Here is a 55,618-nt window from a genome sequence, read left to right on the forward strand (position 1 = left end):
GTGGAGACCGCCGAGCACATCCGCGCGCTGCGGGCCGACGCCCGTGCCCGCAAGGGCTGGATCATGGACACGTACCTGCTGCGCCGCTGACCGGCCCCGGGCGGCGGTGCTCCGCGGATGCCGCCGCGAGGAACGGGTGGCCGCCACTGCGTCGACCCCGGCGAGCAGGACGGGGACGGCGTGCTCCACCTCGCCGCCGGTGGCCCGGACGCCGGCCGGCAGGTTCCCCGTACGTCCTGCAGGGCCCGATCGTCGTGAAGGCCGGGCGTGTTGAGGGCGGGCCTGCGGGCGGTGCCCGGTCGGCCGGGAGCGTCGGACGGGGGCGGTCGGGACGCCGAGTGCGCGGGGGCACGACCTCGCATGGACGCGCCGGCCGGGTGCGCTCGTCCGCGCGGGCCGGAGGGCGAGCCCCGCCCGCCACGCCGCGGCCAGGCACTCTCCGGGCCGGCCCGCCCTGGGTGCCGGTGCATCGGGCCCAACGCCGTCGAGGCGCTGGTGAGTTCATCGTGCAAAGGCGACGCCAACGGGCGTTGCCGCAGGTGACGGGCGCGTGGGTGTTGTCACACTCGACGGTGCCACCTTGAAGTGGCGCGGTCCCGGGACATAGCCTTCCCTCCGCCTCTGGTGGGGGAAGCCGGTCGAATTCCGGCGCTGGCCCGCAACGGTGGGCCGCGCGGCATCCGTGATGCCGTCCGCGGCGAGCCCGATGACCCATCGGCGGCACTGGTTCTCATCCGTCGCGGTCACGGGGCGAGGCCCACGGGCACGGCCGCCCGCGTTCCTCGCGGCCGTTCTCCCGGGGTGCGTCCCGAGGTCCACCGTTCAGGAGGCTTCGTTGCGCATATCCGGCCGCACGGTCGCTCCCGCGCTCATCACCGCCACCCTTCTCGCCCTGCAGGCGACCTCCGCCGCGGCCGCTCCCGCCGTGCCGTCGGACGCCGCTGCCGCGGCCGGGTGGGCGGGCCGCCAGTTGAAGGACGGCGACCACGTCGAGGGCGACTTCGGTGCCGACCCCGGTCTCACGGCCGACGTCGTACTGGCCCTGTCGGCCACGCACACGGGCAGGGGCGAGACGACCGCCGCGACCGACTGGCTGGCCGCGCACGCGGAGTCGTACCTCACCGGTGACACGCCGGGCGACATCTACGCGGGGTCGCTGGCGAAGCTCGCGCTGGTGGCCGAGGCGGGGCACCGCGACCCGGGCGCGTTCGCCGGTCGCGACCTGATCGCGCAGCTCAACTCCCGTATGCAGCCCAGCGGCCGTTTCACCGACCGGGCCACCTTCGGCGGCACCGAGGTCAACGACTACTCCAACACGCTGACGCAGTCGCTGGCCCTGATCGCGCTGGAGCGCGACGGCGGCGCGGTGCCGGGCGCGGCCGTGGACTTCCTCCTGGCCGGCCAGTGCGCCGACGGCGGCTTCCCGGTCTTCTTCCCGGAGACCCCCGCGGAGTGCGACGCCGACGCGGACGGCACCGGCATGGTCGTGCAGGCCCTGCTCGCCGTCGGCAATGAGGACGCGGCCGCGGGCAAGGCGCTGGACTGGCTGGAGAAGAAGCAGGGCAAGGACGGCGGCTTCGCCGGCACGGGTCCGACCGCGGTGGTGAACGCCAACTCGACGGCCCTGGCCACCCAGGCCCTGCGGGCCGGAGGACGCGGTGCGGCCGCCGACAAGGGTGCGGACTGGCTGCGTGGGCGTCAGGTCGGCTGCGAGGGCGCGGCCAAGGACCGCGGCGCGGTGGGCTACCAGGAGGCCAAGGCCGACGGCAATGCGCTGCGTGCGACCGTGCAGGCGGTGACCGCCCTGTCCGGGATCTCGTACGCGACCGTGGACGGCACCGGCGCGACGGAAGGACTGGCCGCTGTGGAGTGCTCGTCGCCGAGCCCCACGGCCAGTGACTCGGCCGGCGCCTCGCCCACCCCGACCGGTGAGCCCACCGAACCCGGCGGCTCGGCGACCCCCACCGACTCCCCGGTCCCCTCCGCCACCGTCACGCCCACGCCGAGCGCGACGACGCCGGCCCCGGCCGGATCGACGTCTCCGGGCGGCACGGGCGGTTCCGGCGGCACCGGCGGCGCGCTGGCCAGCACCGGCACGTCCGCGCTGCCGCTGGCGGTGAGTTCCGCGGCGCTGATCGCGGTGGGTGCCGCGGCCGTGGTCGCCGTCCGGCGCCGCCGCTCCCCGGGAACCGGGGCGTGATCCGGCAGGGCTCGGCAGCGCTGGCGGCCTGCGCCGCCGCGGCCGCGACGCTGCTGTGGCCCGCCGCCGCCCCGGCCGGAGCGGCAGGGGGCTGCTCCGGTGTGCTGGTCGTGGTGGAGGACCGCGGTGTCCCGGACGCCCCGTACCCGAGCAGGACCGGGTGCGCACCGTCGCCGCAGAGCGGTATCCAGGCGCTGCAGCAGGCGGGTTTCTCGGTCCGGCTAGGCTCCGGCCCCTACGGCGGCGGCTTCGTCTGCGCGCTGGACGGTGCCCCCGGCACGGGGTGCGGGGCGGTGGACAAGGACACGTACTGGTCGTACTGGTACATGCTCCCCGGCACCAGCACCTGGGTGTACGGCGCGGCCGGACCGGCCGGCCGCACTCCGGCGAAGGGCGGCATCGACGCGTGGGTGTGGCAGGACTCCGGCGCCAACGAGCCGCCGTCGCCGCGCAGCGCGGTCGCGCCGACGCCGACCCCGACGCCCCGGCCGACGCGGACCACCGCGAAGCCCGGCGGGGGAGCATCCGGCGGCAGCGGATCCGACAACCCATCAGGAAGCGGTGGCGGTACGAGCGGCCCGGGCACGGGTGGATCCGGCACCAGGGGCGCCGCCTCGCACCCGGCGGCGCACCCGAGGGCGAGCGCGAGCGCGACCGGCAAGGGCGCCGCGAACCACCCCACGGCGACCGCGGGGACCGAGGCCTCCACGAGTCCGGACCCGATCCCGGACCCGAGCCCGTCGCCGGGCTCCCGCACCGAGGCGTCCGGTACGACGGGCAGCCCGGGCGCGCCCGTGAGCGGTGTGCGGTCGGCCGGCGCGCGCTCCGGCGGACAGGGCTGGAACGGCTGGCCGCTGCTGGCCGGCACCGTCGGGGTCGCGGCCCTGGCCGGCGCCGCCGTCCTCCGGGCCCGCAGGCGCGACCGCCGGCCCACCGAGGAGGCGGGCTGATGCCGCGCCCCGGCGCGCGGCTGCTGCTGCCCCGCCAACTCCACCCGTTCGCCTGGTGGGTGTGGGCTCTCGGGCTCGCCACCGCGGCGAGCCGCACCACCAACATCCTGCTGCTGGCGCTGATCGGCGCAGCGGCGGGCTACGTGGTGGCCGCCCGCCGCACCCGCGCGCCCTGGGCGGCCGCCTACGGCGTCTTCCTGAAACTGGCCGTCGCGGTGGTGGTACTGCGCCTGGTGCTCCAGTCCCTGCTGGTCGGCTACGGCGGCACGACCGTGCTGCTCGACCTGCCCGCGATCCCGCTGCCGTCGTGGATGTCCGGGGTCAGGCTCGGCGGCCCGGTGACCGCGGAAGCGGCGTACTCGGCACTGTGCGACGGCGTACGCCTGGGCGTCATGCTGCTGTGCTTCGGCGCCGCCAACGCGCTGGCCAGTCCCGCCCGGCTGCTGCGGGCGCTGCCGCGCGCACTGCACGAACTCGGCGTCGCCGTCACCGTGTCGCTCAGCGCGGCGCCGCAACTCGTCGCCGCGGTCGGCCGGGTCCGCCGTGCCCGGCGGCTGCGGGCGCTGCCGGTCCGCGGACTGCGCGGCACGCTCTCCATCGCCGCCCCCGTGCTCGAAGAGGCCCTGGACCGCGCCCTCGCCACCGCCGCCGCCCTCGACGCGCGCGGGTACGGGCGGCGCGACGCCGTACCGGCCGGGCGGCGCGCCGCCGTGCACACGCTGCTGCTCGGCGGCCTCGCCTCGGTCGTCGTCGGTGTCTACGGCCTCCTGGACTCCTCGACCACCGTTCCCGCCGGCCCGCTCGGCGCGGTGACCACGGGCCACGCCGGTCCGGTGCTGCTGGCGATCGGGCTGCTCGGCTGCGTCGCCGGAACGCGCCTGGGCGGCGCCTCCGTCCGGCGCACCCGCTACCGCCCCGACCCGTGGGCACTGCCCGAATGGGTCACCGCGGCGAGCGGCGCCCTCGCCGCGCTCTGCTTCTTGCTCACCTCACCGGCCGCCGCGCTCGCCCCCGACCCCTGGTCCCTGCAGCCGCCGGGCCTGCCGCTGCTCGCCGCGGCCGGGGTGCTCTGCGCGCTGCTGCCGGCCCACCTCACGCCGCCGCCGCCGGGCGACCACGACCGCACCCCCGTCTCCGCCGGACCGGGGCGGCCCACCGACCAGCCGAGGAAACATCCGTGAACGCCGTCCACTGGGAGCAGGTCTCCTTCCGCTATCCGCGCGCGAGCGCGCCGGTGCTCGCCGGGGTCGACCTCGCCGTGCCCGACGGGGAACTCGTGCTGGTCGTGGGCGCCACGGGCAGCGGCAAGTCCACGCTCCTGCGCACCGTCAACGGGGCCGTCCCGCACGCGACGGGCGGCACCCTGTACGGCACGGTGACCACCGCCGGCCGGGACACGGCCGTACACGCCCCGCGCGACCTCGCCGACGCCGTCGGCGTCGTGCCGCAACGTCCGGCGGACGCCTTCGTGGCCGACACCGTCGAGGAGGAGATCGCCTACGGGCTGGAGTGCCTGGCGCTGCGGCCCGAGGCGATGCGCCGCCGGGTGGAGGAGACCCTCGACCTGCTGGGGCTGGCCGACCTGCGGTCCCGGTCCCTGCAGGCGCTCTCGGCCGGGCAGCAGCAACGGGTGGCGCTGGCCGCGGCGTTCGCGGCGCAGCCCGGCCTGCTGGTGCTGGACGAGCCGACCAGCGCCCTCGACCCGCCGGCCGCCGAGGAGGTGCTCGCCGCCCTGACCCGGCTCGTGCACGACCTCGGCACGACGGTGCTGCTCGCCGAGCACCGGCTGGAACGGGTGGCGCAGTACGCGGACGCCGCCCTGCTGGTGCCCGGCGGCGGCGAACCGGTGCGCTACGGAGCGACGGCCGACATCCTGGCCGACGCGCCGGTGGCCCCACCGGTCGTGGAACTGTCCCGGCTGCTGGGCTGGAGCCCCGTCGCGCTCAGCGTGCGCGACGCACGCCGCAAGGCCGCCGGTCACCGGCTGCTCGCCGCGGCGCCGGTGCCGCGCGAGACACCGCCGCAGGGCGAGCCGGTCGCCTCGCTGCGCGGGCTCGTGGCGCACCACGGACCGGTGCCCGCGCTGCGCGGGGTCGACCTCACGCTGCACGAGGGCCGGGTCACCGCGCTCATGGGCCGCAACGGCGCCGGCAAGTCGACCCTCCTGTCCTGCCTGGCAGGACTGCACCGGCCCACCGCCGGCGAGGTGCGCGTGGCCGGGGAGAACCCCCTCAAGCTGAAGCGCCGCCAGGTCGCCGCGGCCGTCGGCATGGTGCCCTCGGACCCCGGCGACCTGCTGCTCGCCGACCGGGTCGACCGCGAGTGCGCGGGCGCCGACCGCGAGGCGGGGGCGCTGCCCGGCACCACGGCCGCGCTGCTGGAACGGCTGGTCCCGGGCATCGACCCGCGGGCCCACCCGCGCACCCTCTCCAGCGGCCAGCGCCTCGCGCTCGCACTGGCGGTACTCCTCGCCCGCCGCCCCAGGCTGCTGCTGCTGGACGAGCCGACCCGCGGCCTGGACTACCCGGCCAAGGCCCGCGCCACCACGATCCTGCGGCAACTGGCCGCCGAGGGGCACGCGGTGCTGCTGGTCACCCACGACGTGGAGCTCGCCGCCGCGGCCGCCGACCGCGTCGCGGTGCTCGCCGACGGCGAGATCGTCGCCGACGAGGACGCCGTCGCCGCGCTGGCCGCGTCACCCGCCTTCGCACCGCAGACCGCCAAGGTCCTCGCGCCGGCGCCGCTGCTCACCGTCGACGAGGCCCGCGCCGCTCTGCAGGTACTCAGCACGTCGCAGGAGGCCCCGGCATGACCGGCGTACGGATGCCCGCCGACGGCGAGCACGTCCTTCACCTGGCCGCCCGCACCCCGGGCCTGCCGCGCATCGGACCGCGCTCCGCGGTCGCCCTGGTCCTGGTCTCGCTCGTGGGGCTCGCCGGCTTCGGCTGGCCCTTCCTCGCCGACGCCTCCTCCCCGGTCGCCCACGGCCAGGACGCCCCCTGGCTGTTCGCCGCGCTCACCCTGCTGGTCCTCGGTGTGCTCCTCAGCGCGCTCCTGGACGGGACCGCCGACGCGAAGGCCGTGGCGCTGCTGGGTGTGCTGTCCGCCGTGGGTGCCGCACTGCGCCCGCTCGGCGCGGGCACCGCGGGCCTGGAGCCGATGTTCGTCGTCTTCCTGCTGGGCGGACGGGTGATGGGACCGGCCTTCGGCTTCGCCCTCGGCAGTACGGCCATGTTCGCCTCGGCCCTGCTCACCGCGGGCATCGGGCCCTGGCTGCCGTTCCAGATGCTCGCCGCCTCCTGGGTGGGACTGGGCGCGGGGCTGCTGCCGCGCAAGGTCGGCGGCCGCTGGGAGATCGCTCTGCTGGTCGGGTACGCGCTGGTCGGGGGAGTGTTCTACGGCGTCGTGATGAACCTGTGGTTCTGGCCGGCCGGCCTGGTCGACCAGGCCGCCGCGACCGCGTACCACCCGCACGCCGGCGCGGCGGCCAACCTGCGTCACTACCTGACCTTCTACCTCACCACCTCGCTCGGCTGGGACGTTCCGCGTGGCGTCCTCAACGCCCTGTTGGTGCTCCTGGCGGGGCCCCGGCTGCTGACCGCGCTGCGCTCCGCGACGGACCGCGCCGCCTTCGGCGCGCCGATCCGCGTGCTGCGGCCCCGGGAGGACGGGAGCCCCGCCGCCCGGACGGGCAGCGGGGCTCCGGAGCACACCTGACGCATCGTCCGCGCCGCATGTCCACGGCGCTGGGGTCGGTGCGGTGTCGGGTCTGCACCCACGCATCGCCATCGCCGGGGGAGGGCGCCGACGGGCGGTACGGGTCGAGGCGGGCGCCCGGCAGGCCCGGTCGGTTGCGGCGGCCGTCACTGCCGCGCAGCCGCACGCGGAAGGACTTCTCCGCGCGACCCGGCGGACGCCCGGGGTGCACGTCCCCTCGCACCGTCGGCGTCCGAGGTGTGCATGACGCGGGTGTCCGGCCGCCCGGGGTCGCGCCGAGGCAGGGGCGGTCGTGCTCGCGGTGCACGCGCACGCGCCCGGCCTGCTGGCCCTTCACCGCCTGGCAGTAGGCGTGCTGGGTGAGGCCCGTGGTGTGCGGCTGAACCGGCCGGGCGGGAAGCCGCCGCCGGGCGGTCCGCCCGCGCAGGCAGCGGAAGGGGTGCGGTACTCCTGGAATCCTGGGGCGTGGCGCACGCTGGGGCGCTTGAACGAGGCTGCGTGGGACGCGGGATGAAGTCGCACGCCCCGCGGGTGAGGCGGTGGCCCGCACCGCGCAGCGTTTGTCCGAGTAGGCGGTCGCTAAAAGGTGTCCCGTGAATGTTCGACGGCAACTGGTAGGTGCCGGCAGAGGCAAGCAAACCCGTTCGCGGCCGCGTGACGCGGTAACCGTCGTGGAAGCGAAGAGCGGATGAATGCCGCGCGCGGACGGATCTCGACGGTTTGCCAGGGCTACGCCTGGCCGGCGCGCGGGAAGCGAGAGAACGGGGGCTGCCGCGCATGAACCACTGGCCCGTGCATGGCTGGCGCCGTCCCCCACCGCCCGGTCATCATGGGCTACGACACGGGGCCGAGGCTGCCCTCCAGGGTGGTGCGGGTGATCAAGGGGCGATCCCAACGGGCAAGGATCTCGTTGGCGAGGTCCACGACCGGCAGCGGGTCGACGTCGTTGCGCACCTCGATGCTCGCGGCCAGCAGGCTGCGAGGGACCATGTCGGCGTCCAGGAGCACACGCCAGTCCTGCGGGCTGAGCGTCAGGAACTCCAGGCCGGTGAGCCGGGAGGTCTCCAACGGGTCGGCGAGCGTCCCGGGGTAGGCCAGAAGGGTCCGCAGGCGCGGTAGGTCCACGACGGGCTCCAGGCTGAGCGGTTCGCCCTCCCACACACCGATGCTCAGGACCTCGAGTGCGGGGTGCGCGGCGGCCTCGACGCTCTTCAGGCTGCGGATGTTGACCCGGGCCGCGGCTGGCGGTTGCTCCGTCCGCGGGGCGCTGCGGCGCTGTGCGGGCAGGCGGAGCATCAGTTCGGTGAGGGAGTCGGCGACCAGGCCCGCGCCGACGTCCACCTCGTGGCTGAGCACGATGATGTGCCCCGTGTGCCCGGCTGGACCCGGCGTCAGGTCGACCGCGAGCCGGTCGCCGTCGCTGTCACCGAAGACGATCCAGCCCGGCGATCCGACCAGCCCCTGCACCGCGGCGCCGGGCGGCGTACCGACCGTCGCCATCGCCGCGAGCCGCCATGGGGAGTGCCGGGAGGGCGCGTCGGCAATGTACAGCTCGTCCAGGGGGAACAGTTCGTAGGTCACCGTCTTCATGAGGTGCCACATCGCCTCGTCGTTGGTCAGGTCGTCCCACCGGGCTCGCGTCACCCGGTAGAGCGCCTTGATCTCGTCGGGCAGCGGTATCCCCAGGCGCGCCTCCGCCGCGGAGATCTCTTCCTCGGTCGCGCCGATGGCGTCGGGGAGTCGTTCGCGCAGGAAGGTCTCCAGTGCTGTCGCATCCGCCGCCGGCGAGGACTTCGCGTCGGGCACCGGTTCGGGCAGTCGGCGCCAGGGCTCGGGTACAGCGCCTTCGACCAGTACGAGCGCGCCCGGGAGCGGCCCGGTGACCTCGGCTTCCACGGCGGGCCCGAAGTCGAGCAAGTGCAGCACGGCCGGGCCGTCCGGGGACATCCGGGCCACGAAGGAGGCGCCGTCGGCGTTGGCCTCCTTCAGCGCTTCCCGCACCTGCTGCACGGCGTCGAACTCGAACGGTCGTCGGTCCGGCCCGCCGGACGCCTGCCCGTGTACCGTGAAACTCGTTCCCCCTGGCATCTGCACGCTGTACGCGTGGGTGGTGATCCGTCCGGCGACGTGACCGTCCAGAGCGCCGCCCGGCGTCGCGGTGTGAGCGGATCGCAGGATGTGCAGCAGTGGTTCCCAGGTCGTGAACTCATGGAGCGTGGTCAACACGTGCCTCCGATCGGCGCCGTCAACGTGGCGAGGTGATTGTCACGGGAGGTACCGACAGCCTCCGTCGCCGGCGTCAGTCAGCCCTGCCGACCGTTTGCCTTGAACGGCGACGAACCTGCGGAAGCCGCCGACCACGGCCCGCTGGAGCCGATCCGGATCCCCGGCGTCTGCCGATGCACCACTGCTGGAGTCGTCCGGGGCCGCGGTCGAAGTGCTGGCCCTTCGCGACGTCGAGAGGTGCGTGGCGGTCATGGTCGGCGGTTCGTGCGTTCGTCCCGGCGGTGAGTCGGCCATGCCCGCCGGGTCGGACTGCGCACGGTGATGAGCGTGTCGGCGAGGTCGAAGAATGCGTCGACGACGGTGGCGCGCCGCTCGCAACAGCGGGCGAGCCGGCAGAAGGCGTTCTGCCAGGCGTGGGCGCCCTCCACGTGCCACCTCTGACGGGCCTGGATGGGCGCCCTGTCGCCGTTGTGCGCGATGCGGCCGTGGAGGCCGCGTTCATTGCGCAGCGCGCGGGCCTTGTCCGAGTCGTGGCCGGCGTCCAGGTACACGTGGAGCCGTCCTCGGCGATGTGGTCGAGGATCATCGGCCGTAGGAGCCGAGCGCGATCTGCTCCGGCCGGGCGAAGACGCGCAACCGTATCTACTTGTCGCGGCGGTTGCGGATCGTGGTGTCCGAGCAGGTCGTGTCGGCGATCGCCTCGTAAGAACAGTCGAATTGCGGCAGTTGCAGCATCTTGTCGAAGATGATCCGGTCGCTGATGCGTCTGCGGTGGCAGCCATGCGGGTGGCCCGGGTGGTACTCCGGCCGCTCGGGAAGCAGGACCGTGCATTGGTCCCAGAGCGGTTCGGTCGGCCGTGATGGAAGCGCGGGCACAGGTCTCCCCTGTGATCACAGGGCGTCCCAACTCCATGATCACCAGGCCCTCCCGTCCTGTTGCCGGTGTCCCCAACCGCGTCTGTTCACGCGACCTCTAAGTCGCGCCGGAGTGGCGCCACTATGGCGCCATGAGGTGTGCCAATGCGGCTGGGACGCCATGTGGTGCCGCGATGACACACCTCCATTTCGGTGTGTTGCGCCAGGTCAGCGCGGCATTTCCAGACGCCTCCCCTGTCCGTGTCCCGTAAGGCCTTGCACGTGGCGCCATCGTGGTGCCATGATGGCGTCATGGACCTCACGCCGTATGTCGACAACCTCCGCCGCGAACTCGCGGTGGCCGCCGAAGCCGGCGGTGAAGAAGCGCGCGAGCTGGCCGAGCGGCTCACGGCTCCCCTGGAGTCGGCGACCCGCCTGACCATGCTCAATGTGCTCTCCGCCGCGATGGACGAGATCACTCGCGAACTCGCCCCGGGTTCGGTCGACCTACGGCTGCGCGGGCTCGACCCGGACTTCGTGGTGACGCCACCGCCGCGCGACGAGGCCTACGAGGACAAGAGCGCCCCCGAGCCGCTCATGTCACCGGCGCCGGCGCCGGCGCCGGCACCGGCACCGGGTGACGGCGACGAGGGCGGCACCGCCCGCGTCAATCTGCGGTTGCCGGCGCATCTCAAGGTGCGTGCCGAGGAGGCCGCGAACCGCGAGGGCCTGTCGGTCAACGCATGGCTGGTGCGCGCCGTGTCGGCCGCGGTCGACGGCGGCACGCGGCCGCGTCCGGCGGAGAAGGCCCGCACCGTCGGACAGAGCTTCACGGGCTGGGTGCGCTAGCCGCGCCCTGCCCGCCGCACTTCACCCACACCACGTCCCACCAGCAGGGACGCCACGAAGACCCAGGAGGACGGGACAGCCATGCCTACTTTCGACACCCCCGCACCGATCTCGGCGATCGCCCGCGTGGACGCCGGATCCATCCGCTTCACGGCGGGCGACCGCCTCGACACCGTCGTCGAGGTGCTGCCGCGCGACCCCAAGCGGGACAAGGACGTGCGGGCCGCCGAGCAGGCCGAGGTCACCTACGCCAACGGCGTCCTGACCGTCAGGACGAAGCAGCGCTACCTCGTCGGGCCCTCCGGCCTCGTGGACGTGACGGTGGACCTGCCCATCGGCTCGCGCGTCGACATCACGGGCTCCTGGACCCAGGTGCTCGGCGAGGGCCGGCTCGGTGAGGTCCGGGTGAAGAACTCGTCCGGTGACGTCCGTTTCGACATCACCGGACCGCTCGAACTGACCGCCTCCCACGGCTCGATCACCGTCGACCGGATCGAGGGCGCCGCCGAGATCGCCACCAGCTTCGGCAGCCTGCGCATCGGCACCGTCGACGGTCCCGCGGTCCTGAAGAACTCGCACGGCACCACGACTGTCGAGGCCGCGATCGGCGACCTGCGGGTGCGCGGCGCCCACGGCAACGTCGACATCGCGCGGGCCGAGGGCTCCGTGACCGCCACTGTCGCCCACGGCACGCTGCGTGTCGCCGAAGTCGCCCGCGGCACCGTCTCGCTGGAGAACTCCTACGGGGCCATCGATGTCGGCGTCCGCGAGGGCACCGCCGCCTGGCTCGACGTCAGTTCCGAGCGGGGGCAGGTGCGCAACACCCTCGCCGGCGCCGAACCCCCGGCCGAGGCGGAGGAGACCGTCGAGGTCCACGCCAGGTCCCGCTGGGGCAACATCGACGTACGCCGCGCCCGGGTCTGAGCACCCGGTCCGCCTGTTCGCCCACTCCCCACCACTTCACCCTTCGAATGGGAGGGCTCCATGCCTTCGTCTGTCATGCCCACGTCCAGGCGGCCCGATGCGCAGGCGCCTGCCGCCGTCTCCGCGGTCGGGCTGCGCAAGTCCTACGGCGACAAGACCGTCCTCGACGGGATCGACCTGCGGATCCCCGCCGGGTCCGTGTTCGCTCTGCTCGGGCCGAACGGCGCGGGCAAGACCACCGCCGTCAAGATCCTTTCCACCCTGATCTCCGCGGACGGCGGACAGGCCCAGGTCGCGGGCCACGACCTGGCCACCGCCCCGCAGGCGGTACGCGCCGCGATCGGCGTCACCGGGCAGTTCTCCGCCGTCGACGGCCTGATCACCGGCGAGGAGAACATGCTCCTCATGGCCGACCTGCACCACCTGCCCCGGCCCGAAGGACGCCGCACCGCCGCAGAACTCCTGGCCCGCTTCGACCTCACCGACGCCGCCGGCAAACCCGCCTCCACCTACTCCGGCGGCATGAAACGCCGCCTCGACCTGGCCATGACCCTGGTCGGCAACCCCCGCATCATCTTCCTCGACGAACCCACCACCGGCCTGGACCCCCGCTCCCGCCACAACATGTGGCAGATCATCCGCGAACTCGTCACCAGCGGCGTCACCGTCCTCCTCACCACCCAGTACCTCGAGGAAGCCGACGAACTCGCCGACCGCATCGCCGTCCTCCACAACGGCACCATCGCCGCCGAAGGCACCGCCGAAGAACTCAAACGCCTCATCCCCGGCGGCCACGTCCGCCTCCGCTTCACCGACCCCGCGGCCTACCACCACGCCACCACCGCACTGCCCACCGCCACCCACGACACCGAAGCCCTCACCCTCCAACTCCCCAGCGACGGCAGCCAGCACGCCCTGCGCACCCTCCTCGACACCCTCGACACCGCCGGCATCCACGCCGACGAACTCACCGTCCACACCCCCGACCTCGACGACGTCTTCTTCGCCCTCACCGACACCACCGCAGCCATCAAGGAGACCGTCCGATGAGCACCCTCACCCTCACCCTCGCCGTCCGCGACTCCACCACCATGCTCCGCCGCAACCTCCTGCACGCCCGGCGCTACCCCTCCCTGACCCTGAACCTCTTGCTCACCCCGGTCATGCTGCTGCTGCTCTTCGTCTACATCTTCGGCAACGTCATCAGCGCCGGCATGGGTGGTGGCGCCGACCGCTCCGCGTACATCGCCTACATCGTCCCCGGCATCCTGCTCATGACCATCGGCAGCACCGTCATCGGGGCGGCCGTCTCCGTGGCCACCGACATGTCCGAGGGGATCATCGCCCGCTTCCGCACGATGGCGATCCACCGCGGGTCCGTGCTCATCGGGCACGTCGTCGGCAGCGTCCTGCAGTCCGTCGCCAGCGTCGTCCTGGTCGGCGCGGTCGCCGTCGCCATCGGCTTCCGCTCCACCGACGCCACGGCCCTGGAATGGCTCGCCGCGTTCGGCCTGCTCGCCCTCTTCGCCCTGGCGCTCACCTGGATCGCGGTCGGGATGGGCATGGCCAGCCCCAACGCGGAGGCCGCCAGCAACAGCGCGATGCCGCTGATCCTCCTGCCCCTCATCTCCAGCGCGTTCACCCCGATCGACGCGATGCCGGGCTGGTTCCAGCCGATCGCCCAGTACCAGCCGTTCACGCCGGCCATCGAGACGCTGCGGGGGTTGCTGCTGGGGACGGAGATCGGCTCCAATGGGTGGCTCGCGGCCGGCTGGTGCGCGGTGCTCACGGTGCTGGGCTATCGCTGGTCGACGGCATCCTTCCGGCGCGACCCCAAGTAGCGGGCCGCCCACCGTGGGGGTTTTCCCCGCCCGCCCGCCCGAGTGCCCCGTGAAGTCACGCACCCCGGCGCCCGTTTCCTTGGGCGCCGGGGTCGGGGCCTCCGGGGCTGGCCATTCTGGACAGCACATTTAGGTGCCTCTGGCACTCGCCGCTGATCACCCCGGGTCATGCACCCAAATATGCTCCACAGTCCAGAACACCCACCCCTACGACCCCGCCCCCTCCGTCTCGTCATGCGCCTGATCCCCGGTGGGGGTATGGAGGGGGACCGTGCTCGGGCCATCCGTTGGCGCAGCCCGGGCCTGGTAGGCCAACGATCACCCGTCGATCGTGCTGATGCGCCAGGCCACCATCCCGGCGGAGCCGGGCACCCCGGTGGCGTCGATCTGCAGGGTCCCCGGAGCGTGCTCGATGCGATGGGTGACAGGAGCGCCGTCACACGGCAGGGTCTGACGGACCGGGGGACGCGAACCCAGCGAGAGGTCGACCTTCCCCTTCCCGGCGCAGACGACCACCACGGCATAAGACCCACCGGGCGAAAGCGTCGAGTAGGTGTGAATTCCGTCGCTGACACGCTCACTACCGGACTCGACGAAGGAATCGTCGAGTTGAGCGATCCCCGTTCCGAGAACCTCTGCCACTTGCTTGCTGTATCGCTCTTCATCGACGGCCGATCCGGCCGCCCGGCTCTCCTGCTTCGGTTTCGTCGCAGGCGGTTCGGCCGCCGCTCCGGAATCACTGGTACATCCGGCAAGCAGCAGCACAGAAGTGCCGAGTCCGAGCCCGCGCAGCACCGATGTCATCACCACGGAAGGTCCCCCCGTCTTCCCGCGCCCGTTCAGGCGTGATGAGGCGGAACCTACGTGCCCCTCAGGGTGGTTGCCCGAGGTTCGTCATTCCTCTGAGCTACATCTGAGTTTCCAGATGGTGCCCCGCCCGCGCTGCGCCAACGGGTGCTCCAGGCACGGTGCCGCTACTACCCCCCACCGAGGATCAGGCGCGAACACAACGGAGGGGGCAGGGGAGTTGGGGGCACCTCCGGCCGAAGGTTGGGGGAGGGCGGGGTAACCTCTCGCCGCCGCCCGCTTCGACCCCCGGTACGAGGCGCCCTTCGGCGCATACGCTCCCACCGATCTCATCGGCCGGACCGTGACCCCGCGCCGCGCCTTCGATGAGAACGCGGACAGCCTGAACCTCCCGGCCGCGTGCCTGGGCGTCTCACCGGCGACCATCGCGGCACGCCCATTCGAACACGCCGTGATCGCGGCGGTCTTCACCAGTGCGGCACGCGCCGCCCCGGCCCGGATCGACCGCGTCAGGCCGGCGCGCTGATCCTGCGCCACGGCCTGGACGACCAGTCGGGAACGTCATTCCGCCACACCGCCAAGGGCCTCGTCGAACGCGCAACTGCGCGACCTCCTCACCTGACGGGCGCGTCAGTGCCAGCCGTGGGAGGAGAGGACGAGGCGGTACCCGTCCGGGTCGCGAAGGGTCACCCCCCACGTGTCCCAATACGGATTGTGCGCGGCGACCCGCACACCGCCACACGCTTCGAGGCGGCCCACGAGCTCCTCGGGGACCTCCTCGTCGAGGTGGACGACGAGGAGGTCCCCGACGGTCGGCGAGGGGTCGGGGACGCCGGGTCCCTGGACGAGTTCGAGGTGCCATGGGGCATCGGGCCAGCCGGCCATGAGGAGCGAGTGCTCACCCGGTGTGCCGTCCCCCTCGTGCCGGAACAGCACGCCGAGGCCGAGACCGTCGACCCAGAACCGCTCGGCGGCGGCGAGGTCGCGCACCGGGCGGGCGATGCGCAGATGGGCATGGGCGTCGGCGGGCACGGGCGGCTCCCTCGCGTCGTGGGGGTACGCGCCGGGAGCCCACCCGTGCCGCCTCAGACCGCCGCGGCGGTCCTCCGCAGCGGGAGCCGCCGGACGGCGGAACCCAGGCGGGGGCGCGCCACCACGAGCAGCGCGGCGCCGCCCGCCCACAGGGCGAGTGTGGCGAGCGGGGTGAGGGCGTGGGCCCCGTCGAAGTACGTGATCTCGGTGACCGCCCGTACCGCCGCGCCCGGGGGCAGGGCCGTCGAGAGGGCGCGTCCCACGCCGGGCAGCAGGTCCGTGCCGATCGTCGCCCCGCTGGTGGAGTTGCCGATGGTGAGCAGCAGGAGCGTCGCGACCGGCACGCCCAGCGGCCCGAGGTAGGTGCCCAGCAGTTTCGTCGTGAACGCCGCGGCCGCCGACAGCAGGGCCAGGGTGAACGCGAGCGGCAGGAAGGGCGCGGGTACGGCGCCCAGGACGGGACCGGCGATGACGGCGGCGAGCAGGCCCGAGACCGCGGAGAAGCCCGCGATGAGGGTCAGCCTGTGCCGCAGGTGGAGGAACTGGCCGAGCCCCAGCGCGTTCTGGGCGAGGACGAAGCCCGCGAGCGACACGCCGAAGGACACGTAGAAGCCGGCGAGGCCGCGGGCGTCGTACCGGTCGAGCGGCACGACGTCGCGCACGGCGACGTGCTTCCCTGCCCCGTGGCCGTAGGCCGAGACCAGGTTCTTCACCGCGTTGGTGGTGGACAGGCCGTTGGCCCCGGCGACGTCGAGCCGCAGCTTCTCGCCGTGGTCGGTGGCGCTGAGCGCCGCGACCACGTCGTGCCGCTCCAGCGCGAGGCGGGCGTCGGCGGTCGATGCCGCCGGGCGGACGTCGACCGTGTCGCCGAGCGCCTGCTGCAACTCGCCGGACAGCAGGTGGCCGGAGACGGAGATCGGCAGCCGGTGCGGCTGGGGGTCCCGCTGCACCCCGATGTAGCAGCTGATGAAGGCCGAGACGATGACGAGGCCGATCAGGGCGGGCTGCAGCCAGGCCCGGACCGGCACAGGGCTCCTGCGGTGCGCGGCCTCGTGGGGGTTGGGGTGCACGAATGGGTCTCCAGGTTCCGGCGGTGAGGTCGAGGGGCCGGCGACGCTGCCGGTACTGGACGTGGCGGCCTAATGTGACCGGTCGTCTTGGACAGGATAAGCACTCCGCCGTCCGGGGACATTCCCGGATCCCGGCGCTGAGACGACCGGTCATACTGTGAGCGTGACGACAAAAGAGCGGATCGCCGAGGCCGGCCTCAGGCTGTTCCACGAGCGCGGCTACAACGGCACGAGCGTGCAGGACATCGTGGTCGCGGCCGGAGTGCCCAAGGGGTCCTTCTACAACCACTTCAGCAGCAAGGAGACGCTCGGCCTCGATGCCGTCGACCGCTTCTCCGGCTCTCTGGCCCTGGAGACCCTGGCCGGCCCGACCGGCTCGCCGGTGGCCCGGATCGAGGAGAACCTGCGGCACCGCGTGGCGCTCGCGGGGCGCAACGACTTCGCGCGCGGCTGCCTGCTCGCCAATCTGGCCGCCGAGGTCCCGGCGCACAGCCAGGCCCTCGGCGATGCGGTGCACGGGCACCTCCAGCGCTGGCAGGCAGCGCTCGCGGAGACGCTGAGGGAGGCGCAGGACGCGGGGGAGGTCGCCCGGACGGTGCCGGCCGAGGCGCTGGCCGACTACCTGGTGAGCGGTTTCGAGGGGGCGATGTCCCGGGCCAGGCTCGTCCGCGACCGGCAGCCGCTCGACGCGTTCATCGACGTGACGTTCGCCACCGTGCTCGCCCGTCCCGCGGGCTGAGCCCGGCGCACGGTCAGCGGCCTCGGGTCTCGCGCCTGCGGGTCAGGGCGTACAGCGCCGTCCCGGTGGCCACGGAGATGCTCGCCGCCGCGGCCATCATCGCGACGGGCCGGGAGTTCGCGGCGGGGGCGAGGCGGGGGCCGGCCGCGCGGGCGGCCTCGAGGACCAGGTCGGTGACGGCCCGCGGCGCCGTGACATGGACGGCGTGCGGTGCGTCCACCTCGACGACGTGGGCGCCGGCCCGGAGGGCCATGAAGCGCTCGTTGGCGGCGCCGATGGCCTGGTCGGCGGTGGCGACCAGGTACCAGGAGGGGATGGTCCGCCAGGCCGCGGACCGGGCCGGCTCGGTCACGATCCCGGTGGCGGCGGGGCGTTGCGCGGCCGCGAGCGAAGCGGCGGTGGCGGCGGGGACACGGTCGCTCAGCATGATCTCGTTGTACCGCTCGGGCCTGATCCACAGTTCGAGCCCACCGTCCCCGCCGTCCTCGTCCGGCACCGGGAGCGTGCGGAGCGCGGCGGGCAGCAGGGCCGACGCGTCGGCCAGGTGGCTGCCGGGGTACTTGGCGATCAGCCGGCGGGCGTTCTCCCCGGCATCCGGCGCGAAGGCCGCTATGTAGACCAGGGACTTCACGTTGCGGTTGCCCGCCGCCGCGTTGGTGATCACCGCGCCGCCGTAGGAGTGGCCGACCAGCACGATGGGGCCCTTGACCGTCTTGAGGACCGCCGTCAGGTACGCGGAGTCCGCGCCGAGCCCGCGCAGCGGGTTCGAGGGCGCCAGGACCGTGTAGCCGTTCTTCTGCAGTCCGCGGATGACCGGGAGCCAGCCCGACGCGTCCGACCACGCCCCGTGCACCAGCACGATCGTCGGCCTGGTACCGCGCCCGGTGCCGCTGCCGCCCGCGGGTGACGCCGCCACCGGGCAGGAGATCGCCAGGGCGGCCGCCGGCACGAGCACGGCCAGCCAACGGGCGTGGCGGGATATCGCGAGCGGATTCGCAGCCATCGTCACTCTCTTCGCCTCGGGACAGGCAGGACGTTGGTGACGAGTCTGCGCGGACGGCGGTCACGGGGCGCGACCGGTGCCGCCGTCGGAGTGACCGGCGCAGGAGTCCGCAGCGCCCGGGCGCGCCCCCCGCCCGGCCTCCGCCACGTGGTGTCGCCGGTGCCGACCGGCCCCGGCTGCTGCCCCCCGTCGTCCTCGCTAAATCAATGGAACGGGCGTCCGCACGGCTCCTACAGTGGCCGGGCACCAAAGGATCACGGGGGAGCACCGCCATCATGCGTACGCACTATCCGCGCACCCCGCATCTGCCCTGGTCGCCGGGGGCCGCGTCGGACGATGTGCGGGCCCGGGACCTGGACGGGCTGCGCGGTCGCGAGGTCGTCGTCACCGAGAAGCTCGACGGGGAGAACACCACCCTCTACACCGACGGCCTGCACGCGCGGTCGCCGGACTCGGTGCACCACCCGTCACGGGCCTGGGTGAAGGCACTCCAGGGCCGGATCGGGCCCGGCATCCCCGCCGGCCGGCGGGTGTGCGGGGAGAACCTCTTCGCCCGGCACTCGCTCGCCTACGAGGCCCTGGACAGCTGGTTCTACGGCTTCTCCGTCTGGGACGGCGACGACTGCCTGGACTGGGACTCCACCACCCGCTTCCTGCGCCGCCTCGGCGTCCCCGTGCCGCCCGTGCTGTGGCGCGGCACGTTCGACGAACGGGCGCTGCGGGCGCTGCGCGTGGACACCACCCGCCAGGAGGGCTGGGTCGTCCGCACCACCGAGGGCTTCGGCCGCGAGGAGTTCGGTCGGCGCGTGGCGAAGTGGGTACGGCCCGACCACGTGCGGACCGACACGCACTGGATGCACGCCGCCGTCGTGGAGAACGGGCTCGGCCCGGCCGCCGCGCTGTGGGCGGTCCGTTCCGGCGCGGCGCCCGGCCCGGCGGCCCTGGAGGCGGCGCTCGGCCTGCCCGCGCAGGGCGCGCACGCCGCCACCGCCGCGGTGGACGCGGCCGCCCGGCTCGACGGTCTCGGGCGGACCGGGGACGCCCGGCTGGCGGGCGTGCTCGCCGCCCTGCTGCACGGTGCGCGCCGCGCCTCGCTGGCGCCGCGGCTCGCCGGACCGCTCGGCATGGCGACCGCCCGTCGCGTCGCCGACCTGGTCGGACTGCACTCCGCGCTCCACCTGCCGTACCCGGACCAGGACCGCCGCGCCGGGCTCGCCCGTCTCTCCGTCGCCGCCGACCTGGGCGCCCTGCACGCCGTCGCGGCCGCGGCCGCGACCGACGGCACCGCCCGCGAGCAGGCCGAGTGGTCGGCGCTCCACGCCGACGAGGCGGGACTGCTCGCCGATGAGCCGTTCGCGCCCCTGCGCGGCGGACTGAGGGACGCCCTCGCCGGACTCGGCCGCGACGCCGCCGACCGCTGCTGGACCGAGGCCCGGCAGGCGTACGCCGACGGGCGCCTCGGCACCGCCGAGGAGGCCGTCGCGGCGACCTGGCGGCACCGCTCGGGCGACTTCCCCCGGCTGATCCACCTCGTGGGGCCGGCGGGCAGCGGCAAGAGCACCTTCGCCGCCGGCCTGAACGGGGCCGGCACCCGCGTGTCCCTGGACGAGCTGCGGGGTGCCCGCGGGTCCCGGGCCGATCAGCGGGCCAACCAGGACGTGCTGCGCGACGGACTGCGACGGCTGGACAGCGCCCTGACCGGCCGTGCGACGGTGGTGTGGGACGCCACGTCCCTCAACCGGCACCAGCGGTCCCTGGTGCACGCCGTGGCACGCCGCCGCGACGCCCTCGTCACGCACGTGGTGGCGCTGGTGGGAGAGGACGAGTTGGCGCGCCGCAACGCGGTCCGCGACCACCCGGTGCCCGACGCCGTGCTCACCGCGCAGACCCGCCGCTTCGACCCGCCGTACCCGGGCCACGCGCACCGCACGTGGTACCTCGGGCCGGGCGGCACCGTCGAGGACACCGACGGCACGCTCGGCGTCGTGGCGCCCGGACAGGAGGCGTGAGATGCGCACCAGCGAGGAGATCTACCACCGGGTCCGCTGGGACGCCCGCTTCGATCCGGCCCGCTTCGTGTTCGGCGTCCTCCAGCGCGGCGCGGCGCCCCAGCGCGTCCCGTTGCCGGCCTTCGTGCCCGGCGGGGAGATCCCCTGGCACCGCGTGCTGTTCGTCGAGGCCGACGGTGAGCTCGTCTGGGACCGCGCCACCGGCGTCGACCGCATCGACGCCACCGACGCGGGCCGCGTCCGTGAACCGCGGCTGCTGCGCGCCCCGTTCTTCACCGCCCGGACCCCGCACGCCTGGGACCCGGCCACCGGCTGGCGTCCCGGCGGCACCGCGGCCGGTGGGGCGGCCGGTGGGGCGGAGGTGCGCGTCCTGACCTGGAACACCCTATGGGACCGCTACGACGGCCACCTCGTCGACACCGCCCGCCGCCGGCCCCTGCTGCTGCGCGTGCTGGAGCGGTCCGGCGCCGACGTCATCGCGCTGCAGGAGGTCGAACCCCGCCTGCTCGCGATGATCACCGCCGAGCCCTGGGTGCGCGAGCACTACGTCCTGGGCGCCGCGCCGGACGGCCCCGAGGCGCACGACGTGGCGGAGCACGGGCTGCTGCTGATGAGCCGGCTGCCCGTGCGCGAGTCCGCGGTGCACGCCCTCGGTCCGCACAAGGCCGTCGCCGCGATCACCGTGGAGACCGCGCGGGGCCCGCTCGTCGTCGCCGCGACCCATCTGACCAGCGACCACTCCGAGGACGGCGCGGCCCGGCGCGACGGCGAACTGGCCCGGCTGGCCGAGGGACTGGCCGGCGTCGACACCCCCGGACTGGTGGTGCTCGGCGACTTCAACGACGGCGGCGTCACACCGGCCCGCGCCCTCGGGCTCCGCGACGCCTGGACCGACGTCCACGGCGCCTCCGACGCCACCCCCACCTTCGACCCCGCGGCGAACCCACTGGCCGCCGTGGCCTCCCTCACCGGCCGCGCCTCCCGCCTGGACCGCGTACTGCTGCGCGACGCCGGGGGGTTCCGTGCGACCGCCGCGAGGCTGCGGGGCGACGCCCCCGCTCCCGAGGGGCTGTTCGCCTCCGACCACTACGCCGTGGAGGCCGTGCTCACCCCGGCGGACGCCCCGGGCACCGAAACCCTGGACGAGGCGCCCACCGCGCGCACCGCCGTGGCGTGGCTCCCGCCCGAGGAACTGCGCACCGCCCTCCAGGACGTCCGCCGGGAGCACGACCCGCAGATCCACCGCTGGCCCCCGCACGTCAATCTGCTCTTCGGCTTCGTCCCCGAGCACGCCTTCGAGCGCGCCGCGCCCCTGCTCGCCGCGGCCGCCGCGGCCACGCCGGGGTTCACGGCGCGGCTGGACGGCATCCACACCTTCGGCCACCGCGAGGACGCCACCGTCTGGCTCGACCCGGCCGGGGCCGGCGCGGCACCCTGGGCCGCACTCCACCACAACCTCGCCGAGCGGTTCCCGCGCTGCCGGGGCCGGGCCGAGGGGTACACCCCGCACCTCACCCTGGGCCGCACCCCCGATCCACTGCCCGTCGCCACCGCCACGGCCGCCCGCCTCGCTCCGATGGCGGCCCGCGTCGGGACGCTCGTCCTGCTGTCGCGGCGCGGGGACGAACCGATGCGGCCGCGCGCCGAAGTCACCCTCGGAACGGGAACGTTGCGCTGGCTGGACGACGAGCCGGCGCCGAACGGCAGCCGCGCGCCGGCCGCCGGGGACGCCGAGGCGGACCGCGTCCTGCGGCAGTTGACGCAGGCGCTGCGGCCCGGAGCGGTGCACCTGGCCGGGTCACGCCGCATGGGGTGCCATCTGCCCGGCGCCGACCTCGACCTGGTGGCCGCGCTGCCCGGCTCGGCCGACACGGCCGCCATGGACGAGGTGGCGGCCCGCGTCGCCGCCGCGGTGCCCGGCGCCGTACGGCTGCGCCAGGTCACCGGGGCCCGTGTGCCGGGACTGCGTTTCACCGTGGGCACGCTGGACGTCGACCTGGTGGTCGTGTCCACCGGCCCGCTGGCTCCCGCCGAGGCGGTGGACCGCCGTCTGGAACTGGGCGAGGCCGCCGCCGTCTCGCTGAGCGCCGTCAGCGACGCGGACGCGGTGCTCGCCCTGGCCGGCGGCGCGCACGACCGGTTCGCCGCGCTGGCCCGCCACGTGAAGGCCTGGGCCCGGGCGCGCGGGCTCGACGCGGCACCCTTCGGGGGACTGCCCGGCCTCGCGTGGGCGGTGCTGGCGGCCCGCACGGTGGGGGAGCACCCGGACACGCCCGGATCCGGGCTGGCACGCGAGTTCTTCGCGACGTGGGCCGCCTGGGACTGGCGTACCCCCGTCGGCGCTCCCGGGCCGACCGCCCTGGCGGTGTCCGTCGCCACGCCGAGCGCACCCGTCCGCCCTTGCACCGAGCAGGCCGGGCCGGGCTTTCGCGACCTGCTGACCCAGGAGCTCTACCGTGCCTGGGAGTTGGCCGACGAGGGCGCCGACACGGTGGCGCTGCTCGCGCCCCCGCCCCTGCACCGGCGGCACGCCGCCTGGGCCGTGGCCACGGTGCGCCCCGCCCCGGGCGAGGACCTCGACCGGTCCGTGGGCCGCTTCCGGGGTCGCGTGCGCGGCCTGCTGACCGCACTGGAGGCCGCGGGCGTCGTGGACGCCCACGCGTGGCCGCGCCCCTTCACCGCGGACCCCCGGCAGGCACGATGGGCCATCGGCCTCGGCCGCACCCCGCCGGCGCCCGACGCCCTCGCCCGCACCGCCGAGCGCTGGCTCCGTACCGTCCCCGGTGTGACGCTCACCCACCTCGACGGCGGAGCGGTGCCCACCCTGCGCTGACGGCGGGCCCGTGGCGGGCCGGGGGGCGTGCGTGGTGTCCCTCGGTCGGATGCGGCGGTGCCGGAGCGCGTTCGGTGGTCGTGGCGCGGGATGCGGCGGCTGGGTGCTCGGTTGCGCCGAGCGTCGGTGTCCAGGCGTGCACTTCGCTCATGTCGACGGCGGACGGTGCCGACCTTGCGCTGACGGCGGGCCCGTGGCGGGCCGGGGAGGCGTCGCGCAGAGCGCTGATCACCCGGTGCTCGCGGCCCATGTCGTGCGCGGTCGCCAGGACGTGTCCCAGCGGCGGCCGCCGGACCGCCCAGCGCGCGGTGCCGTCGGCCACGGTGTACGTCGGGCCGGACCGCCCGCTCTCGATCAGCTCGCCGTCCAGCGCGCCGGTCCTGGGAGGCCGCTCCGCGCTGTGCACGCGTTCCGGTGGCGCGGTCGCGGACGGAGGGGGCCACCGGGCGTGACACGACGCGCCTACACGGCGGTTGCGGCCCACCGCCGACGGGGCCGTGGCGCCCGGCCGTACCGTGCGGCGGACCGCCGTCATCGACGCCGCCGCCGGCGCGCGGTGCCCGGCACCTCCTGCGCCGTGCCGGTCAGCACGTTGTCATCCCCGCCACCGGCACGCGCCCGCGGGCGGCCACGGGACGAGGGGCGGCCGGTTCGCCGGCCGCCCCTCGTCATGGTGTGCGGGTTACTTGCCGGCGCCGCCCTCGCCCGAGCCGTGCAGGGCGTCGCGGAGCGCCGCGGTCGCCTCCGCGACGGCCGCCTTGTTGGACTCGGTGTCCTTCAGGGCGTTGAGCATCATGAAGTCGTGGGTGATCTTCTCGTAGTGCGAGAGGGTCACCGGGACCCCGGCGCCGCGCAGCTTCTGCGCGTACGCGGTGGCCTCGGAGAAGAGCACGTCCGAGTCCGTGATCATCAACGCCGGCGGCAGGCCGCGCAGTTGCTCGGTGGTGGCGCGCAGCGGCGACGCGAGCGGGTTGGACCGGTCCTTCACGTCGGGGGCGTACGCGTCCCAGAACCACTGCATGGCGGGACGGGTGAGCCAGCAGTTCTCCGCGAAGCGGTGGTACGACGGCGTGTCGAAGTCCGCGTTGGTCACCGGGTAGAGCATGACCTGCTGACGGAAGTGCGGGCCGCCGCGCTGCTTGGCCATCATCGTGACGGCCGCGGTCATGTCGCCGCCCACCGAGTCGCCGGCGACGGCGAGGCGGGAGGAGTCCACGCCGATCTCGGCGCCGTTCGCCGCGACCCACTTGGCGACGGTGTACGCCTGCTCGATGGGCACCGGGAACTTGGCCTCGGGCGACGGGGTGTAGTCGACGAACACCACCGCGGCCTTCGCCCCGTCGGCGAGTTCACGGACCAGCCGCTCATGGGTCTTGAAGTTGCCGAGCACCCAGCCGCCGCCGTGGATGTAGACGACGGCGGGCAGCGCGCCCTTCGCTCCCTCGGGCCGCACGACGTGGATCGAGACCGGCCCGGTCGGACCGCCGGGCACGTCCCTGCGCTCGACTGTCGCGGGCAGCATGTCCACGGGCCCGGCCTGCAGCTTGTTCAGCACCTCGCGGGCGTCGCTGTACGACATCTTGTACAGCGGCGGGCCGCCCGCCGCCGCGAGCCCGTCGAGGAAGTCCTGGTCGATCGTCTCGAGCTTCACCGGCGGATCGCCGCAGGGCACGTACTTCGCCGGCGCCCCGTCGGCCACCGCCACCCTCGTGGCCGCCGCGTCGTGCGCACCGGCGGAGTGGCCGGTCCGCCCGGCGCAGCCGCCGCTGAGCGCGGTGGCGGCCGCGAGCGCGGCGGCCAGGGCCCAGCGGCTCCGACGCGCCGTGGACGGGTCTCGAGGACAGGTCATGTCGGTCTCCCGGTTGTGGTCGCGTCCCCCAGGACAGCCTGCGGAGGCCCGCGATGGCGGACAACCGGGGGTAGGCCGCCGGAGTGGTGGGCCCGCCGGAGGACCGGGACCGGCCGTCAGCGCGCGGCGCCGGCGTCCGCGCTCTCCTCCGGCGGCGGCAGACGGAGCCCGGCCAGGTCCGGGGGTACGGGGGAGTCCGGCCGGATGAGGGGGGCCGCCATGCCGTCGGCGACCGCGGCGGGCGCGTCGCTGAGCCGGAAGCGGTCGCGGACCCGGCGGTAGAAGTCGGTGGGGCCGAGCCGGATCAGGCGCAGCCGGTGCCGGCCGCGGTAGACGGCGACCCAGTCACCGGGGTCGATCACGCCGCGCAACTGACCGTCGATGCTGACCGCTACACGCCCCGAGTGGGCGAGCACCCGGACCGCGACGGGCTCGTCCGGTGCCGCCACCAGGGTGCGGTCGAAGGCCATGTGGGGTGCCACCGGCGTGAAGACCACGGCGTCCATGTGCGGGGACACGACGGGACCGCCGGCGGCGAAGCTGTACGCGGTGGAGCCGGTGGGTGTCGCCGCGATGATCGCGTCGGCGGAGTACGAGGCGAACAGCCGCCCGGCCAGGTACACGGCCAGGCTCGCCTGCCGGTCGCGGGCGAGCTTCTCGAAGACGATGTCGTTGACCGCGTTGACGTTCATGGGCACGCCCCACCCGACGTCCGCCGGGTCGCCCGGCCGCACGCTCGGCGCGGGCAGCGTCGGCCCGCGGCCGTACCGCAGCAGGGACTCGATGCCCTCGGGGACCTCCAGCGGGCGTGACGCGCGGAGCGTGAGCGTCATCCGGTCCTCGACGGTGGCCCGGTCGTCGGCGACCGCGTCCAGCGCCTTCGTGACGTCCTGCACGCAGACCTCGGTGAGGAAGCCGACCCGGCCCAGGTCCACGCCGAGCACCGGCGCCCCGCAGGCCGCCGCGACCCGGGCGCCGCGCAGGAAGGTGCCGTCGCCGCCGAGCGTGACGATGAGGTCCGGATAGCCCGCGGACTGCGCCTCCTCCCGGCCGCTGCGGCGCGGCCGGTCCTGCCGCCAGATGTCGATCTCGACGGCGGGGATGTCGCGCTCGGCGCACCAGCGGTGCACCGTGGCGGCCGCCTCGACGGCCTCCGGACGCCCTTCGTGGACGATCATGCCGACCCGGCTCACCGGCATCCCGCACTCCTTCGGCTGGCTCGGCTTCTCCTGCGGCTCCCCGTCGTGCGCACCGTCGCCCGCGGCCGCCGCCGCGGGACCCACGACGGCGGTGCCCACCGGGCGCGTGCACCCATATCAGCACGGCGACTCCCGGTCCGCTCGGCGGCGCGAACAGCGGGCGGGGCAGCGCGGCTGCCTAGACGGTGACGGTCCGCCAGGAGACCGGTACCCCGTCCCCGTCCGTCCAGCCCAGTACCAGGCGCCGGTGCTCGGTGTGCGTCAGCATCTGCGTGCGCGTCCCCGCCGAGCCGCACTGCGCACCGATCTGCTGCCCGGGCGCCAGCGCCGTCTCCCGGGTGCGGGTGGGGGCGTCGTCGGCCTGGAGGAACACGCAGCCCGGCTCGTCCGTCGTCTTCGTCACGAGGGCGTCCACGTCCCAGCCGCCGCCCTGCGGGTGGACGGTGATGTCGGCGAACCCGACCCGGTCCGGCTCGGTCAGTTCCAGGCGGGCGGTGCCCCCGCCGCCCGACCGCGGCTGCCATCCGTCGGCGGCCCCGGCGGCCGGCGCCAGTGCGAGCAGCGCCACCGACACGACCGACACGACAGTCCCAGCGACCCGACTTCTGCGCACAGCGGCCCTCCACGGTGTCCGTCCGGCCGCCGGGCGGCGGCCCCCCTCATCCAAACCCGGGCAGCGCCCGGGCCCGGGGGCGCGGCGCGCGGACCAGCCGGTGTGATCACCCGTCCGGCATAGGGTGTGATCATGAGCGGCGAGACGGATCTGCGGAAACTGCTGAGCGGCATGCGCCCGGAGGCCGGCCGGGGACGCCATGTCTTCACCACCCTCCCCGTCGGTGCCGGCGTGCCGGACGGCGTGACGCCGGTCGTCACCGTCGTCGAGGAGGAGGGCACGACCCTCGTACTGCCCCAGGAGCAGGCGGACGCGGCCGGGCTCGGCTACGACTACGTGGCGGGCCGGATCACCCTGCGCGTGCACTCGGCGCTCGCCGCGGTCGGGCTCACGGCGGCCGTCGCCAGGGAACTCGCCGACGCAGGCCTGAGCTGCAACGTCGTCGCGGGCTTCCACCACGACCATCTCTTCGTGCCGTACGACCGCCTGGACGAGGCGGTCGCGCTGCTGGCGGACCTGGCGCGGCGCTCCGGCTGACGTGTCCCGGCTGATCACTCCTCCGCGTCCGGCGGCAGCAGTGTGCCGAGCGGTCCGAGGTCCAGGTTGAGGTCGCCCATCGTCAGGCCGTACTGCGCGCACAGCCCGGTCATCCGGTCGTGCAGGATCATGAGCGTGGCGCCCAGGCGCTCCTCCTCGTCCTCGGTGAGGTCGCCCGAGTCGACCCGGCGCAGCGCCTGGCGCTCCATGAGCTGGCGCAACAGCTCGACGAGGGTGAGTACGAGACGCACGAGGTCCCGCTCGACGGTGTCGGGGTCCGCACGGATCCGGCGGGCGGGGCGGGGCGGGGCGCCCGGTGCCGGCGGCGGGGGAGCGTCCTCCGGCAGCGCGGGCAGCAGGCGGAAGGCGCGGGCGGCCGCGTCGGCGACCTCTCCGAGCCGGTCGGAGGGGCCGGGCCCGGAAGTCACGGCCGCCCCCCGGAGGACGGTGGCGCGGACGGGCCCCAGGGCGACGGGTTCCGCGCGCTGACGGACACGATCAGCGCGCGCAGCGAGACACGGACCAGGTCGATGTCGGCGATGGACAGCACCACGTCCCCGGTGAGCACGACGCCCCCGCTCAGCAGCCGGTCCAGCAGGTCGATCAGCGCCACCTGCCGCTGCGGCAGCGGGTCGCCGCCCCGCGCGGGAACGCTCATGACGGCGCGCCCTCGGGGACGGCGGCGAAGGAGTACGGGGCCCACGGCCCGGTCACCTCGACCCGCACCCCTGCCAGCCCGGCGGCGGCGTCCTGGGCGCGGGCGCGGAAGTCCTCCGCGTGGTCGCGGGCGACCAGATAGGCGTCGTTGACGACGTTCTCGCCCGCGTCACCGGCCAGTTCGCCCTGCTGGACGCGGTGCCGCGCGTGATCGACGGCCAGTTCGCGGCCGATCGCCGCGACGCGCTCCGCGGCCTCGAGCGCGTCGCGGTGGGCGTCCTCGCGCGAACTGCGCTGCACGCGGCGGGCCCGCAGATAGGCCCGCCCGGGGCTCAGGTCCGCCTCGTCCCGCGCAGGCGGCGCGCCGGGCGCCTCGCCGGGGACGTCCGTCACGTAGATCTTGACGCCCCACTCCAGGTGTCCTTCGAGCCGGGCCAGACAGGCCGTGAACATCGCGCGGCAGTCCGCCAGCACGGCGCGCACGCGGGAGTCGTCCAGGTACACCGTGGCGAGCCGCAGCGGGAGCACGGTCGCCCGTGCGGACAGTGCCTCGATCACCGTGTGGTGGGCCCGGGCCACCGCCTCCAGCCACGCCAGGTCCTCCAAGTTCCGCCGCAGCGCGGCCTCCTGGAAGTCCGCGGCGGGCACCGCGCTCACGGCCGCGGCCAGTTCGGTGCCGGGCGGCCCGGAGACGAGGCGTACCGGAGCGCCCGCCACACCGGCCAGGTCCGCCGGCAGCTCCTTCGCCGGCACGGCGCCCTCCCGCAGGACGGCGTACGCGTAGCTCACGCGACCGGGCCCGGCGTCACTCATCGTCGGTCTCTCTCCTGCGGCGGGCGGAGGACGGACGGTCGGAGGACGCACGGTCGGATGCCGGGCGGGCGGCGGTCCGGCGCGGCCGCGCCGCCGGCTTCCGCTCCGGCGCGGCGGGCAGTTCCCGCTGCTCCCGCAGGGCCTCGACCTCCGCGCGCAGGCGCTTGTTCTCCTCGGCGAGCGCGCTCTCGCCGCCGGCGCGGGAGGACAGCGAGGGATCGTGCTCCCACCAGTCGATCCCCATCTCCCTGGCCTTGTCGACCGAGGCGACGATCAAGCGGAGCTTGATGGTGAGCAGTTCGATGTCGAGCAGGTTGATCTTGATGTCGCCCGCGATGACGATGCCCTTGTCGAGGACGCGTTCCAGGATGTCGGCGAGGTTCGCGGAGGAGCCGCCGCCCTGGCCGTAGGGCGAGTACGGCGACTGTCCCCGGGTGGGGTACGAGCTGAGTTTGTCGGCGGGGTCCGTCACGCGGTCACCTCTGTTTCCCGCTCAGTTGCCGGTGCCCCGGCGGTGTGCGGTGATCTCCTCGAGACGGTCGAGCAGTTCGTCCTCGCGCTCCTCGAAGGTCGCCTCGTCGATCCGGCCGGCGAGCAGTTCCTTCTCCAGCGCGGCGAGTGCCTGCTCCACCGGCGCGGGGTCGTAGTACTCCTCCTCGGCCGCGTCCTTGACGCGCTCGACGACCCAGACCACGCCGCGCACGGGCGCCAGGGGAAGGCCCAACAGCCCGGTGACGAGTCCCATGGCACTCCCTTCTCTCCCCGAGGCCTCGCAGGAGGTCTCATACGAAGCTGTACGGCGGCAGCGGCCCGCGCAGACGGAAGTCGCACTCGTCGCCGAGCTGATTGGCCAGGCTCAGTTGCGTGGCGAGGAACATCTCCTCCTGTCCCTCCTCCACCAGGAAGGACACGCTGAGGAAGTCCTGCCCGGTGGGCGGCGTGGAGTCGTCCTCCCGGGCGAACGGTCGCAGCGCCTCGACGATGCCCGCGCCGAGCGCGCGTTGGCGTGCCTCGACCTCGCGGTTGACGAGTTCGCCGAGGGCGAGCGGCATCTCGGGGGTGGCGGAGCCGTCCCGGATCTGCTTGTTGAGCCGGGCCGCCTCCTCCGACTCGACGAGGATGCGGCGCAGCAGCGCGTCCTCCTCCCAGGAGACCTTCAGGTGGTACTCGGCGCATCCCTCCAGGGCCTGCAGCCGGCTGAGGTACTCCTCGGCGCGCTCGTCCAGCGTGGCGCGCACGGTGTCGTCGTCGGGGGCGGTGAGGCCGAACCGCAGCGGCAGGACCGAGCCGTCGGTCATCAGCCGTTCCTGGACTTCCTGATGTGCCAGGACGTCGCGTCGCCGTGGGCGCAGGTCCTCGGGCGCGTCGCTGACGACGGCGCTCAGTGTCCCGGCGGTCACGGTGCGCAGCTCACCGGGGGGCTTGCCGACGCCGTGCAGGCCGTCGAGGTTCGCCGGGTGCGCCTTGGAGACGATGGAGTAGACGTAGACGGCCATCTCATTCCCTCTCCCGCCGGGCGCTCCGCTTGGCCGGGCGGCGCCGCCTCGCTCGGGGTTCCTCCTGGTACTCGGCCTTCTCCTGGCCTTCTTCCTCCTCTTCCTCCTCGTCGTCCCCGCCGCCCTTCAGGGTGTCGGTGACGGCTTCGACGGCGCCGCTCAGCGCGCCTTTGGACTTGCCCTTCGCGCCGCCCTCGGTGATCTCGCCCACGAGGTCGGTGAGCTGGGTGGGTTGCTTGCGGCCGGACTCCAGGTCGAGGCGGTTGCAGGCCTCCGCGAAGCGCAGGTAGGTGTCCACGCTGGCCACGACGATGCGGGCGTCGATCTTGAGGATCTCGATGCCGACGAGCGACACCCGGACGAAGACGTCGATGACGAGGCCGCGGTCGAGGATCAGCTCCAGGACGTCGTACAGACTGCCCGAGCCGCCGCCCGACACACCGCCGGCGCCCTGTGGCACCACGGTCATGGTGCCTCCCTTCAGCGCCCGCTCAGACGCGTCGGTCGATCTGCCCGCGGGTGTAACGCCGTGTCCGCTCGTACGAGACGAGCCCGCCCTCCTCGTCGAGACTCACGCGATAGGTCGCCATGACGCTGGTGGTCGGCGGAACACGTTCCAGTTCCAGGACCTCCACGTCGGCCTCCCAGCCGTCCTCGGTCGGTTTCACCGCGGACACCGACTCGGGCTGCCGCCCGAGGAGTTCGGTGAGCTGCTCGGCCGCCGAGCGCATGGCCCACGCGGCGGAGGGCTTGCGGGGCCGTCGGGTCATGTCGTCCCCTTCGGTCGTTGCCGCCGCCGTACTTCCGAGCGGCGCCACCCCGGCAAGCAAACGTACTATTTCAGCATATATACCTACAGTCGTGTACGGCGACACGATCGCCGGCCGGAAGGGAACGACTGATGAAGGATTCGACCAAGATGGCCCTCGCCGCCGGTGTGGCCGGTGGTTATGTGCTCGGCCGGACCAAGAAGGGCCGGGTCGCCTTCGGCCTGGCGACGTATCTCGCGGGCCGCCGCTTCGGTCTCGAACCGCAACAGCTGCTCACTGAGGGTGTTCGCAGACTCAAGGAACTGCCGCAGTTCCAGGACCTCAACGACCAGGTGCGCGGTGAACTGCTGGACGCCGGCCGCAAGGCGCTGTCCGCGGCCGCGGACCGTCGGCTGGCCGGTCTGGCGGAGTCGCTGCACGACCGCACTTCGCGCATCGGCGAGAAGGCCGGCCGGAGCGGGCGCGACGAGGACGAGGAAGCGGAGGACGAGTACGAGCCCGAGGGTGACGAGGACGAGGACGAGGAGGAGCCGGAGGGCGAGGAGGAAGCCGAGGACCAGGAGGCGGAGGACGAGGAAGAGGACCAGGAGGCGGAGGACGAGGAAGAGGAACCCGAGGACGTGGAGGAAGAGCCGGAGGACGAAGAAGAGCCGGAGGAGGAGCCCGCGAAGAGGCCCGCGGCCGAGCGGGCGCCCGGGCGTGCCCGGCACCGCCGCCCCGAGAAGGGCGCACCGGCCGAGAAGGCGCGACCGGCGGGGAAGTCCGCCGCCAAGAGGGCCGAGCCGCCCTCGCGCAAGCGGGCCGCGGAGAAGCCGGCCGCCAAGAAGGCCGCCTCGAAGAAGACCGCACCGAGCCGCGGCGGCGCCAAGAAGGCGGCCGCGAAGAAGACGTCGGCCGGGAGGGCTTCGTCCGCACGGCGGAGGTAGGCCACGGCCAGGACGGCACAGGGCGGCCCGAACGGACCGGCCTCGGGCGGAGGGCCCCAAGGCCGCCGTCACCGGCCGGACTTCAGGCACCTCCGGCGGTACGTCACCTCACCGACGAGGAACCCGGGGGACGGCGCGGCGAGTCCGCGACGAGTGACCGCTGACGCATCGTCACATGTGTTGCGCCGGACGCTGTTCCACCACCTCGGCAAGCCGGTCGAAGGTGCGCTCCAGCACCTCTCGGCGCCGCGCGCGGTACTCCGCTCCCGGCTCCAGCCCGTCGACCGCGGCGTCCCACACGGCGAGGTAGCGCGCCTTCCACGCCAGGACCGTCGCCGTCGCCGGGAGCGTCGCCCCCGCCCAGCCCTGCGTGGCGAGCAGGTGCAGCAGCTCCAGGTTGCAGGGCACCGCCACCCCCCAGTACTCGTCCGGTTCCAGGTCCGACGGGTCGCCCTCCATGGCGCGCGCGACCTCGGCGGTCAACCGGCCGGTGAGCAGGCCCAGATGGTCCGCCGCCGTGTCCTCGTCGAAGTTCCCCGCGCCCCAGCCGCCCACCGCGCTCAGCCCTCCACGGCGCCGTGCAGCGACGCGTCCGCCGGCCCGTGGGTGAACCGGGTGAAGCGCACGCGCAGTCCGGCCCGCTCGGGCGAGCAGCAGAAGGGTCCCGCCGACGCCTCGGCCCCGGGCGCGAGGGGTGCCAGCCGCACCATCCGCCAGGGCTCCGCGTCGCAGCGCGCCCTGATCGTCACGGCGTCGCCGTCCCGGCTGGCCCGCACGGTGACCTCGCGGCCCTTCCACTCGGGCACCGGGGCCAGGGACCAGTCCGACCGGCCGTGCGTGACCACGGCCCCGAGATGCGGCACCCCGTCCGACATCTCCACGCCCGCCTTGATCCACGTCTGCGCGTCCACACGGATCATGAGGCCTGCCTGGTCGTACAGGGTGTCGAAGTCCACCACGAAGGCGACTTCGACGGCGCCGGAACCGGGGAAACCGGGGAACGGGGCGAGCAGCGCGTGCCCGTCGTCGCGGACGAATCCGTAGCTGGTGGTGCGCCAGAAGTCGCTGCGGTCACGCGTGGTGACCAGCAGTCCCTCGGCGTCGGATCGGGCCTCCAGCGGGGGGTTGAGCCACGCGGCCTCGTCCCAGTCGATCGCACGGTGATCGTTCATGGGGTGAGTCTGCCCGTACCGACCCGCCCGGGGCCAGGGGCGGACGCCGCGCTGCTTGACGCGAAGGTGGGGAGAATGGCTGTGGGGAGCCCCCGTGCCTGATGGAGGATTCCATGGGGATGGAGCCCGACAAGGGTCAGGAGCGCCTGCCGCGGCTGCAGCTGGACGACCTGCTGGACGAGTTGCAGATCCGGATCGATGCCGTGCGCGGGACGCGGGACCGGGTGCACAGCCTGCTGCAGGCCGTGCTGTCGGTGGGGCGCGAGCTGGATCTGTCGCAGGCGCTGCGCCGGATCGTGGAGGCGGCGGTCGTGCTCGTGGACGCGGAGTACGGCGCGCTCGGCGTCATCGGGGGCGACGACCGGCTGTCGCAGTTCCTCACGGTGGGCGTCACGGACGCGGACATCGAGAAGATCGGGCCGCTGCCGTCCGGCCACGGCATCCTGGGTGAACTCATCCGCCATCCCGAGCCGCTGCGGCTGGAGGAGATCTCCGAGCACCCGGCCTCGTACGGCTTCCCGGCGGACCACCCGCCGATGCACTCGTTCCTGGGCGTCCCGATCAGGGTCCGCGACGAGGTGTTCGGCAACCTCTACCTGACCGAGAAGCGCGGCGGCAAGGAGTTCGACGGCGAGGACGAGGCCGTGCTGTCGACGCTCGCGGTCGCGGCCGGTGTCGCGATCGACAACGCCCGGCTGTACGAGGAGGCCCGGTCCCGGCAGCGCTGGCTGGAGGCGAACGCCGAGATCACCGCCAGTTTGCTGTCCGGCGCCGAGGAGTCCCGGGTGCTGGAGCTGATCGTCGAGCACGGCCGGCGCATCCTGGGCGCGGACCTCGGCGTGGTGGCGCTGCCGGTCGAGGGGACCGGCGACGTCCGGATGGCCATCGCCACCGGCATCGACGCCGCCGCGCACGCCGGGCTGGTGCTGCCGCGCCGGGGTTCCTTCGTCGGCGCCGCGATGGCGGCGGGGGAGCCGATCATCAGCTCCGAAGTGGGCCAGGACCCGAGGATCACGGCCGGGCCGCCCCGGTTCGGCGGGCTGGGGCCGGCCGTGGCCGTGCCGATGAGCACCAGCGAGGGTGTGCGCGGGGCGCTGCTGCTGGCCCGGGCGCAGGGGGAGCCGGAGTTCACCGGGATCGAGACGGCGCCGCTGACGGATTTCGCGGGTTCCGCCGCGCTCGCCATGGAACTGGCCGAGCGGCGCCGCTCCGCCGAGCAGCTGGCCCGGTTGGAGGACCGTGACCGTATCGCCCGCGACCTGCACGACCTGGCCATCCAGCGGCTGTTCGCGACGGGCATGACGCTGCAGAGCGCGGTGCGCTTCGTCGACCACCCGCAGGCCAGCGAGCGGCTGCTGCGCGCGGTGGACGACCTGGACGAGACCATCAAGATCATCCGGTCCACGATCTTCGGCCTGCGCGCCCACGATGCCGGACCGGGCCGCAAGGGCCTGCGGGTGCGGATCGCGGGCGAGGTGGAACGGGCGGTGCCCGCGCTCGGCTTCACCCCCGCCCTGCGGATGGAGGGCCTGATCGACACCGACGTACCGGCCCCCGTCGCCGAGAACGTCGTCGCCGTCCTGGGCGAAGCCCTGTCGAACACCGCCCGGCACGCCGAAGCCCGTTCCGCGGACGTGTCCCTGGTCGTCGCCGACGGCGAAGTCACCCTGACCGTGACGGACGACGGCGTGGGCATCCCCGACGGCGGACGCCGCAGCGGCCTGGTCAACCTCTCCGAGCGGGCGGAGAAGCTCGGCGGCGCGCTGCGCCTGGGGGTTCCGGAGCGGGGAGGCACGCGTCTGGTCTGGAACGTCCCGCTGCCGCGGGACTGACCGGCCGTCCCCGCTCCGGGACGTCAGTTCACCTCGATCACCGGGTGACGTGGACCCCGCGGCGCGGTGCCCGCGCGCAGCGGCCCGTATCCCAGCCGCACCAGCATCTGCACGTGCCCGGGGCCGGACTCCGCGCTGCGCAGCGCCCGGCGCAGGTCGGGGTAGTCCAGCGCCTGGTGCAGCAGCGACGCGCGCACCCGCTGCGCGCTGGCCGCCAGCAGCACGTGCTGCAGGGCCTGTCCCGCCCGCAGCCAGTCGGCGCGGCCGTCGCGAGGCGTGGTCAGGACGGCCACGAGCGGGAAGCGGTCGTCGCCGGGCGCAGGTCCGGGCCCGTACGAGGACTCGCCCCCCGGGCCCGTCGGCGGGGGGACCGGCTCCCCGTCCACCGCGCCGCGCCGGTCGGCGTCCTCCGTCAGCCGCAGCAGCCGCCGGGTCTCCGCGGCGTGCGGCAGGCTCAGCGCCGCCCCCTCGCTGTGGGCGGCGTCGACCAGGTCCAGTACGAACGCCCCCGGCGGGCGGCGTACCGGGCACGTGGCGACGGCATCGGGGCGCCGCCACAGTGCGCCGTACAGATCGGCGCCGCGCGTCTCGGGAGCGCGGGCATGGGCCGGGGCGGTCAGCCGCACGCTGGCGTACAGGCCGGGATCGGCGGGGGAGGGCAGCAGGCGGACCTGGGGTTCCCAGCCGAAGTGGGTGACGGCGACCCGCAGGTTGAACAGGGCGGCACCGATGGAGACGTACAGCGCCCGCGAGGCCTGGTCTCCGTCCCCGCGCGGGGTCCGTGGCTCGCCGACCGCGCGCACCTGCAAGGTGGCCGTGTCCGGGTCCAGGCGGCACCGCCAAGGTCGTCGTGCCTGGCAGGAGGGCGCGGCGACCGCGGCGGAGATCAGCTTCTCCAGGGTCGCGCCGTCGAGTGTGGTGGTCGTCATCGCGCTGCACCTCCCGGCCGGGCGCCTGGGACCATCCTGCGCCGCGGTGGCGTGCCGCGGGAGGGGCCGCCGGGGTCTGCCGGGGGTCCGCTCGGCCCCACTCCGCAGGTCCGGGTGGTCAGTGGTGCGGCTCGGGGGGCGGGCCGTCGGGATGGTGCTGGGTGGCGAGGACGGCGGCCTGGATGCGCCGCTCGACGCCGAGCTTTCCGAGCAGCCGGGAGATGTGGTTCTTCACGGTTTTCTCGGACAGGAAGAGCCGCTGCGCGATCTCGCGATTGGTCAGGCCCTCGCCGACCAGGTCCAGGATCTCCAGCTCCCGCGGGGAGAGGGCGGCGAGCGCGTCGTCCTGCGGCGGCGCCTGCGGTTCCTCGTGGGTGCGCAGGCTCTCCATCAGCCGCGCCGTCGTCGCCGGGTCCAGCATCGACTGGCCGGAGGCCACGGTGCGCACCGCCTTCAGCAGGTCGGAGCCCTTGATCTGCTTCAGCACGTAACCGGCGGCGCCGGCCATGATGGCGTCCAGCAGCGCGTCGTCGTCGTCGAACGAGGTCAGCATCAGGCAGGCGAGGCCGGGCATGACCGAGCGCAGTTCGCGGCAGACCGTGATGCCGTCGCCGTCGGGGAGCCGCACGTCGAGGATCGCCACATGGGGGCGCAGCGCCGGGCCGCGGGCCACCGCGTGGTCGACCGAGCCGGCCTCGCCGACCACCTCCATGTCGGATTCCGCGTCGATCAGGTCGTGCAGCCCCCGCCGGACGACCTCGTGGTCGTCGACCAGGAAGACCTTGATCGGCGCCTGCGGTGAGAACTCCCGCATCTCGGTCATGCGCGCTCCCGGCTGCCGCCTCGTGTGCCCGGCCGTCCCCCCGATCGTCGCCGATCCGCCCCGGTCGTCAAAGCGCCGAACGGGTCACCGTCGGTCACCGCTGCCCTGGGGGCCGTAGAGGTCGAGCAGGCGGGTACGGGTGCCCTGGAGACGGTGCGTGACGATCTCGGCGACGCGCCGGGCGACGGCGTAGCCGAGGACGGGGTCGGCCTCGCACAGCGCCCGCACGGCCGCCGCGTCGTACTCCTCGGCGGTGACCGCGTTGCGGGTCTGCGCCCCGAGGTGCCAGGTGTAGGGCGCGAACAGCCAGGAGCAGCCGAGCAGGTCGCCGGGGCCCAGCGTCTCCACCTGGGCGGCCCGGCGGCCGGGCACATGCAGGTCGAGCGCGACGGAACCGGAGCTGATCACCCAGAAGCGGTCGGCCCTGCGGCCCTCCTCGAAGATCCGGGTGCCCGCCGGGAAGGAGACCTCGCGGCCGAGCTCCCGCATGCGGTCCTGTGCCTCCGCCGGCAGCGCGCCGAGCAGGCCCCTCGTGGTGATGGTCACGGCGGTCTCCCTCGTCGGTCGGAAGGAACGGCTGATCATGCCCTGCGCCCTGCGCCCTGCGCCCGGACCCGGGCGGTCAGGCGGGGATGGCGACGACGTCGTGGTGCGGTCCGCCCAGCACGACCTTCAGGGCCCCGGTGTCGGCCGCCGAGGAGAACACGTCGTAGGCCGCCGCCGCGTCCTGGAACTCGAAGGCGTGCGTCACCAGGGACGCGGCGGGCAGCCGGCCCGCTTCCATCATCCGCAGCAGGGTCGGGGTGGAGTACGTGTCGACCAGACCGGTGGTGACGGTCAGGTTCCGGCTCCACAGGTCCTCCAGGTGGAAGGTGACCGGCTTCCCGTGCACGCCGACGTTGGCCACGTGGCCCCCGGGCCGCGCCATGCGCGTGCACAGCCCGAAGCTCTCCGGTGTGCCGGCCGCCTCGATCACCACGTCGGCGCCGAGTCCGTCGGTGAGGTCGTCGACGAGTTGCTCGGGGCCCTCGTCGGCACGGACCACCGCGTCGGCGCCCAGGTGCTTGGCCGCGTCCAGCCGGGCCGGAACGAGGTCGACGGCGATGACGGCGTGCGGCGAGAAGAGGTGGGCGGTCGCGATGGCGGCCAGCCCCACCGGGCCGCTGCCCACCACGACGACCGTGTCGCCGGGGCGCACCCCGCCGTTGAGGACGCCCACCTCGTAGCCGGTGGGGAAGATGTCCGCCAGCAGCACGGCGACCTCGCTGCCCACCACGTGCGACAGGGCGTGCAGGCCGACGTCGGCGAACGGGACGCGCACGTACTCGGCCTGCGTGCCGTCGATCAGGTGCCCCAGCATCCAGCCGCCGCCCCCGCGGCACTGCCCGTACGCCTGCTCGCGGCAGTAGCGGCAGTGCCCGCAGCCGCTGACGCAGGAGACCAGCACCCGGTCCCCGGGACACACGGTGCGGACCGCGGGGCCCGTCTCGACGACCTCGCCGACCGCCTCGTGACCCAGGACCGTCCCGGCGGGGACGTCGGGTACGTCGCCGCGCAGGATGTGCAGGTCGGTGCCGCAGACGCCGGCGGTGTCGACGCGGACGATGGCGTCCGCCGCGTCCGTCAGCCGCGGATCAGGCACCTCCTGCCAGGCCGCCTGTCCCGGTCCGTGGAAGACCCAGGCCTTCATGTGTGACTCCCTCCGTCAGGCCGTGGCGCAGGTCGAAGGCATGCTCCAGATCGGCCAGTCGCAGCGCTCCGAGGACCGGGCCGTCGACGACGACCAGGCGCAGGGTTCCGCCGCGCTGCCGTACGCGGCGCAGGGTCCGGCACAGCACGCGAAGCCCGGAGCAGTCGATGAAGCCCACCTCGCGCAGATCGACCACGAGGTCCGGGCGGGGCGCGGCGCTCAGCGCGTCCAGGCGCGCGGCCACCAGCGGGGCGCTGATCAGGTCGATCTCGCCGTGCAGGGACACCACATCGGTCCCGGCCACGGTCCGCTCCCGCAGGCACTCGTGCGGCATGCCGTCACCCATGACGATCACCTGCCTGTCCGTGCGCGGTGCACTCCACCCCACTGTGGAACGCCGGCGGCGTCCCGGGCATGGGCCGAACGGGTAACCCTCCGGGGCCGGGCGGCCCACCCGGGGATCCCGCCGCGCGGACCCGCCGGGTGCGCCGTACTCTCCGCGCTGCCCGCGGGCGCCCGGGACCCGGCGGACGCGGCACGACCTCCCGCGCTCCCGGAGAGGGCCCCGGGGCGGTCGCCGGAACGCCCGTGCCGCCCGGTGCACGGGCACCGGGCGGCACGGGGCTGTTGCGGGTCGCGCCAGGTCAGATGTTCCAGACCTGGAACTCGGAGAGCTGACCCGCGGGCCAGCCGTCGTTGGCGGTGACGGTCACCCGGACGTAGCGCTGGGTGGACGCGGTGAAGGTGATCGTGACCGTGTTGTTCGCGCCCGGGGTGAAGCTGTAGGACGCGGACGACTTGAGGGTGCTGAAGGCGGAACCGTCGGTGCTGCCGGTGAGCGACAGCGTCTCGTTGCGGGCGCCCCAGCCGGCCGGCAGCTTCAGGACGACCTTGCTCACGCTCTGCGCGGAGCCGAGGTCCACCTGCGCCCACTGCGGGAAGGCGTTGTTGGCGCTCTCCCAGTAGGTGGCCTGGTTGCCGTCGGTGAGGTTCGAGGACGGGTAGACGTCGGTGTGGCTGGACTCGCTGGTGGTCCGGCCGGCCGCCAGGTTGGTGGCCACCGTGCCGCTGCCGGTGCCCGAGAGGGCGACGGTGGCCGGGTTGTTGGTCGCGTTGCTGTTGATCGTCAGGGTGCCGGTCCGCGTGCCGGACGCGGTCGGGGTGAAGGTCACCGCGACCGTGCAGCCGGCGCCCGCGGCGAGCGAGGTGCCGCAGGTGTTGCTCTGCGCGAAGTCGCCGGAGGCGGTCACCGAGGAGATCGACGCCGCGGCCGTACCGGTGTTGGTCACCGTCACGTTCCGCGCGGCGCTGGTGGTGCCGGGCGTCTGGGCGGCGAAGGTGAGCGAGGTCGGGCTGACCGTGAGGGTCGGCGACGTCGGGTTGCCGGTGCCTCCGCTCGGGAACACCTGGAGGTCGGACAGCTGGGCCGCGTTCCAGCCGGTGTTGCCGGTCACGTTGATCCGTACGTAGCGGGCCGTCGCCGCCGGGAAGGTCACGGTCACCGTGTTGTTGTTGGCGTTCGGGTCGAAGGTCTGCGCGGCGGACGCCGCCAGGGTGTCGAAGCTGGTGCCGTTGGTGGAGCCCTGCACGGACAGCGTCTCGGTCCGGGTCGCCCACGCGGTGGACGGCGGGAGCTTCAAGGTGACCTTGCCGACGCTGTAGTTCTGGCCGAGGTCGACCTGCACCCACTGCGGGAAGTTGCCGTTGGCGCTCTCCCAGTACGTGGAGGCGTCGGTGTCGGTGACGTTGCCCGCGCCGAAGGTGCCGTTGGTGGAACTCGCCGACGCCGAACGCCCGGCCGCGATGTTCGTGCCGCTGTCGATGCCGGTGCCGCCGAGTGCGACCTTCGTCGGGCTGTTGTTGGCGTTGCTGGTCAGCGTCAGGGTGCCGCTGCGGGCACCGCCCGCGGTGGGCTTGAAGCCGACGGTGACCACGCACGACGAACCGACGGCCAGCGAGCCGCAGTTGTCGGTCTCGGTGAAGTCGCCGCTCGCCGCGACGGACGACACGGTGGCGGCGCTCGTGCCGGAGTTGGTGACGGTCACCGTCTGCGGTGTGGCCGTCGAGCCGACCACCGTACCGGCGAAGGACAGATTCGCCGGGTTGGTGTTCAGCACCGGTCCCGGCGCGATGCCGGTGCCGGCCAGGGTGACGGTGCTGGTGTTGCCGCCCGCGGTGACGGCCAGGGTGCCGGTGCGGTCCCCGGACGCGGTCGGCCTGAAGGTGACGCTGACGGCGCAGGAGCTGTTCGCGGGGATCGACGTGCCGCAGGTGTTGGTCTGCGCGAAGTCGCCCGAGGTGGCCAGCGCGGACACCGCGGCGGCGGTGCCGGTCGGGTTGGACACCGTCACGGTCTGTGCGGCGCTGGTGGAACCGGTTGCGACGGAACCGAAGTTGAGCGCGCCCGGGGAGGCGGTGACACCGGTGGCCGGGTAGGGCGGGAAGACCGGCGTGGGGAAGCCGCCGCAGAAGGGCGTCCCGGAGATGCCGGAGTTTCCGCCGCCGTCGGTGACGCTGAAGTTGGAGCCCTCACAACTGTAGACGGGCGACGAGGCGCCGACGCCGGTCGCCGTGACGTTGGTGAACGTGGCCGCGCCGCCGGTCTGCTCCTGGAGCGCGAACGTTCCCGTGCCGGCGATCGTCACATTGCTGAGGTGGACGCCGCTCACCGTGCCCTCGACCCACTGCACGGCCTCGTAGGGGCTCTGCTGGATCAGCGCGTTGCTCACGTTGATCGGTCCCGTGATGGCGCCCTGACTGCCGTCGAACCAGAGCGCGCCCACGCCGAACTGCCAGTTCGGGTCGAGGCTGCCGTCGCGGATCATGGTGTTGTCGGTGATGGTGGTCGTACCGACCGGCGTGGAGGTGAAGCGCTGGCCGACGTGGATGCCGCCGCCCTGCGCCAGACCGGAGTCCACTACCAGGTTGCCGCTCACCGTGTTGTCGTGACCGCCGTAGATCGCGATGCCGTTGGCGAGGATCTGCTGCTGCACCGTGTTGTTGGAGAAGGTGTCGTTGGCGTCGGCGCCGAGAGCGGAGTCCGCCCACATCGCCAGACCGTCGTCACCGGTGTTGCGGATGTCGCTGTTGGTGACCGTCGAATTGGTCACGCCGCCGTGGAAGTTGACGCCGTCGGCGGTGGTGTCGCGGATCCGCAGCCCGCTGAGGGTCAGCTTGTCCATCGGGCCGTCCATCCAGGCGCCGACCTTCAGGTGGTCGATCCAGATGTTCGACGCGGAGGAGTTGCTCATCGCGCCGCCGATGCCGTTGACCTGGTCGCAGTCGTTGCGGGTGCCGACCTGGCCGAAGATCGCGAAGTTGGACAGGTGGACACCGCTGCTGACGCCGCGGTTGCCGCCGACGCCACAGCTGTCGGGCTCGCCGAGGCCGTAGAAGCCGGGCGCCGCACCGGTCACCGTCGAATACCACATGCCCGCGCCGGCCACGGTGACGTTGTTGACCGTGATGTGGCCGGGGATCTTGAACGTGCCGGACGGGATCCACACCGTGCCGCCGGCCCCGGCCGCGCTGATCGCCGCGTTGAAGGCCGCTGTGGCGTCGCTGCCGCCGGTCGGGTCGGCGCCCTTGCTGGTGACCGACACCGAGCCGGACGGCTGCGGGAGGGCCGCGCCGACCTGCTCGAAGTCGGCGAAGTCGATGGTGGTCGTGGTGCCGCCGGCGCCCACCTGGAGGGTGAAGGTGGTGCCCGCAGGATACGTCTGCGGCAGCAGCCGGTGGACCTCGTCGTAGAAGTGGTGCCGGTTGCTGCCCGGGGTGTTGGTGAACGGGTAGCTGCCGTAGTACCAGCTGTAGGCGTTGGTGAGGGTGAAGTCGGGCTGTGCGGCGCCGTTGATGGCGAAGGACAGCGGGGCGGTGTAGGCCGAGCCGCCGGAGGTGTCCGGGATGCTGTAGCGGAAGTCGATCGAGTTGGTTGCCACGGGGGTGGTGAAGGTGACGAACTTCCCGCTGCCCTGCAGGGTCACCGCCTTGCGGTACGACGCCTCGTCCGCGAGCTCGCCGTAGGTCCAACTCGGCCCGATCACGGTGCCGTTGGTGGTGGAGTTCTCCGCCTGCACCTCGACGTAGGGCAGGTTCGCGCCGCTGCCGCCGGTGGCGGCCGCGGCGAAGGCCGGGGTGGCGGTCAGCGCGAGCGCGCCGCCGGTGGTCAGCAGGGTGGTGCCGGCCATGACGGCGACGGCTCGTCTCAGGGACGGCCGTCTCCGGCCTCGGAGGATGGGGGGTATACGCAACATCACATGCTCCTTTCGGCGCAGAATGTCTGTTCTGCACCAGGGGGGTGGAGCGCCAACGCAAGGGGCACCGTAATGTCGCGGATACACCGCCGCAATATCCAGGCTCATTCTCGTGAGAAAGTAACTTTTTTGCGCAAGAATCTGCGTTCCCTGCAGAGTCGGCAGCGTGGTGCCGGTCCCGCGACGGCAGGCAAATGATTGACCAATGGCCTTCTTGTCTAGTCAAGAAGGCGTAATATCCGGGTATGGCATTGCGCAACGCGGTGATGGCGGCCCTCCTGGAGGGGGAAGCCTCCGGCTACGACCTGTCCAAGAGGTTCGACGCGTCGGTGGCCAACTTCTGGATGGCCACCCCCCAGCAGCTGTACAAGGAGCTGGACCGCATGGAGTCCCAGGGGCTGATCGAGGCCCGGGTCGTCCTCCAGGAGCGCCGGCCCAACAAGCGCCTGTACTCGCTCACCGGGGCCGGGCGCCAGGCGCTGCACGACTACACCGCGGAACCCGCCAGGCCGACCGCCATCCGCGACGAATTGCTGGTCAAGGTGCAGTCCGTGGACGCGGGCGACCCGGCCGCCGTCCGTACCGCGATCGCGGAGCATCTGGAGTCGGCGCGGGCCAAGCTGGCCCGCTACGACCTGGAGCGTGCGCGGCTGCTCGCCGGGCGCACCGAGGAGGAGTTCCTCACGGGGGCCGAACGGGTCGGCCCGTACCTGACCCTGATGCGCGGCCGTGCCTTCGAGGAGGAGAACATCCGCTGGGCCGAGCGGGCGCTGACCGTCCTGGAACAGCGGTCCACGCTTCCGGCCTGAGCGGGGGCCGTGGGGGCGGGTCCGCTCACCGGTCCCCGTCCCGCGGGGGCGCGGGCCGGGACGGCGGGACCTGCGGGTCCAGTCTCAACAGGCCGCGTGCGCACAGTTCGTCGAGGACCTGCAGCAGCAGGGGACGCGCGTCGGCGCCGGGCTCCCGGCCGGCAGGCCGCCCACCGTCCTCCGGGGACGTCCCGCGGGGCCGTGGCACGCCGTGCGGCTCGGGCTCCTCAGGGCCGTTAGTGCACTGTCGGACCATCGGCACTGTCGCGGTCGCCGGAGATACGCCGTACGGGTGGAGCCGCCGCCGTTCATGTCGGGCCCTCGACCGGCAGCTCCAGGCGGACCTCGTAACCCCCCTCGGCCGTCGGCCCCGAGCTGAACGTGCCGTTCAGCAGCGCGGCACGCTCCCGCAGTCCGACCAGGCCGTACCGCGCGCTCGGCAGCGGAAGGGGCCGGCGGGTCGGCTGATCGTTGGTGACCGTCGCCCGGACGACACCGGCCTCGCGCCGGATCCGCACCGAGGCCCGCGCACCGGGTGCGTGCTTGCGCACGTTGGTCAGGGCCTCCTGGACCGTGCGGTAGACGGCGCGCTGGACGGGCGCGGGCAGCCCCTCCGGCAGGTCCATGTCGAGGTCGGCCTCGATGCCGCTGCCACCGACCAGGCGTTCGAGGTCCGACACGGAGGGCTGCGGCGTGAGTTCGGTCGGACGGCTGCCGGCCGCTCGAAGGACGTCCACCATGTGCCGCAACTCGTCCAGGGTCTGCACGCTCAGCCGCCGGATCGTCCCCGCGGTCTCCTTGACGGCCGCGTCCGGTGCGCCGACCTGCAGGGCGCCGGCCTGCACGGCGATGAGGCTGACCTGGTGGGAGACGACGTCGTGCATTTCCCGGGCCAGCTGGGCACGCTCCGTGGCCAGTACCGTCTGGTCGGTGAGCAGGCGTTCGTGGTCGCGTGCCTCGGAGATCTCCCGGAGCCGGAGGGAGAGGTCACGACGGGCCTGCACGAGCTGACCGAGGAAGAGGGGGGCGGCCGCCGTCGTGGCGGTGTAGCCGAGGGTGATGAACGTCGCCGTCTCCGTGAGGTCGAACCTCATCGAGGGCCACGGTGGCACGTCGCAGAGCGTGAAAGCGATACCGCAGAACGCCAGCAGGGTGCGCCGCCGCGTGAAGGTGGCGAGCGTGTACAGGGCGGCCAGCGAAGCGAACACCGCGGACGAGACGAGCACGGCCGGCAGGGTCAGCAGGAACGTCAGCAGCGGGCGGTGGCGGCGCAGCATCAAGGAGAGCGCGGCCGTCAGGCCCCAGGCCAGGCTGGCGGAATCGTTGAAATGGACGTTGACGCGCACATCCAGCAGCGCGAAGAAGACGAGGACCGCGTCCAGCAGCACGGGAGGCGGCGTACGGAACCTCATCATCCGTCGGCCCGCCGGCACGGACGGCCGCGCGCGCCGGTACGCCGGGGGCCGGCGCCGCCACCGGAGCGGAGCACGAGCGGGATTCCCGCCCGGGCTCCGCGGGTGGCCGGGGCCGGCAGAAGCGTGCGCGCCGTACGGCATGGGGCCATGTTTCGATGCCTACCCCGACGGGGGCCGTACCCCTTCCGGACTCCGCCCCACCGGCCGGATGGCGGATGCCGTCCCGCCGGTCGGTGGAGGCAACGGCCGCCGACCGGTGGATGGATTCCGGAGATGCCGGACGCCATGCTGTAACCAGGAAAGACCTGTCCACGTACGCCGACGCAGGTCCACCGGTCCACGGACCGCGGCCCAGGCGGTCGGCGTACGCGGTTCCCTTCGCCGCCTGATCACCCGAGTGGCGGCAGACAGCCCACGGACCGTGTGGGAGAACGGTTGCCGGAGCCTCACAGGACGCCCCCGGTACCCGGCCGGGAAAGGAAGGAGGCCACCGTATGGCGATCCACCTGACCCTTCTGTGCGCGGCCGCCGCGACCAGTGGACGCGAAGCGGTTCTCGCTGACGAGCCCGTGGGAAAGCGGTTGCCCGGCAGGGTGAACCTGCCCGCGTTCGTCGCCCACCCGCTGACCATCCGGGCACCCTCGAAGCGCTGCGCACGGACCGCCGAGGCGCTCGGCCTCGAACCGACGGTGGAACCCGCGCTGCGGGACATGGACTGCGGACGCTGGAAGGGACGGACCCGCGAGGAGATCGCGGCTGTCGACCCCTACGGCCTGTCCTTGTGGCTGACCGATCCCGAGGCCGCGCCGCACGGCGGCGAATCCGTCCGGCAACTGTGCGACCGCGCCGCCGACTGGCTGATCAAACTGCCGCGTGGTACCCGGCCCACCCTGGCCGTCGTCGAGCCCGCCGTCGTCCGCGCCCTGCTCGTGCACGCGCTCTCGGCGCCGGCGAGGACCTTCTGGCATCTCGATGTGCGGCCGCTGTCGGCCGTGTCGCTCGTCTCCACGGACACCGGCTGGCAGGTCACCCCCGCCCACGAGGCGGAGAGGGAGTCCCCTCGTCCGGCGGGAGGCGTTCCGCTCGCCGTCCACGGGACGCCCTTCGCGACGCTTCGCCACCATGCGCCGTTGGGGCAGGCAAAGGCGGCGACACGGCCCCCGGCGTGACGCGGAGGCACCCTGCGGCCGCGAGGACACCGGCTCGGTGAGCGCGGGGCCCTCGGACTCCGTCAGACGCGGACGCCGAACTCGAACGGCATGTTGTTGATCGACTCGTAGCGGACGACCGCGCCGGAGTGGGGTGCGTGCAGGACCATGCCGTTGCCGGCGTAGAGGCCGATGTGGTGCAGGTCGCCGTAGAAGAGGACCAGGTCACCGGGCTGGAGCTGACTCATCGACAGGCGGGTGCCGGCATTGGCCTGATCCTGCGAGGTGCGTGGCAGCCTGACGTCGGCCTGGGCGTAGGCCCACATCGTGAGCCCCGAGCAGTCGAAGGACGTCGGGCCCGAGTGGCTGAAGACGTACGGCATGTTGATCCGGGTCTCCGCGGCCGCGAGGGCGGCGGCGGCACGGCCGGACGCCGGGGTGGCGTTCCCCAGGTCGACGTGCTCGCTGCCACCGGCGGCGGGGGCGTCCGCGGCGGCGACCGCGGCGCGCTGGGCGGCGGTCAGCGAGTTGAGCAGCCGCTGCGCCTCGGCCAGTCTGCCCTGGACCTGCTTCTTCTTCTTGCCCAGTTCGGCGCGGGTCCGGCCGAGCTCGGAGAGCTTGCCCGCCGCCTCCGCCTTCCGCTGGTCGAGGCTGCGCTTCTTCTCCGCGATCTGCCGGAGCCCCTCGGCCTGCCTGGTGCTCAGGGCTTCCAGGGTGGACGCCTTGTCGAGGTAGCTGTCCGGGTCGGCGGAGAGGAAGAGCTGCAACGTCGGGTCGATGCCGCCGCTGCGGTACTGGGCGCTGGCGAGGGCGCCCAGGTCGTCCTGGAGATCGTTGAGCTCGCCCTGCTCGCGGGCGACCTCGTCCTGGATGACCTCGACCTGCTGCTGCAGCCGCTGCTGCTTCTCCGTCGCGCTGTTGAGTTTCTCGGTCGCCTGCTCGGCCTGCTCGTAGAGGGCGTCCACCTTGGCCTTGACGCTCTTGACGGACTGCTTGGCGGGCGCGGCCTGGGCGGCCTGGGCGGAGAGCGCCACGGCCGCGGCGGCGGTCGCGGTGAGCACGGTGACACGTGTGCGACTGGTCTGCTTGGGTCGACGGTGGGACGCCACTCGGGCGGGCTCCTTCTTCCTCCAGCCGCCTGCCGCGAGCGTCGGAAACCGCGGTTCTCCGGCCCCGAGTGTCGGCGTTCCCCCGTCGTACGCACGCCACTTCGGATCGGCGGGACTCTGCCGCCACCCGGACTGGGTGATCGCTGCACAGAGGTTCGAGGCATGACCCTAGTGACCATCTTGTGATCAGATCAAATCCCTTATGAAATAAAGTCGTTCCCTTGTGCTCCGGATCTGCGCACTTTGTGCACATAGTGCGGATGCGGTGACGCAGGGCGCCACCGGCCGCGAGCCCGCGGAAAATCCGCCGGGCCGGCGGACGGCCCCGGTTATGCTGCCTCGTCCGGCATGCCAGGGAGGATCCGCACCATGACCAGCACGACGTCGCCCTTTCCCTCGAGGATCGAACTCGCCGGGGAAGGCCTCGTCCTGCGCGACTGGACGGAAGCGGACCTGGCCGCGATGCCGGATCTGTTCGACCATCCCGACATCGCGTACTGGACGCCGATCGCCTCCCCCTTCGACGAAGCGGCCGCCCGTACGCGGCTGGAGCGGGACCGGCAGATGCGGGCCGACGGCACGACGATCCTGCTCGCCGTCACCGCCGACGGCCGCGCGCCGCTCGGCGAGGTGATGCTGCGGCGGGCCCCTGAGGGCGCGGAGGTCGGCTATGTGATCGGACCCGCGCACCGCGGCCAGGGGCTGGCGGTGCGGGCGGTCCGGGTGATGACCGCGTACGCCTTCGGGCAACTGGGCGTGCGGCAAGTGATCCTGGAACTGGAGGCCGAGAACGCCGCGAGTGTCGCGGTGGCCACCAGGGCGGGATTCCGCCTGCTCGACGTGCCGCTGATCGAGGGGGAGGAGAAGGGCCGTCCCTTCGCGCTGCAGACGTGGGGCCTGTCGCGGACGCCGTGATCGCGGCCCGTTCCTCCGCTGCCGCGGCCGGCGCCCCTTCGCCGTCGTGGTGAGTGAGTCCCCGTGGGCGGGTGTCATCGCGCGGACCGGGGCGATCCGGGCAAATGCCGTGACTGCGGCGGCCGCTGGGGGAGGCCGTGACTCGGCATCCCGTTGCCGACGGACCTCTTCGACCGCGGATTGATTGCGCGATAAGGTCATACGTATGCCAGCCGAGTCGCAGCCCACCGCCCGACTGTTCCCGCGACGCCTGCCCGCCGGCCGCTTGGGCGTCGCGGTCGTCTTCGAACTCGTCGACCTCATCGTGACAGGCCGGTTGAGGGAAGGCGAGTTGCTGCCGCCGGAGGGTCCGCTCAGCGAGCACTTCGGCGTGAGCCGCACGGTGCTGCGTGAATCGGTGAAGCGGCTCGAGGAGAAGGGCCTGGTGATCGTTTCCCAGGGTCGCGGCACCCAGGTGCGGGCGCCGGGCTACTGGAACATGCTCGATCCGGTGGTGCTGTCCGCGCTGATCGACAACGATGCGACACTCGGCGTCCTCGACGAGCTGACGATCGTGCGGGCGAGCCTCGAATCGGCGATGGCGGGCGCGGTGGCCGCCTCACGCAGCGCGGACGGGCTGAGGAGGCTGGAGAACGCGCTGGTCACGATGCGTGAAAGCGTGTCCGAGACGGACTCCTTCCGGCAGGCCGACGTGGTGTTCCACTACGCGCTCATGGAGATCTCCGGCAACCGGCTGGCGGAGAACATCGCCAAGCATCTGTACAAGCGGGCCGTGGAGTCCAGCCGCTACCAGGGCATCAACCCCCCTGACGCGGTCGAGCTGACGCTGCAGGAACACGCGGCGATCCTGGATGCCATCTCCAGGAAGGACGTCGCCGCGGCCCAGAAGGCGATGCACGATCACATCCACGTCTCGTGGGAGCGCCGCCGGCTGCCCGACCACGCGCCGAGGGCGCGCGGCCGGGCGCTCGATCAGGACAGCGAGTAGACGTCGGCGGCGTTGCCGCCGAACACCCGTGCGCGTTCCGAGGCGGAGAGCCCCCCCAGCAGCGTCTCCAGAGCGGACTTCCAGGGCGCCGCTCCGCCGCCGAGTTCGGCCAGCGGCCAGTCGGAGCCGTAGAGCAGACGCTCGGCGCCGAAGTATCCCAGAGCGATCATCACCGGTGCGGCGAGATCGTCCGCGCGCCATGATCCGGGGGCGAGGCCCGACGTGAGTCCCGAGACCTTCGCGACGACGTTCGGCTGCCGCGCGAGCTCCCGCAGCCGCGCCGCCCACATGCTCCGGTCCTGCCCGGGCCCGGGCGGACCGCCCAGATGGTCGAGCACGAAGCAGAGGCCGCTGTGGCGCGCGGCCAGACGGGTCGCCTGCGGGAGCTGCCACTCACGCACGACGAGGTCGAAGCAGAGGCCCTCCCGCTCGAGGACGGCGAGGCCCGCACCGATCTCCTCGCGCGTCATCCACTCAGGGTCCGGGTCGATGTGGACCAGATGCCGCACCCCGACGACGGGGACAGCGGCGTTCTCGCGGATCCGGTCGAGCTGAGGTCCGACCTCCGCCGCGAGGTCGACCCACGCGACGAGGCCGGCGACGGCCGGCGAGTCCAGCCCGGCGAGCCGGATGCTCTCGTCGAGGCTGTTGCTCGACTGCACCACCACGGCACCGTCGAGACCGGTCGAGTCCAGCATCCCGCTCAGATCGGGGGCGCCGAAGTCGCGGGCGATCGGCGCCATGGTCTCCGGGTCGATCCAGTCCTGCGGGTCCACGGCCCGGTTCCACAGGTGCACATGGGCGTCGATGCCCGCACTCATGCGAGGTGCCACACTTCCTCGACGGGCTGCCACAGCGCCCCGGGATCACGCTCCTCCGCGATCCTCACCTGGCACGGGTCGGTGTGCGTCCACCATTCCTGCGACGCCGGGTCGTCGGCGATCCGCCGCATGTCCGCCTCGTGGTCGTCGCCGACGTACTCGTAGTAGGCGAACAGGATGTCGCCGAAGATGAAGATGCTGTAGTTGCGCACGTTGCACTCGGTGAGCTTGCGCTCGACGCTCGGCCACACGGCACGGTGCAGCGCCAGGTACTCCTCGCGCTTGTCGGGCCGCACACCCACGACGAAGGCCCTGCGCTCGGGTCGATGGGTCATCGGGTTCGGCCTCCGGTGTGCGTCGGGTCGTCGATCACGTCGGGTTCGGCCACCAGCCGCAGGGCGGCGCGCTCGGGCCGGATGTGCGGGCCGGTCGCCGCGGGCCGGGGCGGAGCGGCGTCGGCCGGTGACATCCGGGACTCGTCGACGACGATCCCGATGCCCGGGCGATCGCCCAGGACGATGCCTCCGTCGTCGAACTGCTGGTCGACGTCGAGACCGACGGGGAAGTGAAGGTCCTGGACTTCGAAGGTCAGCAGGTTCGGTACGGCGGCGGCGGCGTGCGCCACCGGGTTCGCGTTGTACGCGACGGGACTCACCGGCAGGTCGTGGGCGTGCGCGAGCGTCGCGACGCGGAGGAAGTGGGTGATCCCCCACACGTTGCCGACCTGCACGATGTCGACCGCGTTCGCGTCGAGCAGAGGGCGGTACTGCTCCAGCCCGGTCAGGTTCTCGCCGCTGGCGATCGCCGCGCGTACCTTCCCGCGCAGCGAGGCCATGCCGGCCGCGTCCCATCGGCGCAGCGGTTCCTCCACCCAGGTGAGGTCCATGCGCTCTTCGATGGCCGCGACGTACCGCGCCGCCTGGGCGTGGTTCCACGCCTCGTTGGCGTCGAACATGAGCGCCGGCCGGCGGGAGTTGCGGCTGAGGACGTCGCGCATGATCTCCAGCCGGGGCAGGTCGCGGTCGAGGTCGCGGCCGCCCTTGAGCTTGCCGGCCTTGAACCCGCGGTCCGCGAACCGGCCGTAGAGGACGACGAGTTCCTCGTCGGTCAGGCCGTACTCGAGACCGGACGCATAGCCCGGGACGAAGCGCTCGCGGGCGCCGAGGGTCCGCCAGAGCGGCTCGTCGGCGGCCTTGGCCTTGATGTCCCACAGGGCCATGTCGACCGCCCCGATGGTGCCGAAGGTGGATCCTGAGTGACCGGCCTTGAACACCCAGTCGAGCATGCGGTCGTAGAGCGCCGTGACCGAGCGCGGGTCGTCGCCCTCGATCGCGGGGAAGACACGGGCGATGTCGGCGTGGGCCCCGAGGCCCACTCCCTCGATTCCGCTGTCGGTCTCGATGATGAGGACGGGGACCGGCGTGGTGTGGCCGGACTGGACACCGTTGACGTCCCCGGTGATTCTGCCCCAGTCGTGAACGGTGTTCAGACTGCGGTACCCGGTGATCTTCATCGGCGGTGGTTCTCCTTGCAGGGGCGAGTGGTCATTCCTTGGTTCCTCCAGCTGTCATGCCTGCGACCAGGAATCGCTGGGAGAAGAGGAAGACGACCAGGACGGGCAGGATCGACACGATCGTCCCCAGCGCCAAGGTGGGCAGCTGGACGGAGTCGGATCCCGCGGAGCTGGGATTGAAAGCCGGGGTCGACGCCAGGAGCGAGGTGAGCCCGACCTGGATCGGATAGCCGTCGCTCGAGGGCAGCATCACGAACGGGAGGAAGAAGTTGTTCCAGTTCTGTACGAAGCTGAAGAACGCCACCAGGGCGACGATCGGGGCGGCCAGCGGAAGGGCGACCCGCGAGAAGACCTGGAACCCGGTGCAGCCGTCGATGCGCGCGGCGGCGAGGATGTCACGCGGGATGCTGGTCGAGAAGTAGATGTAGGTGAGATAGACGCCGAACGGGAAGAACGACATGGGCAGGATCACCGACAGCGGGCTCCCGATCAGGCCGACGCTGTTCAGTTCGAGGAAGATGGGCAGCACCAGTGCGGTGTTGGGGATCAGCATGACGACGAGCGTCAGCACCAGCAGCGCCTGCCGGAACCTGAACTCCGTGAGCGCGAGCGCGTAGCCGGCGGGGATGCTCACGAGGACCGTGATCACCAGAGCGCCGATCGCGTACAGCGCGGAGTTCCCGATCCAGGTCGTCACCGCACCGTCCTGGAAGGCGAACAACTGGTGCCAGTTGGCGACGAGGTCCGACCACGACCCGATCGAGAACGGGTCCGCGACGACGAGCGTCTTCGAGGACTTCGTCACCGCCAGCAGCAGCCAGACGATCGGGACGGCGAAGAACAGGACGAAGACGGCGAGCAGGACGCCTGCGATGGACCGCCCGCTCCACCCGCTGAGGCTCGGCCGGCGGCGTGCGGCGGAGAGTGCTGCCATGGTCATTCCTTCTCGAACAGGCCGCCGCGGGTCACGAACACCCAGGACAGCAGGAGTGCGACGACCAGCAGGATCAGCGAGATCGCGGCCGCGCCGTTGAAGTCGTTCTGCTGGAAGGCGTACTGGTAGGCCAGCTGGTTGAGCGAGTAGTCGTTGGGGACCACCGCGTTGCTGGCCTGGCTGAGCAACTGCGGCTCGACGAACAGCTGGGTGCCGGCCGCGAGCGACATGACGCCCATGTAGGCGACCCACTTGCGCAGCATCGGAAGCTGGATCCGCAGCGCGATCTGGAAGGCGTTCGCACCGTCGATGCGTGCGGCCTCGATCACCTCGGTGCTGATGTTGTTGAGCGCGCCGTACATGATGAGGATCCATCCGCCGGCTCCGGTCCAGAACGCGATGATCGCGAAGATCGCCGGAAGGTTGCCGGGCTGGATCACCTGCACGAAGCTCTCGAACCCCATCGCCTTGAGCAGGCCGCTGACGGGGCTCGCGGTCGGATCGAGGACGAAGAGCCACAGCAGGACGCTGGACGCGCCCGCGAGCGCGCCGGGCAGGTAGTAGACGAAGCGCAGGGTCGTGCTCACCCACCGCACGCCGATGGCGTGGACCACCAGCGACAGGCCGACGACGAACACGACCAGCCCGAGGAGCCAGATGACGAGGTAGGCGGTCACGTGGAACACGGCCGGCCAGAACCGGAAGTCCCCGACGACCGTGGTGAAGTTGTCGAAACCCGCGAATCCGCCGTCGGCGTTCGTGAAGGCCAGGAACAGCGCGTAGAGCGACGGCACGATCCCGAAGACGACGGTGAGCAACGCGTAGGGCGAGACGAAGAGATAGCCGATCGGACTGCGAGCCAACGCGCGGCCGGCCGCCCGGCCGCCGCCCCGGCCGGGCCGCCGACGCCCCGAGGCGTCGACGGCCGGCCGGCCACTCGGAGGAGCCAGGGTCATGTCAGTTCACCTTGTATCCGTTGACCTTGGCCTGGTTCGCGATGGCCGTCTGCCAGTCCGGCAGTAGGTCCACGATCGACTTGCCGCCCGTGACGCCCGGGGTGATGGTCTTCGCCCAGATCGCCTCCTGGCTGTACGTGGGGTAGCCCCAGCCGTCCCAGACCTGCGACGCCGCGGTCACCACCGGCTGCAGCGGGGTGGCGTAGTACTTGCTCGCCTCCTGCTTGGCGACCCACTTCTGTGCGGCGGGCGCGTACGCCGGGTACCCCGGTGCGACATCGACCTGGTACGCGTCGTCCGTGGTGACGAACTGGACGAACTTCTCGGCGGCCTTCAGGTTCTTCGAGTGGCTGGAGACAAACCAGGTTCCGCCACCCACGTTGCCCGTCGCTGCCCCACTCTCGCCCTTCCACGGCAGCGGCGCGGCGACGCCGAGCTGCCCGGCCTTCACGTTGAGCGACTGGGGGTTGTTGAAGATCGCGCCGGCGTACCAGGCCGGACCCGGCATCATCAGCACCTTGCCCGTGTACTTCTTCAGGAACTCGGGGGTGAACACGCTGACCACCGGCACCGTCCCGTTGCCGCGGAGGGTGTCGAGCAGCGTGGCCGCCCGCTTGCACTCGGTCGAGTCGGTCTTCACGGAGACTGACTTGGGGCCGGTCACGTCATTGGCCTGGCACTTGCTGCCCCACATGAACACCTCGGGCGTCCAGGCGTCGCCGGCCGTCCCGACGATGTAGCCGGGGTGCTCCTTGGCGACCTTCTCCCCGAGCGCCTGGTACTCCTCCCATGTGGTCGGGAGGGTGTAGCCGAACTGGTCCAGCAGGGACTTGTTGTACCAGAGCACCGCCTGGGCGAGGTCGTTGCGCAGGCAGTACACGCGTCCTTCCACCGTGCAGGGGTTGAGCGAGCCCTCGGTGAAGTTGCCGAGCGTGTCCTTCGGGACCAGGCCCTTGTCGAGCACGGCCGCGAACGCCTGCTTGCCGCCGCTCTTCTGGCTGGCCCAGGCAGCGTCGTTGTTCTGGCTGGAGAAGACGACATCCGGCCAGCCGCTGCCGGCGCGGTCGAAGAGCTGCATCTTCGTCCGGAAGGAGTTGGACCCGTTGGCCGACCCGTCGTAGGTGACGACCTTGATCTTGGTGTCCGGGTTCGCCGTCTGGAACGCCTTCGCGGCGGCCTGCCGGTCCGCGTCCACCCAGACGGTGATCTCCGAGGATGCCTCCTGCTTGGCCTCGGGAAAGCCGTACGCGCCGTTCGCCGCGGTGCCCCCGCCGCCGCAACCGGCGAGGGTGAGGAGCGCCGTTGCGGCGCATATGACGGCGGCGGTCGACGTTTTACGGCGCGAGCGCACCGCAGTGTGGATTCCGGCCATGAGATGTCCTTGTCTTGTCGACTTCGTTGACGACTCTGCGCCAGGACTGTAGGGCATACGTATGATGTTTGTCATCACTTTGGGTGGCCCGTTGTTGTTCCGATTTTGACGGGTACGTCGAACGGCGGTCCTGTGCGGGTGGTTGGCGTCGCCCGCGGGCGTGAAGGCACGGTCCGTCGGCGGTCGGGGGCGCCGCGCGACCGGCACCCGGGAGCCCCTGTCGCCACGTCGTACGTGCTCACAGCGGTGGAGCTCAACTCCGCCGGAGCGACCGGAGATTCGGTGCCCCACGTGTTCCGCGACGCGGCCCCGGACGTCCGGACCGCGTTCGGCGGTCCCCCTCGGGCGGGCGGGTGGGGGCCGGCCGGTGCCACGGCCGGGGTGGGTCGGCCGGCGGCCCGGTGCCACGGGGGGATGCCGGGCGGGATCCGCACAGCGGTATCAAGTGCGGGCGGCACGCGGCGACTTTCAGCCATTGCCGGGTCTGTGTGCGCTTCCGCGGCGAGGCCACTGGGTGGTCGGGTCCGCGCAGGCGCCGCCGGCCCGTTCCTCCGCCTGATGCCGACCGCAGCGTTGCCCGGGGACCCGCTGCGCGCGGGGGAACCGGCCCGCGTCCCCGCCGAAGAGGGCGAGCGGATCCCGGTGACGTGGCGCCTCCGGAGCGGTGGAACCACGCTCTCGTGGCTGGTGGTGTGCAACGGGTCGCCGACCGGGGGCCGTCGGCTCCGACCCGTCCTGCCCCGGGCTGCCTCGACACCGAGGCAGCCCGGGGCCCGTGTCAACGCTGCTGTCCGTGCACCGGTCGTGCCGCGAGGGCCGGCCGCCTCGTGGAGGTCGCCGACGCCCGCGTCGCGAACCGGTCCCGTCGTACCCAGGGGATCGGCACGTGCACGTCCGTCAGACCGCACTCATCGGCCGAGCCAGCCACCGTCGACCGGCAGAACGGTTCCGGAGACGTAGCGCGCGGCGTCCGACGCCAGGAAGACAGCGGCTCCCGCGATGTCCTCCGCCGTTCCCCACCGCC

General features: G+C 73.1%; 54 protein-coding genes, 2 pseudogenes and 1 riboswitch (2 of these 57 running past the window's edge). Of the genes and pseudogenes, 21 read left to right on the forward strand and 35 right to left on the reverse strand.

From position 1 onward, the window contains the following. The 6 genes from cobF to PV364_RS28300 form a co-directional block, all read left to right on the forward strand. A protein-coding gene (cobF, locus tag PV364_RS28275; RefSeq protein ID WP_319663194.1) for a precorrin-6A synthase (deacetylating) crosses the window boundary here: on the forward strand, positions 1-90 show its 3' portion. It extends 666 nt beyond the left edge of the window; 90 of the gene's 756 nt are visible here — the last part of the coding sequence; the start codon falls outside the window, past its left edge; the stop codon is at positions 88-90. A gap of 537 nt (positions 91-627) precedes the next feature. Continuing rightward, positions 628-713, forward strand: a riboswitch (cobalamin riboswitch). A gap of 122 nt (positions 714-835) precedes the next feature. Beyond that, positions 836-2,200 (forward strand): prenyltransferase/squalene oxidase repeat-containing protein, encoded by a 1,365-nt coding sequence (locus tag PV364_RS28280; RefSeq protein WP_319663195.1) that lies wholly within the window; start codon positions 836-838, stop codon positions 2,198-2,200. Then, positions 2,197-3,150, forward strand: coding sequence for a hypothetical protein (locus PV364_RS28285; RefSeq protein ID WP_319663196.1), 954 nt, complete (start codon positions 2,197-2,199; stop codon positions 3,148-3,150). The genes PV364_RS28280 and PV364_RS28285 overlap by 4 nt, the downstream gene beginning before the upstream one ends. Further along, positions 3,150-4,331 (forward strand): energy-coupling factor transporter transmembrane protein EcfT, encoded by a 1,182-nt coding sequence (locus tag PV364_RS28290; RefSeq protein WP_319663197.1) that lies wholly within the window; start codon positions 3,150-3,152, stop codon positions 4,329-4,331. Before PV364_RS28285 ends, PV364_RS28290 begins: the two co-directional genes overlap by 1 nt. Further along, positions 4,328-5,962, forward strand: a complete 1,635-nt coding sequence (locus PV364_RS28295) for an ABC transporter ATP-binding protein (protein WP_319663198.1) — start codon at positions 4,328-4,330, stop codon at positions 5,960-5,962. Before PV364_RS28290 ends, PV364_RS28295 begins: the two co-directional genes overlap by 4 nt. Further along, positions 5,959-6,867 (forward strand): ECF transporter S component, encoded by a 909-nt coding sequence (locus PV364_RS28300; RefSeq protein ID WP_319663199.1) that lies wholly within the window; start codon positions 5,959-5,961, stop codon positions 6,865-6,867. The genes PV364_RS28295 and PV364_RS28300 overlap by 4 nt, the downstream gene beginning before the upstream one ends. 834 nt (positions 6,868-7,701) lie before the next feature. Here PV364_RS28300 and PV364_RS28305 read toward each other — a convergent pair. Together PV364_RS28305 and PV364_RS28310 are read right to left on the reverse strand one after the other, a co-directional pair. Beyond that, positions 7,702-9,090 carry an SMI1/KNR4 family protein gene (locus PV364_RS28305; RefSeq protein WP_319663200.1) on the reverse strand — a complete coding sequence of 463 codons (1,389 nt, stop codon included), beginning with the start codon at positions 9,088-9,090 and terminating at the stop codon, positions 7,702-7,704. A 251-nt stretch (positions 9,091-9,341) separates the two neighbouring features. After that, a pseudogene (locus PV364_RS28310) lies at positions 9,342-9,969 on the reverse strand (IS5/IS1182 family transposase). A 291-nt stretch (positions 9,970-10,260) separates the two neighbouring features. On the opposite strand from PV364_RS28310, the gene PV364_RS28315 reads away from it, so the two are divergent. The 4 genes from PV364_RS28315 (at position 10,261) to PV364_RS28330 (ending at position 13,562) form a co-directional block, all read left to right on the forward strand. Further along, positions 10,261-10,797, forward strand: a complete 537-nt coding sequence (locus PV364_RS28315; protein WP_319663201.1) for a hypothetical protein — start codon at positions 10,261-10,263, stop codon at positions 10,795-10,797. Positions 10,798-10,878: 81 nt separating this feature from the next. Further along, on the forward strand, positions 10,879-11,721 hold the full coding sequence (locus PV364_RS28320) for a DUF4097 family beta strand repeat-containing protein (protein WP_319663202.1): 843 nt from the start codon (positions 10,879-10,881) through the stop codon (positions 11,719-11,721). Positions 11,722-11,781: 60 nt separating this feature from the next. Then, positions 11,782-12,771, forward strand: a complete 990-nt coding sequence (locus PV364_RS28325; RefSeq protein WP_319663203.1) for an ATP-binding cassette domain-containing protein — start codon at positions 11,782-11,784, stop codon at positions 12,769-12,771. Beyond that, positions 12,768-13,562, forward strand: coding sequence for an ABC transporter permease (locus tag PV364_RS28330; protein ID WP_319663204.1), 795 nt, complete (start codon positions 12,768-12,770; stop codon positions 13,560-13,562). The genes PV364_RS28325 and PV364_RS28330 overlap by 4 nt, the downstream gene beginning before the upstream one ends. Positions 13,563-13,880: 318 nt before the next feature. On the opposite strand, the gene PV364_RS28335 is transcribed toward PV364_RS28330, so the two are convergent. Then, positions 13,881-14,372 (reverse strand): hypothetical protein, encoded by a 492-nt coding sequence (locus tag PV364_RS28335; protein ID WP_319663205.1) that lies wholly within the window; start codon positions 14,370-14,372, stop codon positions 13,881-13,883. 340 nt (positions 14,373-14,712) lie between these two features. On the opposite strand from PV364_RS28335, the gene PV364_RS28340 reads away from it, so the two are divergent. Then, positions 14,713-14,895: a hypothetical protein gene (locus PV364_RS28340; protein WP_319663206.1), complete on the forward strand. Its 183-nt coding sequence runs from the start codon at positions 14,713-14,715 to the stop codon at positions 14,893-14,895. A gap of 104 nt (positions 14,896-14,999) precedes the next feature. Here PV364_RS28340 and PV364_RS28345 read toward each other — a convergent pair whose 3' ends face one another. Both PV364_RS28345 and PV364_RS28350 read right to left on the reverse strand, forming a co-directional pair. Then, a complete protein-coding gene (locus tag PV364_RS28345) occupies positions 15,000-15,401 on the reverse strand; it encodes a VOC family protein (protein ID WP_319663207.1) in 402 nt (133 codons plus the stop codon). 53 nt (positions 15,402-15,454) lie between these two features. Further along, on the reverse strand, positions 15,455-16,471 hold the full coding sequence (locus PV364_RS28350) for a hypothetical protein (protein WP_319663208.1): 1,017 nt from the start codon (positions 16,469-16,471) through the stop codon (positions 15,455-15,457). Positions 16,472-16,634: 163 nt separating this feature from the next. Between PV364_RS28350 and PV364_RS28355 the strand changes: the two genes are divergently transcribed. Beyond that, positions 16,635-17,210, forward strand: a complete 576-nt coding sequence (locus PV364_RS28355; protein ID WP_319663209.1) for a TetR/AcrR family transcriptional regulator — start codon at positions 16,635-16,637, stop codon at positions 17,208-17,210. A gap of 13 nt (positions 17,211-17,223) precedes the next feature. Here the strand turns inward: PV364_RS28355 and PV364_RS28360 are convergent, their stop codons facing one another. Then, on the reverse strand, positions 17,224-18,213 hold the full coding sequence (locus PV364_RS28360) for an alpha/beta hydrolase (RefSeq protein WP_319663210.1): 990 nt from the start codon (positions 18,211-18,213) through the stop codon (positions 17,224-17,226). Positions 18,214-18,488: 275 nt separating this feature from the next. Between PV364_RS28360 and PV364_RS28365 the strand changes: the two genes are divergently transcribed. Together PV364_RS28365 and PV364_RS28370 are read left to right on the forward strand one after the other, a co-directional pair. Beyond that, complete coding sequence (locus PV364_RS28365; RefSeq protein WP_319663211.1) at positions 18,489-20,222, forward strand: RNA ligase family protein; 1,734 nt, start codon at positions 18,489-18,491, stop codon at positions 20,220-20,222. A gap of 1 nt (position 20,223) precedes the next feature. Beyond that, a complete protein-coding gene (locus tag PV364_RS28370; protein ID WP_319663212.1) occupies positions 20,224-23,055 on the forward strand; it encodes a poly(A) polymerase in 2,832 nt (943 codons plus the stop codon). A 211-nt stretch (positions 23,056-23,266) separates the two neighbouring features. On the opposite strand, the pseudogene PV364_RS41345 reads toward PV364_RS28370, so the two are convergent. The 4 genes and pseudogenes from PV364_RS41345 to PV364_RS28390 all read right to left on the reverse strand — a co-directional run. Continuing rightward, positions 23,267-23,590, reverse strand: a pseudogene (locus PV364_RS41345) (hypothetical protein); the annotation flags it as partial. Between the two features lie 147 nt (positions 23,591-23,737). Continuing rightward, positions 23,738-24,904: an alpha/beta hydrolase gene (locus PV364_RS28380; RefSeq protein WP_319663213.1), complete on the reverse strand. Its 1,167-nt coding sequence runs from the start codon at positions 24,902-24,904 to the stop codon at positions 23,738-23,740. 116 nt (positions 24,905-25,020) lie between these two features. Next, positions 25,021-26,103, reverse strand: a complete 1,083-nt coding sequence (locus PV364_RS28385) for an NAD(+)/NADH kinase (RefSeq protein ID WP_319663274.1) — start codon at positions 26,101-26,103, stop codon at positions 25,021-25,023. Between the two features lie 178 nt (positions 26,104-26,281). After that, positions 26,282-26,686, reverse strand: coding sequence for a hypothetical protein (locus PV364_RS28390; RefSeq protein WP_319663214.1), 405 nt, complete (start codon positions 26,684-26,686; stop codon positions 26,282-26,284). Between the two features lie 162 nt (positions 26,687-26,848). On the opposite strand from PV364_RS28390, the gene PV364_RS28395 reads away from it, so the two are divergent. Further along, complete coding sequence (locus tag PV364_RS28395) at positions 26,849-27,253, forward strand: ACT domain-containing protein (RefSeq protein ID WP_319663215.1); 405 nt, start codon at positions 26,849-26,851, stop codon at positions 27,251-27,253. Between the two features lie 14 nt (positions 27,254-27,267). On the opposite strand, the gene PV364_RS28400 is transcribed toward PV364_RS28395, so the two are convergent. From PV364_RS28400 to PV364_RS28435, 8 genes are read right to left on the reverse strand one after another with little or no spacing between them, the layout of a single operon-like run. Continuing rightward, a complete protein-coding gene (locus PV364_RS28400; RefSeq protein WP_319663216.1) occupies positions 27,268-27,681 on the reverse strand; it encodes a gas vesicle protein K in 414 nt (137 codons plus the stop codon). Then, on the reverse strand, positions 27,678-27,911 hold the full coding sequence (locus PV364_RS28405; protein WP_319663217.1) for a gas vesicle protein: 234 nt from the start codon (positions 27,909-27,911) through the stop codon (positions 27,678-27,680). The genes PV364_RS28400 and PV364_RS28405 overlap by 4 nt, the downstream gene beginning before the upstream one ends. Continuing rightward, positions 27,908-28,723 carry a GvpL/GvpF family gas vesicle protein gene (locus PV364_RS28410; RefSeq protein ID WP_319663218.1) on the reverse strand — a complete coding sequence of 272 codons (816 nt, stop codon included), beginning with the start codon at positions 28,721-28,723 and terminating at the stop codon, positions 27,908-27,910. The genes PV364_RS28405 and PV364_RS28410 overlap by 4 nt, the downstream gene beginning before the upstream one ends. Continuing rightward, positions 28,716-29,195 (reverse strand): gas vesicle protein, encoded by a 480-nt coding sequence (locus PV364_RS28415; protein WP_319663219.1) that lies wholly within the window; start codon positions 29,193-29,195, stop codon positions 28,716-28,718. Before PV364_RS28415 ends, PV364_RS28410 begins: the two co-directional genes overlap by 8 nt. A gap of 21 nt (positions 29,196-29,216) precedes the next feature. Next, the gene (locus PV364_RS28420; protein WP_319663220.1) at positions 29,217-29,468 is read right to left on the reverse strand and encodes a gas vesicle protein GvpG; all 252 of its coding nucleotides are present in this window, start codon (positions 29,466-29,468) and stop codon (positions 29,217-29,219) included. Between the two features lie 37 nt (positions 29,469-29,505). Then, entirely contained in the window at positions 29,506-30,219 is a 714-nt protein-coding gene (locus tag PV364_RS28425) for a GvpL/GvpF family gas vesicle protein (RefSeq protein WP_319663221.1), read from the reverse strand. A gap of 1 nt (position 30,220) precedes the next feature. After that, entirely contained in the window at positions 30,221-30,688 is a 468-nt protein-coding gene (locus PV364_RS28430) for a gas vesicle structural protein GvpA (RefSeq protein WP_319663222.1), read from the reverse strand. Between the two features lie 22 nt (positions 30,689-30,710). Beyond that, positions 30,711-30,989 (reverse strand): gas vesicle protein, encoded by a 279-nt coding sequence (locus tag PV364_RS28435; RefSeq protein WP_319663223.1) that lies wholly within the window; start codon positions 30,987-30,989, stop codon positions 30,711-30,713. Between the two features lie 131 nt (positions 30,990-31,120). Between PV364_RS28435 and PV364_RS28440 the strand changes: the two genes are divergently transcribed. Further along, complete coding sequence (locus PV364_RS28440; protein WP_319663224.1) at positions 31,121-31,915, forward strand: histone protein; 795 nt, start codon at positions 31,121-31,123, stop codon at positions 31,913-31,915. A gap of 171 nt (positions 31,916-32,086) precedes the next feature. Here the strand turns inward: PV364_RS28440 and PV364_RS28445 are convergent, their stop codons facing one another. Together PV364_RS28445 and PV364_RS28450 are read right to left on the reverse strand one after the other, a co-directional pair. After that, a complete protein-coding gene (locus tag PV364_RS28445; protein ID WP_319663226.1) occupies positions 32,087-32,470 on the reverse strand; it encodes a DUF4259 domain-containing protein in 384 nt (127 codons plus the stop codon). Between the two features lie 5 nt (positions 32,471-32,475). Then, positions 32,476-33,087 (reverse strand): DUF1349 domain-containing protein, encoded by a 612-nt coding sequence (locus PV364_RS28450; RefSeq protein WP_319663227.1) that lies wholly within the window; start codon positions 33,085-33,087, stop codon positions 32,476-32,478. A 119-nt stretch (positions 33,088-33,206) separates the two neighbouring features. On the opposite strand from PV364_RS28450, the gene PV364_RS28455 reads away from it, so the two are divergent. Then, on the forward strand, positions 33,207-34,919 hold the full coding sequence (locus tag PV364_RS28455) for a GAF domain-containing protein (protein WP_319663275.1): 1,713 nt from the start codon (positions 33,207-33,209) through the stop codon (positions 34,917-34,919). Positions 34,920-34,942: 23 nt separating this feature from the next. Here the strand turns inward: PV364_RS28455 and PV364_RS28460 are convergent, their stop codons facing one another. The 6 genes from PV364_RS28460 to PV364_RS28485 form a co-directional block, all read right to left on the reverse strand. Then, positions 34,943-35,848: a hypothetical protein gene (locus PV364_RS28460; protein ID WP_319663228.1), complete on the reverse strand. Its 906-nt coding sequence runs from the start codon at positions 35,846-35,848 to the stop codon at positions 34,943-34,945. Positions 35,849-35,966: 118 nt separating this feature from the next. Continuing rightward, on the reverse strand, positions 35,967-36,671 hold the full coding sequence (locus tag PV364_RS28465; protein WP_319663229.1) for a response regulator transcription factor: 705 nt from the start codon (positions 36,669-36,671) through the stop codon (positions 35,967-35,969). Positions 36,672-36,755: 84 nt separating this feature from the next. Beyond that, positions 36,756-37,160 (reverse strand): cyclic nucleotide-binding domain-containing protein, encoded by a 405-nt coding sequence (locus tag PV364_RS28470; RefSeq protein ID WP_319663276.1) that lies wholly within the window; start codon positions 37,158-37,160, stop codon positions 36,756-36,758. Between the two features lie 133 nt (positions 37,161-37,293). Next, entirely contained in the window at positions 37,294-38,361 is a 1,068-nt protein-coding gene (locus PV364_RS28475; RefSeq protein ID WP_319663231.1) for an alcohol dehydrogenase catalytic domain-containing protein, read from the reverse strand. Further along, entirely contained in the window at positions 38,306-38,707 is a 402-nt protein-coding gene (locus tag PV364_RS28480; RefSeq protein ID WP_319663232.1) for an STAS domain-containing protein, read from the reverse strand. The genes PV364_RS28475 and PV364_RS28480 overlap by 56 nt, the downstream gene beginning before the upstream one ends. 298 nt (positions 38,708-39,005) lie before the next feature. Beyond that, positions 39,006-42,548, reverse strand: coding sequence for a choice-of-anchor D domain-containing protein (locus tag PV364_RS28485; RefSeq protein WP_319663233.1), 3,543 nt, complete (start codon positions 42,546-42,548; stop codon positions 39,006-39,008). Positions 42,549-42,859: 311 nt separating this feature from the next. Between PV364_RS28485 and PV364_RS28490 the strand changes: the two genes are divergently transcribed. Then, positions 42,860-43,423, forward strand: a complete 564-nt coding sequence (locus tag PV364_RS28490; protein ID WP_319663235.1) for a PadR family transcriptional regulator — start codon at positions 42,860-42,862, stop codon at positions 43,421-43,423. A gap of 308 nt (positions 43,424-43,731) precedes the next feature. Here PV364_RS28490 and PV364_RS28495 read toward each other — a convergent pair whose 3' ends face one another. Continuing rightward, positions 43,732-44,835, reverse strand: coding sequence for a sensor histidine kinase (locus PV364_RS28495; protein WP_319663236.1), 1,104 nt, complete (start codon positions 44,833-44,835; stop codon positions 43,732-43,734). A gap of 497 nt (positions 44,836-45,332) precedes the next feature. On the opposite strand from PV364_RS28495, the gene PV364_RS28500 reads away from it, so the two are divergent. Next, the gene (locus PV364_RS28500; protein WP_319663237.1) at positions 45,333-46,007 is read left to right on the forward strand and encodes a histidine phosphatase family protein; all 675 of its coding nucleotides are present in this window, start codon (positions 45,333-45,335) and stop codon (positions 46,005-46,007) included. A gap of 62 nt (positions 46,008-46,069) precedes the next feature. Here the strand turns inward: PV364_RS28500 and PV364_RS28505 are convergent, their stop codons facing one another. Continuing rightward, positions 46,070-47,095 carry an NlpC/P60 family protein gene (locus PV364_RS28505; protein WP_319663238.1) on the reverse strand — a complete coding sequence of 342 codons (1,026 nt, stop codon included), beginning with the start codon at positions 47,093-47,095 and terminating at the stop codon, positions 46,070-46,072. Between the two features lie 369 nt (positions 47,096-47,464). Here PV364_RS28505 and PV364_RS28510 point away from each other — a divergent pair, with 369 nt between their 5' ends. Both PV364_RS28510 and PV364_RS28515 read left to right on the forward strand, forming a co-directional pair. After that, on the forward strand, positions 47,465-48,010 hold the full coding sequence (locus PV364_RS28510) for a GNAT family N-acetyltransferase (protein WP_319663239.1): 546 nt from the start codon (positions 47,465-47,467) through the stop codon (positions 48,008-48,010). 205 nt (positions 48,011-48,215) lie between these two features. Further along, complete coding sequence (locus PV364_RS28515; protein ID WP_319663240.1) at positions 48,216-48,998, forward strand: FadR/GntR family transcriptional regulator; 783 nt, start codon at positions 48,216-48,218, stop codon at positions 48,996-48,998. On the opposite strand, the gene PV364_RS28520 is transcribed toward PV364_RS28515, so the two are convergent. The 7 genes from PV364_RS28520 to PV364_RS28550 all read right to left on the reverse strand — a co-directional run. Beyond that, positions 48,983-49,819, reverse strand: a complete 837-nt coding sequence (locus PV364_RS28520) for an amidohydrolase family protein (protein ID WP_319663242.1) — start codon at positions 49,817-49,819, stop codon at positions 48,983-48,985. The genes PV364_RS28515 and PV364_RS28520 overlap by 16 nt on opposite strands. Further along, a complete protein-coding gene (locus PV364_RS28525; protein ID WP_319663243.1) occupies positions 49,816-50,154 on the reverse strand; it encodes an L-rhamnose mutarotase in 339 nt (112 codons plus the stop codon). The genes PV364_RS28520 and PV364_RS28525 overlap by 4 nt, the downstream gene beginning before the upstream one ends. Continuing rightward, positions 50,151-51,332 (reverse strand): mandelate racemase/muconate lactonizing enzyme family protein, encoded by a 1,182-nt coding sequence (locus tag PV364_RS28530; RefSeq protein WP_319663244.1) that lies wholly within the window; start codon positions 51,330-51,332, stop codon positions 50,151-50,153. Before PV364_RS28530 ends, PV364_RS28525 begins: the two co-directional genes overlap by 4 nt. Before the next feature lie 31 nt (positions 51,333-51,363). Next, positions 51,364-52,266, reverse strand: coding sequence for a carbohydrate ABC transporter permease (locus tag PV364_RS28535; RefSeq protein ID WP_319663245.1), 903 nt, complete (start codon positions 52,264-52,266; stop codon positions 51,364-51,366). 2 nt (positions 52,267-52,268) lie between these two features. Further along, positions 52,269-53,222: a sugar ABC transporter permease gene (locus tag PV364_RS28540; RefSeq protein ID WP_319663246.1), complete on the reverse strand. Its 954-nt coding sequence runs from the start codon at positions 53,220-53,222 to the stop codon at positions 52,269-52,271. Position 53,223: 1 nt separating this feature from the next. Then, entirely contained in the window at positions 53,224-54,594 is a 1,371-nt protein-coding gene (locus PV364_RS28545; RefSeq protein ID WP_319663247.1) for an ABC transporter substrate-binding protein, read from the reverse strand. Positions 54,595-55,502: 908 nt separating this feature from the next. Then, positions 55,503-55,618: the 3' end of an SDR family oxidoreductase gene (locus PV364_RS28550; protein ID WP_319663248.1), read on the reverse strand. 646 nt of this gene lie beyond the right edge of the window; only the last 116 of its 762 coding nucleotides appear in the window; its start codon lies off the right edge, out of view — the gene reads right to left on this strand; it ends in the stop codon at positions 55,503-55,505.

It is taken from the genome of Streptomyces sp. MI02-7b (assembly GCF_033793585.1).
Taxonomy (GTDB): Bacteria; Actinomycetota; Actinomycetes; order Streptomycetales; family Streptomycetaceae; genus Actinacidiphila.

Coding starts and splice junctions, on each gene's coding strand:
- PV364_RS28430 (WP_319663222.1), bottom strand. CDS start 30,688: ATGACCGTGGTGCCACAGGGCGCCGGCGGTGTGTCGGGCGGCGGCTCG.
- PV364_RS28405 (WP_319663217.1), bottom strand. CDS start 27,911: ATGAGCGTTCCCGCGCGGGGCGGCGACCCGCTGCCGCAGCGGCAGGTG.
- PV364_RS28425 (WP_319663221.1), bottom strand. CDS start 30,219: ATGGCCGTCTACGTCTACTCCATCGTCTCCAAGGCGCACCCGGCGAAC.
- PV364_RS28545 (WP_319663247.1), bottom strand. CDS start 54,594: ATGGCCGGAATCCACACTGCGGTGCGCTCGCGCCGTAAAACGTCGACC.
- PV364_RS28465 (WP_319663229.1), bottom strand. CDS start 36,671: ATGACCGAGATGCGGGAGTTCTCACCGCAGGCGCCGATCAAGGTCTTC.
- PV364_RS28290 (WP_319663197.1), top strand. CDS start 3,150: ATGCCGCGCCCCGGCGCGCGGCTGCTGCTGCCCCGCCAACTCCACCCG.
- PV364_RS28440 (WP_319663224.1), top strand. CDS start 31,121: ATGAAGGATTCGACCAAGATGGCCCTCGCCGCCGGTGTGGCCGGTGGT.
- PV364_RS28535 (WP_319663245.1), bottom strand. CDS start 52,266: ATGGCAGCACTCTCCGCCGCACGCCGCCGGCCGAGCCTCAGCGGGTGG.
- PV364_RS28365 (WP_319663211.1), top strand. CDS start 18,489: ATGCGTACGCACTATCCGCGCACCCCGCATCTGCCCTGGTCGCCGGGG.
- PV364_RS28475 (WP_319663231.1), bottom strand. CDS start 38,361: ATGAAGGCCTGGGTCTTCCACGGACCGGGACAGGCGGCCTGGCAGGAG.
- PV364_RS28470 (WP_319663276.1), bottom strand. CDS start 37,160: ATGCGGGAGCTCGGCCGCGAGGTCTCCTTCCCGGCGGGCACCCGGATC.
- PV364_RS28530 (WP_319663244.1), bottom strand. CDS start 51,332: ATGAAGATCACCGGGTACCGCAGTCTGAACACCGTTCACGACTGGGGC.
- PV364_RS28435 (WP_319663223.1), bottom strand. CDS start 30,989: ATGACCCGACGGCCCCGCAAGCCCTCCGCCGCGTGGGCCATGCGCTCG.
- PV364_RS28450 (WP_319663227.1), bottom strand. CDS start 33,087: ATGAACGATCACCGTGCGATCGACTGGGACGAGGCCGCGTGGCTCAAC.
- PV364_RS28320 (WP_319663202.1), top strand. CDS start 10,879: ATGCCTACTTTCGACACCCCCGCACCGATCTCGGCGATCGCCCGCGTG.
- PV364_RS28540 (WP_319663246.1), bottom strand. CDS start 53,222: ATGACCCTGGCTCCTCCGAGTGGCCGGCCGGCCGTCGACGCCTCGGGG.
- PV364_RS28455 (WP_319663275.1), top strand. CDS start 33,207: ATGGAGCCCGACAAGGGTCAGGAGCGCCTGCCGCGGCTGCAGCTGGAC.
- PV364_RS28485 (WP_319663233.1), bottom strand. CDS start 42,548: ATGGCCGGCACCACCCTGCTGACCACCGGCGGCGCGCTCGCGCTGACC.
- PV364_RS28325 (WP_319663203.1), top strand. CDS start 11,782: ATGCCTTCGTCTGTCATGCCCACGTCCAGGCGGCCCGATGCGCAGGCG.
- PV364_RS28480 (WP_319663232.1), bottom strand. CDS start 38,707: ATGGGTGACGGCATGCCGCACGAGTGCCTGCGGGAGCGGACCGTGGCC.
- PV364_RS28385 (WP_319663274.1), bottom strand. CDS start 26,103: ATGCCGGTGAGCCGGGTCGGCATGATCGTCCACGAAGGGCGTCCGGAG.
- PV364_RS28315 (WP_319663201.1), top strand. CDS start 10,261: ATGGACCTCACGCCGTATGTCGACAACCTCCGCCGCGAACTCGCGGTG.
- PV364_RS28330 (WP_319663204.1), top strand. CDS start 12,768: ATGAGCACCCTCACCCTCACCCTCGCCGTCCGCGACTCCACCACCATG.
- PV364_RS28500 (WP_319663237.1), top strand. CDS start 45,333: ATGGCGATCCACCTGACCCTTCTGTGCGCGGCCGCCGCGACCAGTGGA.
- PV364_RS28380 (WP_319663213.1), bottom strand. CDS start 24,904: ATGACCTGTCCTCGAGACCCGTCCACGGCGCGTCGGAGCCGCTGGGCC.
- PV364_RS28490 (WP_319663235.1), top strand. CDS start 42,860: ATGGCATTGCGCAACGCGGTGATGGCGGCCCTCCTGGAGGGGGAAGCC.
- PV364_RS28510 (WP_319663239.1), top strand. CDS start 47,465: ATGACCAGCACGACGTCGCCCTTTCCCTCGAGGATCGAACTCGCCGGG.
- PV364_RS28460 (WP_319663228.1), bottom strand. CDS start 35,848: ATGACGACCACCACACTCGACGGCGCGACCCTGGAGAAGCTGATCTCC.
- PV364_RS28495 (WP_319663236.1), bottom strand. CDS start 44,835: ATGAGGTTCCGTACGCCGCCTCCCGTGCTGCTGGACGCGGTCCTCGTC.
- PV364_RS28515 (WP_319663240.1), top strand. CDS start 48,216: ATGCCAGCCGAGTCGCAGCCCACCGCCCGACTGTTCCCGCGACGCCTG.
- PV364_RS28410 (WP_319663218.1), bottom strand. CDS start 28,723: ATGAGTGACGCCGGGCCCGGTCGCGTGAGCTACGCGTACGCCGTCCTG.
- PV364_RS28520 (WP_319663242.1), bottom strand. CDS start 49,819: ATGAGTGCGGGCATCGACGCCCATGTGCACCTGTGGAACCGGGCCGTG.
- PV364_RS28370 (WP_319663212.1), top strand. CDS start 20,224: ATGCGCACCAGCGAGGAGATCTACCACCGGGTCCGCTGGGACGCCCGC.
- PV364_RS28420 (WP_319663220.1), bottom strand. CDS start 29,468: ATGGGACTCGTCACCGGGCTGTTGGGCCTTCCCCTGGCGCCCGTGCGC.
- PV364_RS28395 (WP_319663215.1), top strand. CDS start 26,849: ATGAGCGGCGAGACGGATCTGCGGAAACTGCTGAGCGGCATGCGCCCG.
- PV364_RS28360 (WP_319663210.1), bottom strand. CDS start 18,213: ATGGCTGCGAATCCGCTCGCGATATCCCGCCACGCCCGTTGGCTGGCC.
- PV364_RS28300 (WP_319663199.1), top strand. CDS start 5,959: ATGACCGGCGTACGGATGCCCGCCGACGGCGAGCACGTCCTTCACCTG.
- PV364_RS28525 (WP_319663243.1), bottom strand. CDS start 50,154: ATGACCCATCGACCCGAGCGCAGGGCCTTCGTCGTGGGTGTGCGGCCC.